This is a genomic window from Xanthomonas sp. DAR33341 (genome assembly GCF_003992815.1).
In the GTDB taxonomy this organism is placed as follows: Bacteria; Pseudomonadota; Gammaproteobacteria; order Xanthomonadales; family Xanthomonadaceae; genus Xanthomonas; species Xanthomonas cissicola.
Genome location: NZ_QEYV01000009.1, coordinates 57,672 through 103,387, shown reverse-complemented (window position 1 = coordinate 103,387; position 45,716 = coordinate 57,672). Strand labels below are relative to the sequence as shown.

Annotated in this window: 32 protein-coding genes, 1 other RNA gene and 3 pseudogenes (1 of these 36 only partly in view); 19 read left to right on the top strand and 17 right to left on the bottom strand. The window is 65.6% G+C overall.

All coding sequences use genetic code 11. The features are described 5' to 3' along the window. Both EO156_RS00475 and EO156_RS00470 read left to right on the top strand, forming a co-directional pair. Positions 1-164: peptidoglycan-binding domain-containing protein (locus tag EO156_RS00475; RefSeq protein ID WP_164735848.1), on the top strand; the 164-nt coding region annotated here is incomplete at its 5' end. Positions 165-245: 81 nt separating this feature from the next. Beyond that, positions 246-392, top strand: a pseudogene (locus tag EO156_RS00470) (DUF3011 domain-containing protein); the annotation flags it as partial. Between the two features lie 83 nt (positions 393-475). On the opposite strand, the gene EO156_RS00465 reads toward EO156_RS00470, so the two are convergent. Next, positions 476-769: a zinc ribbon domain-containing protein gene (locus tag EO156_RS00465; protein WP_005913639.1), complete on the bottom strand. Its 294-nt coding sequence runs from the start codon at positions 767-769 to the stop codon at positions 476-478. A gap of 456 nt (positions 770-1,225) precedes the next feature. Here EO156_RS00465 and EO156_RS00460 point away from each other — a divergent pair, with 456 nt between their 5' ends. From EO156_RS00460 to EO156_RS00445, 4 genes and pseudogenes are all read left to right on the top strand, one after another. Beyond that, a complete protein-coding gene (locus EO156_RS00460) occupies positions 1,226-2,470 on the top strand; it encodes an MFS transporter (protein ID WP_003489572.1) in 1,245 nt (414 codons plus the stop codon). Between the two features lie 304 nt (positions 2,471-2,774). Then, a pseudogene (locus EO156_RS00455) lies at positions 2,775-5,246 on the top strand (TonB-dependent receptor). Between the two features lie 227 nt (positions 5,247-5,473). Further along, positions 5,474-7,624: a phospholipase C, phosphocholine-specific gene (locus EO156_RS00450; protein WP_029996360.1), complete on the top strand. Its 2,151-nt coding sequence runs from the start codon at positions 5,474-5,476 to the stop codon at positions 7,622-7,624. Positions 7,625-7,685: 61 nt separating this feature from the next. Further along, positions 7,686-7,762, top strand: a non-coding RNA gene (locus EO156_RS00445) — sX9 sRNA. Between the two features lie 183 nt (positions 7,763-7,945). Here the strand turns inward: EO156_RS00445 and EO156_RS00440 are convergent. Beyond that, positions 7,946-8,230, bottom strand: a pseudogene (locus EO156_RS00440) (alpha/beta hydrolase); the annotation flags it as partial. 127 nt (positions 8,231-8,357) lie between these two features. Further along, on the bottom strand, positions 8,358-9,251 hold the full coding sequence (bla, locus tag EO156_RS00435; protein ID WP_016850665.1) for a class A beta-lactamase: 894 nt from the start codon (positions 9,249-9,251) through the stop codon (positions 8,358-8,360). A 100-nt stretch (positions 9,252-9,351) separates the two neighbouring features. On the opposite strand from bla, the gene ampR reads away from it, so the two are divergent. Continuing rightward, positions 9,352-10,227, top strand: a complete 876-nt coding sequence (gene ampR / locus EO156_RS00430) for a LysR family transcriptional regulator AmpR (protein ID WP_003489568.1) — start codon at positions 9,352-9,354, stop codon at positions 10,225-10,227. A 15-nt stretch (positions 10,228-10,242) separates the two neighbouring features. On the opposite strand, the gene EO156_RS00425 is transcribed toward ampR, so the two are convergent. Together EO156_RS00425 and EO156_RS00420 are read right to left on the bottom strand one after the other, a co-directional pair. Next, positions 10,243-10,743 carry a YcxB family protein gene (locus EO156_RS00425; RefSeq protein ID WP_016850666.1) on the bottom strand — a complete coding sequence of 167 codons (501 nt, stop codon included), beginning with the start codon at positions 10,741-10,743 and terminating at the stop codon, positions 10,243-10,245. Between the two features lie 187 nt (positions 10,744-10,930). Beyond that, positions 10,931-12,850, bottom strand: a complete 1,920-nt coding sequence (locus EO156_RS00420) for an ATP-binding cassette domain-containing protein (protein ID WP_016850667.1) — start codon at positions 12,848-12,850, stop codon at positions 10,931-10,933. Between the two features lie 181 nt (positions 12,851-13,031). On the opposite strand from EO156_RS00420, the gene EO156_RS00415 reads away from it, so the two are divergent. The 4 genes from EO156_RS00415 to EO156_RS00395 all read left to right on the top strand — a co-directional run bounded on the left by EO156_RS00415 (position 13,032) and on the right by EO156_RS00395 (position 21,682). Beyond that, positions 13,032-15,419: a TonB-dependent receptor gene (locus EO156_RS00415; protein ID WP_016850668.1), complete on the top strand. Its 2,388-nt coding sequence runs from the start codon at positions 13,032-13,034 to the stop codon at positions 15,417-15,419. Positions 15,420-15,853: 434 nt separating this feature from the next. Continuing rightward, positions 15,854-16,279: a VOC family protein gene (locus EO156_RS00405; RefSeq protein WP_005921436.1), complete on the top strand. Its 426-nt coding sequence runs from the start codon at positions 15,854-15,856 to the stop codon at positions 16,277-16,279. A 273-nt stretch (positions 16,280-16,552) separates the two neighbouring features. Continuing rightward, positions 16,553-18,940, top strand: a complete 2,388-nt coding sequence (locus tag EO156_RS00400) for a TonB-dependent receptor (protein WP_016850670.1) — start codon at positions 16,553-16,555, stop codon at positions 18,938-18,940. A gap of 342 nt (positions 18,941-19,282) precedes the next feature. Further along, on the top strand, positions 19,283-21,682 hold the full coding sequence (locus tag EO156_RS00395; RefSeq protein WP_003489560.1) for a TonB-dependent receptor: 2,400 nt from the start codon (positions 19,283-19,285) through the stop codon (positions 21,680-21,682). 199 nt (positions 21,683-21,881) lie between these two features. Here EO156_RS00395 and EO156_RS00390 read toward each other — a convergent pair whose 3' ends face one another. Then, entirely contained in the window at positions 21,882-23,075 is a 1,194-nt protein-coding gene (locus tag EO156_RS00390) for a cytochrome P450 (protein ID WP_026007142.1), read from the bottom strand. Between the two features lie 444 nt (positions 23,076-23,519). Between EO156_RS00390 and ybaL the strand changes: the two genes are divergently transcribed. Continuing rightward, positions 23,520-25,217, top strand: a complete 1,698-nt coding sequence (gene ybaL, locus EO156_RS00380) for a YbaL family putative K(+) efflux transporter (protein ID WP_005913620.1) — start codon at positions 23,520-23,522, stop codon at positions 25,215-25,217. Between the two features lie 138 nt (positions 25,218-25,355). Here ybaL and EO156_RS00375 read toward each other — a convergent pair whose 3' ends face one another. From EO156_RS00375 to EO156_RS00365, 3 genes are read right to left on the bottom strand one after another with little or no spacing between them, the layout of a single operon-like run. Further along, complete coding sequence (locus tag EO156_RS00375; protein WP_026007143.1) at positions 25,356-25,925, bottom strand: hypothetical protein; 570 nt, start codon at positions 25,923-25,925, stop codon at positions 25,356-25,358. Between the two features lie 28 nt (positions 25,926-25,953). Next, complete coding sequence (locus EO156_RS00370; RefSeq protein WP_029828401.1) at positions 25,954-27,270, bottom strand: DUF6792 domain-containing protein; 1,317 nt, start codon at positions 27,268-27,270, stop codon at positions 25,954-25,956. Continuing rightward, a complete protein-coding gene (locus EO156_RS00365; RefSeq protein WP_011052079.1) occupies positions 27,267-27,845 on the bottom strand; it encodes a hypothetical protein in 579 nt (192 codons plus the stop codon). Before EO156_RS00365 ends, EO156_RS00370 begins: the two co-directional genes overlap by 4 nt. A 343-nt stretch (positions 27,846-28,188) precedes the next feature. On the opposite strand from EO156_RS00365, the gene EO156_RS00360 reads away from it, so the two are divergent. The 7 genes from EO156_RS00360 to EO156_RS00330 all read left to right on the top strand — a co-directional run bounded on the left by EO156_RS00360 (position 28,189) and on the right by EO156_RS00330 (position 38,578). Next, the gene (locus EO156_RS00360; RefSeq protein WP_005921428.1) at positions 28,189-28,950 is read left to right on the top strand and encodes an aldolase/citrate lyase family protein; all 762 of its coding nucleotides are present in this window, start codon (positions 28,189-28,191) and stop codon (positions 28,948-28,950) included. Further along, entirely contained in the window at positions 28,951-31,092 is a 2,142-nt protein-coding gene (locus EO156_RS00355; RefSeq protein WP_016850675.1) for a TonB-dependent siderophore receptor, read from the top strand. A gap of 234 nt (positions 31,093-31,326) precedes the next feature. Next, positions 31,327-32,553: an ATP-grasp domain-containing protein gene (locus tag EO156_RS00350; RefSeq protein WP_016850676.1), complete on the top strand. Its 1,227-nt coding sequence runs from the start codon at positions 31,327-31,329 to the stop codon at positions 32,551-32,553. Beyond that, positions 32,550-34,352 carry an IucA/IucC family siderophore biosynthesis protein gene (locus EO156_RS00345; protein ID WP_016850677.1) on the top strand — a complete coding sequence of 601 codons (1,803 nt, stop codon included), beginning with the start codon at positions 32,550-32,552 and terminating at the stop codon, positions 34,350-34,352. The genes EO156_RS00350 and EO156_RS00345 overlap by 4 nt, the downstream gene beginning before the upstream one ends. Further along, the gene (locus EO156_RS00340; RefSeq protein WP_016850678.1) at positions 34,349-35,545 is read left to right on the top strand and encodes an MFS transporter; all 1,197 of its coding nucleotides are present in this window, start codon (positions 34,349-34,351) and stop codon (positions 35,543-35,545) included. Before EO156_RS00345 ends, EO156_RS00340 begins: the two co-directional genes overlap by 4 nt. Next, entirely contained in the window at positions 35,523-37,292 is a 1,770-nt protein-coding gene (locus EO156_RS00335; protein WP_016850679.1) for an IucA/IucC family protein, read from the top strand. Before EO156_RS00340 ends, EO156_RS00335 begins: the two co-directional genes overlap by 23 nt. Then, entirely contained in the window at positions 37,289-38,578 is a 1,290-nt protein-coding gene (locus tag EO156_RS00330; protein ID WP_016850680.1) for a type III PLP-dependent enzyme, read from the top strand. The genes EO156_RS00335 and EO156_RS00330 overlap by 4 nt, the downstream gene beginning before the upstream one ends. On the opposite strand, the gene EO156_RS00325 is transcribed toward EO156_RS00330, so the two are convergent. The 8 genes from EO156_RS00325 to cbiB all read right to left on the bottom strand — a co-directional run. Then, positions 38,482-39,393, bottom strand: a complete 912-nt coding sequence (locus EO156_RS00325) for a GyrI-like domain-containing protein (protein WP_124632089.1) — start codon at positions 39,391-39,393, stop codon at positions 38,482-38,484. The genes EO156_RS00330 and EO156_RS00325 overlap by 97 nt on opposite strands. Before the next feature lie 232 nt (positions 39,394-39,625). Further along, positions 39,626-40,360 carry an adenosylcobinamide-GDP ribazoletransferase gene (locus EO156_RS00320; protein ID WP_016850682.1) on the bottom strand — a complete coding sequence of 245 codons (735 nt, stop codon included), beginning with the start codon at positions 40,358-40,360 and terminating at the stop codon, positions 39,626-39,628. Further along, complete coding sequence (locus EO156_RS00315; protein WP_016850683.1) at positions 40,357-40,947, bottom strand: histidine phosphatase family protein; 591 nt, start codon at positions 40,945-40,947, stop codon at positions 40,357-40,359. The genes EO156_RS00320 and EO156_RS00315 overlap by 4 nt, the downstream gene beginning before the upstream one ends. Further along, positions 40,944-41,990, bottom strand: a complete 1,047-nt coding sequence (gene cobT, locus EO156_RS00310; protein ID WP_005913598.1) for a nicotinate-nucleotide--dimethylbenzimidazole phosphoribosyltransferase — start codon at positions 41,988-41,990, stop codon at positions 40,944-40,946. The genes EO156_RS00315 and cobT overlap by 4 nt, the downstream gene beginning before the upstream one ends. After that, positions 41,987-42,508, bottom strand: a complete 522-nt coding sequence (gene cobU, locus EO156_RS00305) for a bifunctional adenosylcobinamide kinase/adenosylcobinamide-phosphate guanylyltransferase (protein WP_026007145.1) — start codon at positions 42,506-42,508, stop codon at positions 41,987-41,989. The genes cobT and cobU overlap by 4 nt, the downstream gene beginning before the upstream one ends. Further along, entirely contained in the window at positions 42,496-43,971 is a 1,476-nt protein-coding gene (locus EO156_RS00300) for a cobyric acid synthase (protein WP_026007146.1), read from the bottom strand. Before EO156_RS00300 ends, cobU begins: the two co-directional genes overlap by 13 nt. Then, positions 43,968-44,951, bottom strand: coding sequence for a threonine-phosphate decarboxylase CobD (gene cobD / locus EO156_RS00295; protein WP_029828376.1), 984 nt, complete (start codon positions 44,949-44,951; stop codon positions 43,968-43,970). The genes EO156_RS00300 and cobD overlap by 4 nt, the downstream gene beginning before the upstream one ends. Positions 44,952-45,044: 93 nt before the next feature. After that, positions 45,045-45,716, bottom strand: partial view of an adenosylcobinamide-phosphate synthase CbiB gene (gene cbiB, locus EO156_RS00290; RefSeq protein ID WP_029828374.1) — the 3' portion only. The gene runs 243 nt beyond the window's last position; only the last 672 of its 915 coding nucleotides appear in the window; its start codon lies beyond the right edge, outside the window; its stop codon occupies positions 45,045-45,047.

The following is a 45,716-nucleotide window of genomic DNA, read 5'->3' as shown; positions in this document are numbered from 1 at the left end:
AGCTGCAGCAGAGGCTGACCGACAAGGGATTCGACGTGGGCGGCATCGACGGTGTGCTGGGGGCGCAAACTCGCCAGGGAATCCGTGCATTCCAGCGTATCCAGCAATTGCCGCAGGACGGTTACGCCAGTACGTCGCTGCTGGCCCGTCTGCGGGCCGCCTGATCGGGGATATCCCTCACCTTGGCCATGCTTCAAAATATTTAAATGTTAACCAACAACGAGGCATTAAGCATGCTAAGAAAAGCCTGGGATGGCCGTTACGGCCGCCCGGTGCTGACCCGCCAGTTATCGGACACACGCTGTGAGGAAGGCCGCACCTGGGGGTACGACGATCGTCGCGCCACGGTGTGGGTCAACGATGGCTGCCGGGCGCGTTTCGAGGCGCGTTGAGGCAGCGAATGGGCGCGCCGCGCGCGGCTGGGCCAGGGGTCGGGACTTCCGCCCTGCTAGCGGCTGCGGCGCGCTGGTCCGGCTCAGGCGGGGTCGGACGCTGGCTTGGCAGCAGGCTTGCTCTCGGCGGCGGCGGCCGGCTTGGCATCGCCACCGGCGCTGCTGCTTTCGGTGAGGTTTTTCTTCTTCTCGCCCGCCGACTTGAAGTCGGTCTCGTACCAGCCGCTGCCGGACAGACGGAACGACGGCGCGGTGATTTGGCGCTTGATCGTGGCCGCCGCGCAGGCCGGACAGGTCTGCGGATCGGGGTCGGCCATCTTCTGCAGGCGGTCGAAGGCGTGACCGCAGGTGGTGCACTGGAAACCGTAGATGGGCATGGCAGGATCAGCTGAAGACGATGCGGGGCGCAGATTCTAGACGGATGCGTGCGGGCAGGTGCAGTGGGCCGTCTGCGATGTTGAATACGCGCGAATGTGTTGCGGGCAAGAGACATCGATCGATGTGGTTGCGTCGCACTTGCACGCCAGGTGCGCTCGCTAACCACCGCAGCCCTCATCGTCAGCTAGCAAGACGGTTAAGCGTGTTCGCATGTATGCCGAAGAACGCGAATCTACGCAATGAATGATCATCAGATCGGCGCGACTGCCTGAACTGCGCAGGTAGATGAGGTAATCATCCCGCACGCCAGAAACCCACGCTTCGCATCGGGCTGACGCCACAACAGCGGGTATCGAGCGCTATAGAGGCAGGTCGTTTCGATCAAGCCATACGATCCGGGCTGTTACACTCGAACTCGTGATCGACGCGCCTTTCCCCCCACGAGGGCCGCATCCATGTTGCGGTTGACTGCCTTATTGCTTGGCGTTGCCCTGCTGCTCACCGGTAGCGGGTTGCTCGGCACCCTGCTCGCCGTGCGCGGCGATCAGGCCGGCTTCGATGCGCGGGCGTTGGGGTTGATCATGTCCGGCTACTTCGCCGGCTTCTTTCTCGGCACCTTCTTTGCACCACCGCTGATTCGCCGCATCGGCCATATCCGCGCATTTGCGTTTTATGCGGCGCTGGCAGCCATTGCGGTGTTGCTGCATCCGATCTGGTTGAACGCCTGGGGCTGGGGCCTGCTGCGCCTGGTGACCGGCGCGGCGCTGGTCGGCCTGTATACGGTGATCGAAAGCTGGCTCAACGCCGAGCCGGACGCGCGCCGGCGCAGCCGGGTGTTTTCGGTCTACATGGCGATCAATCTGTCGGCGCTCGCACTGGGCCAGGTCCTGCTCACCATCGGCGATGCGGGCGCACCGGCGATGTTCACGCTGACGGCGATCCTGATCTGTGCGGCAGTGATGCCGGTGATGACCACGCGCCTGATTCCGCCCGAAGTGCCGCATGTCTCGCGCCTGCGACTGAAAACGCTGTACGCATTGGCGCCGGTGGCAACCATCGGCGCGGGACTGTCGGGCCTGGCGATGGGTGCGTTCTGGGGCTTGTTGCCGGTCTACGCCAACCGCATCGGACTGGATGCCGACGGCGTGGCGATGTTCATGCTCACCGCCATCGTGGGCGGTGCGGTGCTGCAGTGGCCGATCGGGCGCATCAGCGATGGGCATGACCGCCGCATCGGCCTGGTGACCGTAAGCACGCTGGCCGCCGCCATCGCGATCGCTGCCGCATTGCCGATGGTGCAGACGCAGACCACCGTGCTGTTCGTGCTGTTCTTCGTCTATGGCGGGTTGGCGTTTTCGCTGTACCCGTTCGCGGTGGCGCACATGCTCGATTACCTGCCGCGCGAAGACCTGCTTTCCGGCAGCAGCAGCTTGTTGCTGGTGCATGGCGTAGGTGCGGCGATTGGCCCTGCACTGGCCGGCGGCGCAATGCAGAAATTCGGCCCGGCCGCGTTGCCGGTGTACTTCGCGGTGATGTTGTTGGCACTGGCGGGCTTCACGTTGTCGCGGCTGCTGCGCTTCACCCGCCGCCGCACCCATCCGATCGCCTTCCGCCCGATGCTGCGCACCACCCCGTCAGCACTGGAGTTGATGCCGGAAACACAGCAGGCCGAAGCACCGCCGCACGCCAAGGGCGGCTGATACAGCTATGTCGCTGTCGTTAGTCGCTGCGCTGCTGGTCATGTGATCTGCGGCGCTGCTGCAATGGGGCCCCTTGCCCGCCCACCATCTCGGGGGGGGCACCGCAAGGCGGAGCAACTGGTGGACGACTTTTTTGGATGGATCAGCCATGGAGCGGTCGATCTGGTACTTGGCTGCAAGGCCCTTGCCCGCCCACCGTCGCGGAACACGCCGCAAGTACGTCCTTGTAGGCTCTTACGCGGCTTCCCGACGTTAGGATTTCCTAAGTCCATCTGGTGATCCCGGCCACACCTGTAGCGCGGTCATCATCACGCAACGCAAGCGCGGCAGTCTTCCCAGACCCCCTCCGCCGCTGTGGATTTCAATGGATTCGATGTCCTCCTTGCGCGTGCGCCATCCTGCCACGCTCGCGTTATTGCTGGTTCCGCTCACCCTGCCCGCATACGCACAGCAGGTTCCCGACGGCGCAACCCCCGACCCGGCCGCAACCGTACCGGCCAGCGCTGACGAGCAAGTATCGACGCTGGATCAGGTGCAGGTGGTCGGCCAAGCGATGACCTATTCCAAGACCAACGTCAGCAAGGAAATGCTGGACCGCCAGTTCGTGCTCGGCAGCGTCAACGATGCGCTCAACGAACTGCCCGGCGTGGTGGTCACCGAAGCCGATGCCTTCGGCTCGTAGGATTGGGGCACGCAGATCAGCATGCGCGGCTTCGTCAGCAATCGCGATACGCAGCAGATCGGCACCACCATCGACGGCGTGCCCAATGGTGGCTCGGCGTACGGCGGCGGCTCCAAGGCCAACCGCTTCATCGACATGCCGGATCTGGAAACGGTGGAAGTGAGCCAGGGCACCGCCGACATCGCCTCGCGCTCCAACGAAGCCCTGGGCGGCACCTTGAATTACCTCACCAGCGAACCGCTGGAAACGCAGCGTGTGCGCATGATCGGCGGCATTGGCGATAACCAGGCGCGCAAATACTACGCGCGCTACGACACCGGCCTGATCGGCGGCAGCACACGCGCCTGGGTCAGCGGCTCGTCGGCACGCAACGACGACTGGATCGACGGCAGCGGCCACACCAGCCGCGATCACCTGGCCGGCAAGTTCGTCAGCGTGTTGAATCAGTGGACGCTCAGCGGCTACGCCTCTTACGACGATGCCGACGAATCCGAATACGCCAGCGTGACCCCGGAGCAATTCGCGCGCGACCCCGAGCACGATCTGTTGACCGGCACGCTCACCGGCATTCCGTACCTGGACCAGAACTACCGCTCCGGCTCGCGTGCGCTGCGCAAGAACACCTTTGGCTACCTGCGCGGCGCCTTCGATGGCGGCAACGGCTTCAAGACCACGCTGACCGGCTATGCCCACCGCATGCAGGGGCGCGGCGACTGGATTCCGCCGTATCTGGTGGATGTCAGCAACGATGGCGCCGGCATGGCGGAATCCGAGGCGCGTGGCGGCAATACCGTGTATGGCGGCAGCGATCTGGGCAAGCTGTATTACCTCACCCCCGGCGGCGCAGCTGCCACCATGCTGGCCGGTTGTGCCGGCAGCGATGCGGTACCGGCCGAATCCAATCCGGCCTGCTATCCGGCCGGTTCGGTGCCGGTGCAGTCGTATCGACATAGCCACTACGACAATCACCGCGCCGGCGCGATGGCCGATGTGGAATGGCGGACCGATCTCGGCGCCATCGACAACACCGCGCGTGCCGGTGCCTGGCTGGAGCGCGTTGAGCGCAGCGTCACCCGCGACTGGCACCGCCTACTCAACGTCGGCACCAACATCAGCTTCGATCATCAGCCGTATTGGGTGCAGTTCAAGGACAACTACCAGACCGACGAGCAGATGTATTACCTGGAAGACGTGATGCGCTATGGCGCATTCGCCTGGCGCGTGGGCGTCAAGCAATTCTTCGTCGACCAGACCCGCGACCGCCGCATCGGCGATGCGCAGCACGTGCAATCGGATTCGCATTCGGACCCGTTGCTGTCGGCCGGCCTGACCTGGACGACACCGGTGCAGGGCCTGGAAGCCTTTGCCGGCTACTCGCAAAACTTCGCCGCGATTCCGTCCGGCGTGCTGGGCGAAACCGACCCGGTCGCGCTGAGCCGGGTGAAACCGGAAACCGCCGACAACATCGAACTCGGCCTGCGTGTCAGCCGCTGGCCGTTGACCGGCAGCGTCACGCTGTACGACATCCGCTTCGACAACCGCATCGTGTATGTGCCGGCCAACTTCGTCACCGGTATCGATTACCTGGGCGAAACCGATGGCGTGTACGAAAACTTCGGCGGCGTGCATGCGCGCGGCGTGGAAGCAGCGCTGGGCTACGGCTGGGACAACGGCTGGCGCATCAATGGCGCCTACACCTACAACAAGGCCGATTACCTGGGCAGCGGCGATGCCGCACGCGATACCGCGCTGGAAATCACCCCCGGCGCGCAGGTGATCGGCCAACCGCGCAACACCCTGGTGATGTCGGCGGACTGGCGCGGCCAGGCGTGGCGCTTCGGTATGTCCGGACGCTATCTGGGCAAGCGCTACCTGGATGCCTCCAACCGCGCTGCACTCGATGGCGTGACAACCTTCGATGCGAACCTCGGGGTGGAACTATCGCAGCTGTCGTCGCAGCTCAAGGGCCTGCAGCTGGCGCTCAACGTCAGCAACCTCACCGACAAACGCTATCTGGAGGGCGTGGACGGCAGCGACAGCGCCTTTATCGCCGCGCCGCGCACGGTCGGGCTGACGTTGACGCTGGATCTCTAGCGTCGGCGGCGCATTGCCGACCTGCGGGATGGCCATTGCGACGTGCGTGCGAGCGGATCGGGCTGAAGACACGCCACCCGATCCGCTCCCTGCATCGCCTGCCACGCAGGTGCAAACGGACAGGGTCGGCGGTGTTGCAAGCACGCAAGAGAACACACGCGCTGACGCGTCGGGTACGCTCGACGCGCTCAGCGCTGACCGGATGGGAGCGCCAACCAGGTGACACGATGATCGACCTTCCCCGCCGCCGCGTTCTGCAGACCGGGCTCGCCGGTGCCGCCGCCGCGTTGCTGCCCTCCAGCATCGCGCGGGCCGCCGCCATCGCGCCGGACCGCCGCAGCGGCACGCTGGAGGATCTTCAGCATGTGGTGATTCTGATGCAGGAAAACCGCGCGTTCGATCATTACTTCGGCGCGCTGCCCGGGGTGCGCGGGTTCGGCGACCGTTTCCCGATTCCTGCGCCGCCGTTACCGGGCGCACCGGCGCGCACGGTGTGGCTGCAACCCAGCGAGGACGGCCGCCAGTGGCTGACGCCGTTTGCGCTGGATACGGCAGCGCAATTCGGCTTCATGCGCGTGCAAGGCACGCCGCATAGTTGGGTGGATGCGCAACGCGCCTGGGATCACGGCCGGCTCGGCCACTGGGCCGCCGCCAAGCACAACCATGCGCTGGGCTATTACCGGCGCGCGGATATCCCGTTCCAGTACGCGCTCGCCGACGCCTTCACCATCTGCGATGCGTACCACGCCGCGATCCAGACCGGCACCAATTCCAATCGCGTGTTCCTGTGGACCGGCGGCAACGATCCGCAGGCGCGCGCACGCGGCCCGGTGATCGGCAATTCGCACGACAACTTTGCGGAACTGGGCGGTTTTGCCGAGCCGTATCACTGGGGCACCTACGTCCAAGCGCTGCAGCACGCCGGTGTGTCCTGGCAGATCTATCAGGACATGGCAGACAACTTCACCGACAACCCATTGGCCGGCTTTGCGGCATTTCGACAGGCGTACAGCGCCGCGCCCGGACATGATCCGCAACTTCGCGCGCGTGGCGTGAGCACGCGCGGTCTTGCGCTGCTGCGCGAGGACGTGCTGGGCGGGCGCCTGCCTGCGGTGAGCTACATCATTGCCGATGCGGCCGGCAGCGAGCATCCGGATCCGTCCAGCCCCGCCCAGGGCGCGGCCTACACCGCACGCGTGCTGGATGCGCTCACAGCCGATCCGGCGGTGTGGAGTCGCACCGCCTTGCTGGTGATGTTCGACGAGAACGACGGCTTCTTCGACCATATGCCGCCGCCCGCACCGCCGTCGCCGGATGCACGCGCAACTGGCGGATTTGCCGGCGCATCGACGGTTGCCACCGACGACGACTATCACCGCCACCCGGCCCCGGGCGAACAGAAAGTGGATCTTCCCGAACTGCGCGGGCGGCCCTATGGGCTTGGCCCGCGCGTGCCGATGTATGTGGTCTCGCCATGGAGCCGCGGCGGCTGGGTGGATTCGCAGGTGTACGACCACACCTCGGTACTGCGCCTGCTCGAACGCCGCTTCGGCGTGCCTGCGCCGGAGATCACGCCCTGGCGGCGTGCAGTGTGCGGCGACTTGACCAACGCCTTCGATTTCCGCCAGACCGATGCGCGCCCCTTCGCCGCGGCGCTGCCCGATGTCGGCGCAACCGCAGCGCGCGCAGCAGCCTTGCGCGAGCATGCACTGCCGCCGTTGCCGGCCACGTTGCAGCCGCCCGAGCAACCGTTCGGCGTGCGCCGCTCGCGCGGGCTGCCGTATCGTCCCAGCGTGGAGCTGACCTACCTGCCCGAGCGCGGCGAAGTGAACCTCCGCATGGCCAACGCGGGTGCGGCGGCGGTGCTGCATGTCTACGACCGCTTCGATCTGGCCGCAATTCCGCGCCGCTATACGGTGGGAAATGACGCCACCGTGGACGGCACGTGGACCACCTACGACGGCCGCTACGATCTGTGGCTGCTCGGTCCCAACGGCTTCCATCGTCACTATCGGGGCGATGTGGGTGCACCGCTGCTGGTGGCCGAGATCGCGCGGGATCCGAACGATTGCACCTGCATGCTGCTATCGCTACGTCACGGCGGCAGCACTGCCGTGCAGCTTGAGCTGCAGCCAGGTGCATATGCAGCCGCACAGCCGCGCGAGCGCCTGCGCCTTGCACCCGGCATCACCGAGCAGCGGCGCTGGAAGGCGGCAGCAACCGGCGGCTGGTACGACCTATGGGTGCACCACGACGGCGCGGCCCAGCGTCTGGCCGGGCGCATCGAAACCGGCGCAGACAGCGTCAGCGACCCGGCCATGGGTGGGCCGGCGCGATTGCAGCAAGAGTTGCCTATCTTGATAGGCGCACTCGATTAAGAGCGGCTTACACAACGACTGCGCTCTCCGCCACGCGTGCGCGGTCGACGCCAGGTGCCGCATGTCCCACGCGTACACGGCGGTTCCGAGCGCAACGTTCACATCCGCCGGACGACTACTCGCTACGTTTTGGCAGCCGCTCCAAGCCTTTGCGGCTCTGCATGCGCTGAGCGTGCAGATGGCTGCGCGATCGGCGGGCTTGCGCACGGTTGCACTCAGCGCGCGCCAGACGCGTCCGGCAGGGCAACCATCGCTGACCAGGTTTCCACCAGCGGCGGCCCATGTGCGATCGGCAGTGTGGCCGCGCGCAGGCCGAACGCAGCAGATCTCCGTCCCTTCCAGAACCATGGTCAGGACTTGATCGCCACCGCCGGGGAACACCTGCACCGCCGCACCGGTGTTGCGACCCTTGGGCGCATAGACCGTCATCGTCGGGCGACTGACATCGCTTACCTTGTTCCATGGGAAGCGCCCCTCGCCGATGCCCACCGATTCGGGCTTCGGATGGCGCACCCCATCAGGCACCGCTTGCGACCAGAGCGGCATTTCTCACTGACCAGAGGCTGGTGGCCAGGCACGCGATGGTGCGAGTCCATGCACAAGCAGCGCAACCGCCGCAAACCGATGACACAGCCTGATTTGTACTGTGAACTTCGAAAAAGCTGAGAGGAAACAGCAAGCACGTCGTGGATTCACACGCGAATGGAACGTGGAAAACAGTTGGCGATTGCACTCAACCCAGGATGCTCTTGCGGACCGCCACTGCCACCGCCTTCAACGCCGCATCGCGTGCAGCGTCGTCGACCTTGGCGCCGTTCAGGTACGTGGCCAGCAGCATCGGCGCCCTGCCCTTCGGCGGCCAGAGGATAGCGATGTCGTTACGGGTGTCGGTGCCGTTGCTGCCGGTCTTGTCGCCGATCTTCCAGCCGGCCGTGAGCCCCGCACGCAGGCAATCGTCGCCGGTGCGGTTGTCGATCATCCAGTCGGTCAGCTGCTTGCGCGAGGCTGGCTGCAGCGCGTCGCCAAGCAGCAGCGTGCGCAGCGTGGCGGCCATTGCCGCAGGCGTGGTGGTGTCGCGGGGGTCGCCGGCGACAAACCGGTTCATCTGCGGCTCGTAGCGGTCGGTGCGGGTCTGGGCATCGCCGATGCCGCGCAGGAATGCAGTCACGCCGGCCGGGTCACCGACCAACGGGAACAACAGATTGGCGGCCGGGTTGTCGCTGTAAATCATCGTGGCCCGGCACAGTTCGCCGACACTCAGCGAACCGCCGACATGGCGTTCGGTCACCGGGGCATGCTCGAGCATGTCGGAAGCGTGGATCTTGACCTGCTGTGCCAGCGTCAGCTTGCCCTGGTCCACCTGCTGCAGCACCGCGGCAGCCAATACAAATTTGAAGGTGCTGCACATCGGAAAGCGCTCGTGCTCGCGCTGCCCGAGGCGCTTGCCGGTGGCGCTGTCGAGCAGGCAGATGCCCAGGCGGCCGCCGGTGCCACGTTCGATCTGCGCCCACTGCGCCCGCAGCATGTCGTCCACGTTCACCGCAGGGGTGAGCGCCCATGCGGGTCTGGACGCTGCAAGCAGCACGCCCGCGCCGGTTGCGTGCAGGAACTGTCGCCGATTCAACATGCGGTTGCCTCCTTGAGAGAGCCCGCAGTATCGATGCGCACGAGGCAGCCGACCATCGCGATGTTTCGATCTCAGGCATGAATTGAACTAATCTCTGCCCATGCCCCGCCCCCGCCTGCCGCTCAATGCCCTGCGCGCGTTCGAAGCCGCCGCGCGCCATCAGAATCTGACCCGTGCGGCCAACGAGCTGTGCGTCAGCCAGGCCGCGCTGAGTCACCAGATCAAGGCGCTGGAGCAGCAGTTGGGCGCCAGCCTGTTCCACCGCCTGCCGCGCGGGGTGGCACTGACCGACGAAGGCGCCGCACTGGCTCCGGTGCTCGGCGAGGCCTTCGACCGCATCGCCGCCACCCTGGAACGCTTTGCCGAGGGCCGTTACCGCGAGGTGCTCAGCGTGGGCGTGGTGGGCACCTTCGCCACTGGCTGGCTATTGCCGCGGCTGGCGGCGTTCCATGCGGCGCATGCGGATATCGAGCTGCGCCTGTCCACCCACAACAACCGCGTCGACCTGGCCGGAGAAGGCCTGGATCTGGCCATCCGCTTCGGCGATGGCGATTGGCAGGGCCAGGTTGCCGAAGCCGTGATGGAAGCGCCCTTTGCGCCGGCGTGTGCGCCGGCAATGGCGCGCGGCTTGCGCGTGCCGGAGGATCTGGCGCGCGTGCCGTTACTGCGCTCGTATCGTCTGGATGAGTGGCCGCAGTGGTTCCGCGCGGCGCGTGTGACGGAGGTGCCCGCGCGCGGCACCATGTTCGATTCGTCGCTCACCCTGGCCAGCGCAGCGGCAGCCGGCGGCGGCGTGGCGTTGTTGCCGCTGCCGATGTTTCGCCAGGACCTGGATGCCGGACGCCTGGTCTGCCCGTTCCCGATCGCCATCGATGCCGGGCGCTACTGGCTGACGCGGCTACGGTCGCGGCCGCAAAGCGACGCCGGGCGCCGGTTGCGCGATTGGCTACTGGCCGAACAGCACATCAGCAGCTGAGCAGCACTGCCGCGCTTAGGGCGCTTTGGACGTCTTTCCCACCTGCACGGCCAACTGACGAAACGCCTCGTACTGCGCCCTGTCGGCGAACCAATGCGGGCAGAACAGTTCGAACAGCCGGTCGTTGTGGTACAGCAGCAGCACCCGCTCGTTTTCGCGGATGCGCATGTAATCGGACCAGGGGCGACGCAGATGGCCGTCCGCCCAGGTGATTTCCAGTCCGTTCTCGTCCCATGCATAGGTGTAGGTATGCCGCAGCGAGGCCTGCTGCGCGTGCAGGCGTTTGATCCGCCGTGGCAGGCCCCACACGTGCAACAGCGCCAGGCCGATCAACCCGCCGCCGCCGCTGCCGATCAGCACCGGGCCGATGATCTCGCTCGCGTCACTCAGTTGCAGCACCACCACCCCGACCAGCAGCAGAACAGCCAGAAACACGATCACACGTTTGGACCAATGACGCGCATGCAAGCGCTGTGCGGCCAGATGGTCTTCCAGGCTGATGGTGGCGGTGATCATGGGCAACCTCCTTGCTGGGCTCCAGGCGCAGCGTAACCCAGCGGTTTTTGTCGTGACTAACGACAGGTAGCGCAATCGGCAGGCGGGTACGAACCGTGCGCAGAACCGCAACGTAAGCGTGTTACCTGCCGCACCGAGCACCGGCCGCAGCCACCCAATGGCTGCGCAGTCGTGTTGTCAGCCGCTCTTACGCACCGTCGATCAATTCCATCCACGCCGTCTCGGCTTCAGCCAGCTGCTGCGCGGTTGCTTCGCGGTCGCGTCCGAGCACGGCCATCTTCTCGCTGTCGGCGTAGTTGCCGGGATTGGCCAGCTCGCGATCCAGCGCAGCAAGCGCCGCTTCCAGCTCGCCGACGCGCTTTTCGGCGCTGGCCAGCTTGTGCGGGTTGACGGCCTTTTTCGGCGGCAGCGGCTTGGTCGGCGGTGGCGGGGTCGGCGCCACTTCGGCCATCTTCTGCTTGGTGCCCTGCGCAGCCGGGCGACTACGCAACCAGGCCGCATATTCGTCCAGGTCGCCGGCGAACGGCTCGACCACGCCATCGGCCACGCGCCAGAAACTGTCGCAGACCAGGCCGATCAGATGGCGATCGTGGGAGACCATCACGATGGCCCCCTCGAAATCGCTCAGCGCCTCGGCCAGCGCTTCACGCATTTCCAGGTCCAAGTGGTTGGTCGGTTCGTCGAGCAGCAGCACGTTCGGCTGCTGCCAGGCGATCAACGCCAGCGCCAGACGCGCGCGCTCGCCGCCGGAGAAGCCATCCACCACTTCGAAGGCGCGGTCGCCGGCGAAATTCCATTTACCCAAAAAGTCGCGGAACGCCTGATTGGCGCCATCCGGCGACAGCTCGCGGAAGTGGTCCATCGGCGATTGGCCTTCGTGCAGCGATTCCACCGTGTGCTGGGCGAAGTAACCGATGCGCAAATCCGGATGTGCGCTGCGCTCGCCCGCCAGCGGTGCCAGCTCGCCCACCAAGGTCTTGACCAGGGTGGACTTACCCGCGCCATTGGGCCCCAACAACCCGATCCGATCACCCGCTTCCAGGCCGAAACCGACATCGTGCAGGATGACCGTGGCGGCGTCACCCCCATCCGCCCTTCGGGCACCTTCCCCCGCACGCGGGGGAAGGATTGCGGGCGCGGGATAGCCGGCTTCCACGTGATTGAGCCGGATCAGCGAAAACGGCAGCCGATTGGGCTGCGCGAACTGGATGCGGAACTCGCGCTCGGCGCGCACCGCCTCGGTGCCGGCCATCTTGGCCAGGCGCTTCATGCGGCTCTGCGCCTGGGTCGCCTTGCTGGCCTGCGCCTTGAAGCGGTCGATGAAGCTCTGCAGATGCGCGCGCTCGGCCTGTTCCTTGTCATGCGCGATCTGCTGCTGCCGCAAATGTTCGATGCGCTGGCGTTCGAAATCGGTGTAGCCACCGACATACAGCTTGGCGGTGCCACCATGCAGGTGCAGGGTGTGGGTGGCCACGTTGTCGAGAAATTCGCGGTCATGCGAAATCAGCAGCAGCGTGCCCGGGTACTTGAGCAGCCACTGCTCCAGCCACAGCACCGCATCCATGTCCAAGTGGTTGGTTGGTTCGTCGAGCAGCAGCAGGTCGCTGGGCATCATCAGCGCGCGCGCCAGATTCAGCCGCACGCGCCAGCCGCCGGAGAACGACGACACCGCGCGATGGTGCGTGTCTGCCGGAAATCCCAGACCGTGCAGCAACTTGCCGGCGCGCGCTTCGGCGTCGTAGGCGCCGATCTCGGCCATCTTCTGGTGTGCGTTGGCCACCGCCTCCCAGTCTTCGCGCGCGGTGGCTGCGGCTTCTTCCTGCAGCACCGCGGAGACTTCGATGTCCCCACCCAGTACGAACGACAGCGCCGGGTCGGGCAAGGACGGGGTTTCCTGCGAAACGCTGGCCGTGCGCACCTTGCCGGGCAGATCGACATCGCCCTTGTCGGCCTCCAGCTCGCCCTTCACCGCAGCGAACAGGCTCGACTTGCCGGTGCCGTTACGGCCGACCACACCGACGCGGTAGCCGGCGTGCATGGTCAGGTCGACGTTGGAGAGCAGCAGACGCTCGCCGCGTCGCATGGAGAAGTTACGCAGGGAAATCATTGATGGACAGTCCGATAGAACGAAAAGGAATGAGCAGATGAGCAGCATTCCTGCGACGCCATTCTAGCGTTAACGAATAATTAGCGCCTTCAGCGTGGCCGCCATCTTCTTCGCCCTCCCGCGACCGCCGCCTGCCTAACCTTGCCTGGTCCTGCCTGGACCCACGTTTTTTGGAGTTGTCATGAACACCCCCGTTTCCGCGCTTGCGACCGCCGTGGTCGCTGCACTGCTTGCCTCCCCCGCCCTGGCCCAGACCGCCGCGCCGGCGACTGCCCCGGCCAACACCCTGGATACGGTCATCGTCACCGGCACCCGCGTGTCGGACCGCACCGTGGCCGAGTCGCAGTCGCCGATCGACATCATCAGCGCCGAGTCGCTGCAGGCCACCGGCACCCCGGAACTGGCCACCGCGCTGGCGCGCGCTCTGCCCTCGTTGAACTTCCCGCGCCCGGCGCTGAGCGATGGCACCAGCGCGATCCGCCCCGCGCAGCTGCGCGGCCTGTCGCCCGATCAGGTGCTGGTGCTGGTCAATGGCAAGCGCCGCCACACCTCCTCGCTGCTCAACCTCAACGGCACCATCGGTCGCGGCGCGGCGGCGGTGGATCTGAACACCATCCCGGTCGCGGCCATCGCACGGGTGGAAGTGCTGCGCGACGGCGCCTCGGCGCAATACGGCTCCGACGCCATTGCCGGTGTGGTCAACATCGTGCTCAAGGGCGCAGAAAAGGGCGGCAGCCTGCAAGCCGGCTTCGGCCAGTATTCGGCGGGCGACGGCAACAACTACGAGCTCTCCGGCGACACCGGCGTGGCCTACGGCGGCGACCGCGGCTGGCTGCACGTCGCCGCCCAGCTCAACCAGCAGGATCCCACCGACCGCGCGCGCGCCTATGCCGGCGCGCCCAGCGTCTCGCAGCCGGCAGTCGGCCAGAAGGCGTTCAAGATTGGCGACCCGGAGGTCAATGCGCAGGCGGTCTCGGCCAATACCGAATTCGCTTTCACCGACAGCATCACCGGCTATGCGTTTGCCACCGCCAGTAACCGCGACATCACCTCGTTCGCGTTTTTTCGCGCGCCGGGCAGCACCACGCAGAATATCTTGTCGATCTATCCGCAGGGCTTCCTGCCGGAGATCCAGACCTACGCCAAGGATCGCTCGCTGGTGGCCGGCGTGCGCGGCTCCACTGCCAGCGGTTGGGACTGGGACGCCAGCTACAACTACGGCTACAACCGCATCGATTTCCATACCCGCAATACGCTCAACGTCAGCCTGGGCCCGACCTCGCCCACCTCGTTCTACGACGGCGCGCTGGAAACCACGCAGAACATCGTCAACCTGGACGTCAAGCGCGGTTTCGACTGGGGCCTGGCCTATCCGGTGACGGTGGCCTTCGGCGCCGAGTACCGCAACGAAAAGTGGAACCAGTCGCCGGGCGAAGCGGGCTCGTATTTCCAGGCCGGCACGCTGGCCGGTGGCGCGCAAGGGTTCGGCGGCTTCGCTCCGAGCGTGTCGGGCCAGTACGCGCGCGACAGCTACGCGCTGTATGCGGATCTGGAAGCCGACTTCACCGACACGTTCTCTGCCGGCCTGGCCGGGCGTTACGAGGACTACAGCGATTTCGGCAGCCAGGCCTCGGGCAAATTTTCCGCGCGCTATGCGTTCACCGACAAGATCGCGTTGCGCGGCACGGTGTCGTCGGGCTTCCGCGCGCCATCGCTGGCGCAGCAATATTTCCAGTCCACCAGCACCACGTTCCTGGCCGGCAATCCGAACCCATTCGAGATCCGCACCTTCCCCGCCGACAGCAACGTAGCGCGCGCGCTCGGCGCCGAACCGCTGGATGCGGAAACCTCGCTGTCCTACAGCCTGGGCCTGGTGCTGCAGCCGACCGATGCGCTCTACCTCACCGTGGATGCGTACCAGATCGATGTGGACGACCGCATCGTGCTGTCGTCCAACCTTACCGGCACCGGCGTGCGCAGCCTGCTGGAATCGCAGGGCATCTTCGGCATCAACGGCGGGCGTTACTTCACTAATGCAGTGGACACGCGCACGCGCGGCGTGGACGTGGTGGGCAGCTACCGCTGGCAGCTGGCCGCCAGCAGCGTGGACCTGACCGCCGGCTATAACTACTCGGAAACCGAGGTGCGCAGCGTGGCCGCCAACCCGGCAGCGTTGTCGGCCAACGGGCTGAGCCTGGAGCGCATCGACCGCACCGAGCGGGGCCGCATCGAAGAAGGCTTCCCGCGCGACAAGTTCCTGATCAACGGCAGCTGGAACCTGGAGCACTGGACGCTGGCCCTGGGGGCCACGCGCTACGGCAAGTACAGCACCCGCCCGGCAGACGCGAGCAACGACCAGACCTTCGGCGCCAAGTGGGTGGTGGATGCATCGGCCAGCTACAAGGTCGACCGTTGGACGCTGACGCTGGGCGCAGACAATGTGCTGGATCAATACCCGGACGAAAACAACTTCGCCAATTCCACCAGCGGGCAATTCCCCTACAGCAACCTGTCGCCGTTCGGCTTCAATGGTGCGTATGTGTACGGGCGCATCAACTACCGCTGGTAAGCGCTGCGCTTGAGCAGCCGATGTCGTCCTCGTGATCGTGAGGCGGGCGATGCGATCGGCCAGCTCGCGATCAGCACGGGACATCCGCAGCCTGCGCCGTGATCGAGAACGCGGCGTCGATGCACGCATGGCATGTCGCATTGCATCTTCGACATCGAGAGTCGACCACACGCCCCGGCCAGCCCGGGGCGTGTGCGTATCGGCCAAGCGTTACCTACGGCCTCTTTGGAGCGGCAAACAAACTCACTGCCAGCGCCAGGCGGACGCGGCCGGTGCTCGGTGCAGCCTCGACCATGCGTGCACCGCGGTTGGTGTGCGCCGTCTGCGCGCTGCGCTTTGGCAGCCGCTCTGCGCACCGCATCGCTGCGAGGTGAAGAACAGCCGGCAGCTGCGGTGGTATCAACTGTGCTTCCGTCATTGCCGGAGCACGCTCCATGCAAACATCGCAGCTGTCGCGAGGACGCTTGATCGACCATCTGCACCTGGTGGTGCAGGACCTGCCGGCCAGCCGGCGCTTCTACCAGGCTGTGCTGGACGTTCTCGGCATTCCGGTCGGTGGCGAAGGCGACGGCTTCTTCTGGGCCGACGAACTGTTCGTCTCCGACCGCGCCACGGTGGCACAAGGTGTGCTGACCGGCCGCCACCACCTGGCGTTTCAGGCACGCGATGTGGCGATGGTGCAGGCCTTCCATCAGGCTGCGCTCGTCCATGGGGGTCGCGACAATGGTGCGCCCGGCCTGCGCCCCTATCACCGGCACTACTACGCCGCGTTCGTGCTCGATCCGGACGGCAACAACATCGAAGCGGTCTTCCATGGTGTTGCGCAACGCAGTGCAGATGCGGTGCACATCACATTCTGATGCACAAGTTTCATAACTGGTATTGCCGTCCACTATGGTGCAAGCGAGCGCCCGCCGCAGCAGGTCTGGTGCAGGCGTCGCATCACTTTGGTGCACGATGACAACGTTGCCAGTATCACGGCAGAGATGACAGTTGCTTGCGCAACGTAACCAAAATTTGACATGCGGTTACACGTGGTTAATGGTTGAGAACGCACCGCAGCTGCCGCGATGGACGCGGCCCGGGAGGGGGCCCCTGCGATGCATCCGTTCCCCACTCGGAGTTGTTACCGCATGAATTGCAAGACCAGTCCACTCGCAGTCGCCGTTGTTCTTGCACTGTCGTTTTCCGCTTCAACCGCGTCTGCACAGTCGCAGGCGCCGGCCCAGAAAACACTGGACACCCTGATCGTGACCGGCACGCGCGTGGCCGATCGCACGGTCGCCGAATCGGCATCGCCGATCGACATCATCTCGCCGCAGGCACTGGAATCGACCGGCACCACCGAGTTGGCGACCGCGCTCTCACGCGCGATTCCCTCGCTCAATTTTCCGCGCCCGGCCATCTCCGACGGCTCTGACGCGGTACGCCCGGCACAGCTGCGTGGCCTGTCGCCCGACCAGGTGCTGGTGCTGGTCAACGGCAAGCGCTATCACAGCACGGCGTTGATCAATCTCAACGATACGCAAGGGCGTGGCTCTTCGCCTGCAGACCTCAACACCATTCCGATCGCCGCGGTGGAGCGCATCGAAGTGCTGCGCGATGGCGCGTCTGCGCAATACGGCTCGGACGCCATCGCCGGCGTGATCAATGTCGTGCTCAAAGGCAGCGGCGAAGGCGGCAGCATCAATGGTCGCTACGGCAAGTACAGTGCTGGCGACGGCGAGCAGTATCAATTGTCCGGCGATGCCGGTTTTAGCTTCGCCGGCACCGGCAAGGTGCACCTGGCCGCACAGGCCGGGCACTCGGATCAGACCAACCGCGCATTGCCCTTCCAGGGCCGTGTGGAGCAACGTTACGGCGACCCCGACATCGACCAGGGCGCGCTTTCGTTCAACGGCGAATACAGCCCCACCGATTACCTCACCTTCTATTCGTTCGGCATGGTCAGCCGGCGCGAAGTATTGTCCAACGGCTATTTCCGTTTTTCCGGCGACAATCGCAACCGCCCGGAAATCTATCCGGACGGCTTCCTCCCGCAGATCTACAACGTCAGCAAAGACGTCTCGTGGGTAGGCGGTTTGAAGACCTCCACCGAAGGTGGCCTGAACATCGATCTGAGCTACAACTATGGCCAGAACAATCTCACCTTCGATGTGCGCAACAGCTTGAACAACAGCCTCGGCGTGACGAGCCCGACCGACTTCCACGCCGGTACGCTGGAAGTGACGCAGAACGTGCTCAATGCCGATTTCACCAAGACGCTGGATTGGGGCCTGGCCTATCCGGTGACGCTGGCCTTCGGTGCCGAATGGCGCGGCGAGAAGTTCAACCAGTCGCCCGGCGATGCGGCCTCCTCGGCCAACGGCGGTATTCCCTCGGCCAACGGATCGTTGATTCCCGGCGCGCAGGTGTTCCCGGGCTTCAAGCTCTCCGACGCCGGTTACTACAACCGCAACAGTCATTCGATCTACGCCGATCTGGAAGCGGATCTGACCGAAAAATTGTCGGCCGGGCTGGCCGGGCGCTACGAGAAGTACAGCGACTTCGGCGACACCGCCACCGGCAAGCTGTCGCTGCGCTATGCCTTTACCGACAAGGTGGCGGTGCGTGCGACTGCGTCCACCGGCTTCCGCGCGCCGTCGCTGCAGCAGCAGAACTTCCAGTCGATCGCCACCCAGTTCCTCAACGTGGCCCAGCCCAACGGCACGGTGACCGCGATTCCGTTCGAGATCGGCACCTTCCGTACCGATAACCCTGCCGCGATCGCGCTCGGTGCCGAACCGCTCAAGGCCGAAGAGTCCAAGAATTACGGCCTGGGCGTGGTGTTGCAGCCGGTGGAGAATCTGTACATCACGGTGGATGCATATCGCATCGATATCGACGACCGCATCGTGCTGTCTGAAAACCTCACCTCCAATGCGGTCCGCAACTACCTGCAGGCCAATGGCTTCCCGGGCATCGGTGGCGGGCGCTACTTCACCAATGCGGTAGACACCAAGACGCAAGGCGTCGATGCGGTGGGCACCTATCGCTGGAACCTGGATGGCGGCAGCGTGGAGCTGACCTCCGGCTACAACTACAACAAGACCGAAATCAAACGCATCGCCGACAACCCGGCAGCGCTGATGGCGATCGACCCGAGTGCGGTGCGCATCGGCCGCGCCGAAATCGGCCGTATCACCGAAGGCACGCCGCGCGACAAGTTCTTCCTCGGCGGTACCTGGTCGCCGGGCAACTGGTCGTTCACCGGCACCGCCACGCGCTGGGGCGAGTTCAGCACGTTCGGCACCAACGCCGGCAGCGACCAGACCTACGCGGCCAAGTGGACGCTGGATCTGGCCGCGTCCTACAAGTTGGGCGCGTGGAACTTCACCGTTGGTGGCGACAACGTGCTCAACGAGTATCCAGACCGCCAGCAAGCCGGTTTGGGCACACGCACCTACCTGCCCTACAGCAGCGCCTCGCCGTTCGGTTTCAACGGCGCGCTGGTCTATGCAAACGTGAATTACAAGTGGTAACTCCCTAGTGCCGGTCGGCCACGACCGGCACTTGAGTCGCGCGGCACTGCACGTCCGACGTGTCGCCGACGTCACCGTCCCTGGCCAGCCTCGCACACGTGAGGTGGCCAGGTTAGACGCTCTCCGCTGCACGCTGCACCGCTTCAGCAAGGACGCGCGCAGCAAAGTGCGCAAGGCGCCACACCGCGCGTTGCCGATTGCTGCCCTCTTCGCGCGCACTGCTCCGTACTGCGGAAGCAAGCGGCGCGCAGGCATGGCCGATTACCCGTACGCAGTTGCATTCCCCCGGTATTGACGGTGCTTCGTCGCTACGTCCATCACTCCTTTTGAGCCTTGACTCCCATGCACAACTCCAACGCACTCTCGCTGGCGATTTCAGTCGCACTCACCGTCTGCTCCTTCGCTGCCAGTGCGCAGTCGCAATCGACCCAGCCGCAGAAAACCCTCGACACCCTGATCGTCACCGGTACGCGCGTCAGCGACCGGACGGTGGCCGAATCCGAATCGCCGATCGACATCATCTCCGAGGAGTCGTTGCAGGCCACCGGCGCCACCGATGTCGCCACCGCGCTCGGCAAGCTGTTGCCGTCGCTGAACTTTCCGCGCCCGGCCATCGCCGACGGCAACGACGCAGCCCGTCCGGCCACGCTGCGTGGGCTGTCGCCGGACAACGTGCTGGTCCTGGTCGACGGCAAGCGGTATCACACCTCCTCGCTGGTGAACTACAACCCCTATGTCGGCCGCGGCTCGGCACCGGCCGATCTCAACTCGTTGCCGATGTCGGCGATCGCCCGCATCGAGGTGCTGCGCGACGGCGCGTCGGCGCAATACGGGTCCGATGCGATCGCCGGCGTGGTCAACATCGTGCTCAAGCACGGCGCCGCTGCCGGCAGCAACAGCATTTCGGTCAATGGCGGCATCATGGACAAGGGCGACGGCGCACAGAACGGTATCGACGGCTCGGTCGGCCTGCCGTTCGGCGCCACCAGCGGCGATAGCGCGCCTGGCTGGGTGCGGCTGTCGTGGAATTACCAGAATTCGATGGACACCAATCGCAGCGAGAACACCAATCGCGCTACCACGCTTGCCGGCGCCGCCAATCCCAGCGGCGTGCCCTACCAGCGTCATGGCGATCCGGATGCCAGGTTCTACCAGGGCCTGGTCGCGTTCGGCTATAACTTCACGCCCAGCGTCGAACTGTATGGTCATCTGAGCGTCAGCCGCCGCGAAGTGACCTCCAACGGCTACTACCGTGCCTACGACAACAGCGACCGCAATGTGCAGGCGGTGTATCCCAATGGCTTCCTGCCGCAGATCTACAACCCGATCAACGACCGCTCGGCGGTGCTCGGCGTCAAGGGCACCACGGAAAGCGATTGGCATTGGGACGTGTCGGCCACCTACGGCAAGAACGACATGACCTTCAACATCCTCAACAGCATCAACACCAATCTGTACTGGAGCACGGGCAGTTCGCCGACGAACTTCAATTCCGGCGGTTTCGAAACCGAACAAGGCACGCTCAACGCCGACTTCAACAAATCCTTCGACTGGGGTCTGGCCTATCCGGTCAATCTGGCCTTCGGTGTCGAACACCGCCAGGACCGCTACGAGATCGTCGCCGGCTCGCCGGCGTCGTATTTCTTCGACCCCGACACCATCAACCCGGAGACCGGAAGCCCCTACCCCGGCGGTGCGCAGGTGTTCTCCGGCCTGGAACCCTCGGTGGCCGGCAAGTTCGGCCGCCACAGCAACGCGGCATACGCAGCGCTGGAAGCGGACCTGACCGACAAGCTGTCCGGCGGTATCGCCGGACGTTACGAGAACTACAGCGACGCAGGTTCCACCCGCTCGGGCAAGCTGTCGGCCCGCTATGCGTTCACCGATACGTTCTCCATGCGCGCAACGGTTTCCAACGGCTTTCGTGCGCCTTCGCTGGCGCAACAGAACTACGCCTCGGTGGTGACCTTGCCGCAGGACGGTCAGCTGATCCAGGTCGGCACGTATCGCACCTCCGACCCGATCGCCGTGCAACTGGGCGCGCGTCCGCTGAGCCCGGAAAAGTCCACCAACTACGGGATCGGCAGCGTCTGGCAGCCGACCACCAACTTCACCTCGACGCTGGACGTGTACCAGATCCGCATCTGGGACCAGATCCTGTATTCGGACCAGATCCAGCTCGCCCAGCCGATCGGCCAGGTCGGTGCAGTGCAGTTCTTCGTCAACGGCGCTACCAGCCGCACGCGCGGCGTCGACTGGGTCAACAGCTATCGGGCCGATCTCGGTGCCGGCGGTAGCCTCGACCTGAGCGCCAGCGCCAACTACAACAAGACCAAGATCCTGGAGCTGTCCAATCCGAACTTCGGACGCGCCAGCCAGGGCTTGTTGACCGAATCCACGCCACGCACCAAGTACATGCTGGCAGCGGACTGGACCTTGGACGGCTTCTCGCTCAATGGCAATGCCACCCGCTACGGCGCGATCAAGCGCATCAGCGATCCGGCCGACGGCAGCCAGGACCAGACCTACTCGGCGCGCTGGATCCTCAATCTGGCGGCCAACTACACCTGGCAGGCGCTGACCTTCACCGTGGGTGCCGACAATGTCACCAACCAGTATCCGACCAAGGCACAGCTGACCACCGGCTACGATGATCGCGCCAGCGGTCTGCAGTACTCCTCGTTGTCGCCGTTCGGCTTCAACGGTCGCTACTGGTACGGCCGGGTGACCTACCGCTTCTGATCGGCCGGCTCGCGCGAACCTGCCGATCCGCGCATGCGTACACGCAAACACCGCCGAGTGATCGGCGGTGTTTGTCGTTGTGGGCATCTCGATTCGGGTGCCACGGCCGCGCGTCATCTGCCACGTCGATTGCCGGCGCGGTGATTGCCGTTGCGATTCCATCCCGGCACGTCACGTCGCTGCACCGCCTGGCCGCAGCTCACCAGGAGGCCAGCAGCGCGTCGACACCGCGCAGGTTGGCGCGATCGTTCCAGCTCAGCGTGTCCAGCCCCTCCAGCCGAAGCGCCGGCAGACGCGCAAGCAGGCAGGCCAGCGCGGCTTCCACTTCGATCAGGGCCAGCCGGTTGCCCAGGCAGTGGTGGATGCCGCCACCGAGCGACAGCGCGCGGCCCTGCTGGCGGCGGATATCCAGCACCTGCGGGTCGGTGAACTGCAGCGTGTCGTGATTGGCCGCGCCCAGCATCAGATACAGCATGGTGCCCCGGGGAACCGCCACGCCCTCGATCTCGAAATCCTGCAAGGCGGTGCGCGTGGCCATCTGCACCGAGCTGTCGTAGCGCATGCATTCGAGCACTGCATTGGGCAGCAGGCCCGGGGTTTCCTGCAGCAGGCGCAATTGCTGCGGATGCCGATGCAGCGCGACCAGCGCATTGCAGATCATGTTGGAGGTGGTTTCGTGACCGGCAAAGAACAGCAGGATCACGTTGGAGACGATCTCCTCCTCGCTCAGGCGGCGGCCGTTATCCTCGGCCTGGATGAAGCGCGCGATCAGATCATCGCCACCAGCGCTGCGACGTTGCGCGATCACGCCGTGGAAATATGTTGCCAGCTGGTCGTACGCAACGCTGGTGGCCTGCAGTTCTTCCGCCGTCATCATCGGATCGAAGACTTTCGCCAGCGCGCTGGTTGCGTGACTCAGCGCGGTGACATCGGCTGCAGCGATATCCAGCATCCGGCAGATGATGGCGATCGGCAGCGGGAACGCGAACTCGGTCAGCAGATCGCAGTGGCCGTTGGCCTGGAAAGCGTCGATCAACCCGGCGGCGATATCGCTGGCTACCTCACGCATGGACTCCATCTGCCGCGCACCGAAGGCCTGCGTCATCAGTCCGCGCAACTGCATGTGCAGCGGCGGATTGAGCAGCAGGAACATGCGGCTCATGCCCTGGAACAGCGGCAGGTGCACCGCCGCCTCGCCGTAGCGCAGACGAACGCTCTGCAGATAGTCGCGGCCGACCCGTCGGTCGCTGAGCAGGCGATCGACCACGGCGTAGCGGCCGGACATCAGCCGCCCGTCCGCCACCTGCACCAGTGGGCCTTCTTCGCGCAGGCGTGCGTAGGTCGGATAGGGATCGTGGCGGAACTGGGGTGTTGCCAAATCGCTGAGAAGCATGGCCTGGCTCATGTGGCATCACCGCCGAAATGGGGGCGATGCATGCGTGCACCTGCCGAAGGACGCAGGTGCTCTACGGGATGCCCGGATTATCTGCACGCGTCGCTCCCCGGCCTTGCGCAAGCGCGAAGCGGTGTCGTCAATGTTGAGTCGGCGTGCCGGACTTGCGCCGTGCGTCTCGGCTCGCAGACGTAGGCATGGGCCACGGCGGTTTACGCGCGGCGCCTGATGCATGTCTCTGTTTGCGCGCATGCGCCACGTGTCGCATCGCGTTAATCATGCGCTGTGTACTATGGGCATCCGGCCAACCGGACCTGTCTTGCGGTCCAGTTCCCCCTGCCGGACTCCAGCCATGACCACGCAATGCCCGCAGGCGACGCCCGGCGCAGTGCCGTTGGCTGGTCGACTTCGACGATCTCCCGGACACTCTCACAACGGATTGGAATGCATCACGACACCAGCCTCATCGACATCATCGCCGTCGGCCTCGCGGTCGCCTTCATCCTTGGCACGCTCGCGCAGAAGGTGAAGCTCTCGCCGCTGGTCGGCTATCTGCTGGCCGGCGTGTGCGTGGGGCCGTTTACGCCGGGATTCGTGGCCGACCAGACCATCGCCAACCAGCTGTCCGAACTGGGTGTGATGTTGCTGATGTTCGGCGTGGGGCTGCATTTTTCGCTCGACGATTTGATGGAAGTGAAGTGGATCGCGGTACCCGGCGCATTGGCGCAAATCGTGGTGGCCACTTTGCTCGGCTGGGCGCTGGCGTGGAGCATGGGCTGGTCGCTGATTCACGGCTTGGTGTTCGGCCTGGCGTTGTCGGTGGCCAGTACGGTGGTGCTGTTGCGCGCCCTGGAAGAACGCCGTTTGCTGGACACCCAGCGCGGCCGCATCGCGGTGGGCTGGCTGATCGTCGAAGACCTGGTGATGGTGCTGGCATTGGTGTTGCTTCCGGCGCTGGCGGATGTGCTCGGTACCGGCGCACCAGCGGCGGCGCACGATGCGCAATCGCCCTCGCTGCTGGCCGCGCTGGGCGTGACCTTGCTCAAGATGGTGGCGTTCGTCGCGGCGATGCTGGTCATCGGCCGGCGCGTGATTCCCTGGTCGTTGGAAAAAGTGGCGGCAACCGGCTCGCGCGAACTGTTCACCCTGGCCGTGCTCGGCATCGCGCTGGGCGTGGCATTCGTGTCGGCCACGTTGTTTGGCGTGTCGTTCGCGCTCGGCGCGTTCTTCGCCGGCATGCTGCTCAAGGAATCGGAACTCAGCCATAAGGCCGCCAACGATTCGCTGCCACTGCGCGATGCATTTGCGGTGTTGTTCTTCGTCTCGGTGGGCATGTTGTTCGACCCGATGATCCTGATCGCGCACCCGTGGCAGGTCCTGGCGACCTTCCTGACCATCACCGTGGGCAAGTCGCTGGCGGCATTTCTGATCGTGCGCGCGTTCGGCCACCCCACCGGCACCGCGCTCACCATTTCCACCAGCCTGGCGCAGATTGGCGAGTTTTCCTTCATCCTGGCCGGCCTGGGCGTGCAGCTGGCGATCCTGCCGGAAACCGGCCGCGACCTGATCCTGGCCGGCGCGCTGCTGTCGATCGTGGCCAACCCGTTCCTGTTCTCGTGGCTGGACCGCTGGCAGGCCAAGCAGGCGCAGGACGCGCCCGCCGCCGTGGAACCGGAACTGCCGCCCGGCCCAGCGTTGCCGGCCGATGGGCATGCCATCGTGATCGGCTACGGCCGCGTCGGAAGTTCGCTGGCGCAATTGCTGCGCAGCCGTGGCGTGCCGGTGCTGGTGATCGACGACAACGGCGACCACGTCGCCAAGGCGCATGCGGCCGGTATTCCCGGCATCCGGGGCAGCGCGGCAGCGGACCGCGTGCTGGCCGAGGCGCGCCCGGAGCACGCCAAGATCGCGATCCTGGCCATTCCGCAGCCGCTGGAAGCCGGCGAAGCACTGGCCAAGCTGCGCGTCATCAACCCCTCGCTGACACTGCTGGCGCGCGCCCACAGCGACGCCGAGGTCAAGCATCTGCTCGAACATGGCGCCGACGGCGCGGTACTGGCCGAGCGCGAACTGGCTTATTCGCTGGCCGAAATGGTCATGTCCACCCCGCCGTACCGCGCGTTGAACGTGCCGGCGTCGTGATGCCGGTGACCGTCCACGCCACCACCGCCCGGTGGCAAGACGCATACGCATGCCGCTCTACGCATTTCAGGGTGATTTTCCCCGGGTCGTAGCCGCATCGTGGTTGTCACGGGCGATGCAACCGAGTTGCCGCCGACCTCAGCGTGGCTTGACGAGCCGATACTGGCGACGATCACCATAGGCCGCGCCCTTGGTGTCCACATTGGCGCATAACTGCCCGCCACACAACGTCACGTCCGCAGCGTTGTAGGCGCGCAGCAACTCCGCACGCAACTGAGTGTCGCGGATCTGCTGGCGGTACTGGCCCAACAACCATCCACCACCGCCCAGCAACAGCAGCAAGCTTCCCAGGACAACCGCAGCGCCTTTCCATAGCAGCAGGCGCTGCCCACGTTCGATACGCTTGAGTTGATCAGCCAGCGACTGCGCGCCCTCGCCGATCAAACCGCCGGCTTGCTGTAGCCGCTTCTCGAAGCCGGCGACGGGTTGGTCCATTCCCTGCTGGATGCTTCGAATCAAGGTGTCGGGCACGCGCTGCAGTGTCTGCTCGGCCGAACGGGTGACCACGGTTGGCAGCGACTGGGCCACTTGCTCCAACTGCTGCGCAAGCCGGCGTTGCAGTTGTTCCAATTCGGCGCAGCGACGCTCGAACTGCTCCATCAAGGCAGCGGCCTTGCTGACCAGCTCCATCGGGTCTTGTGTGTGCATCGTGCGTCCTGCCCTGCTGGTGATAACACTACAGACTGCGCGCGCCGATGCGCATGGTTTCTTGCTGTTGCAGCTCGGCCTGTTGCCGCTGCGCTTGCATCGCCTGCTGGGCCGCCTGCTGTTCCTGCTGATTCACCGCCTCGACAGCCTCGGCGCGCAAGGCGCGGCCAGGCGGCTCGTTGGCCAGGGCCTGTGTCATCTGACGGAACTGATCACGATCACCGTTCTGCGCGGCGGCCAACATGCGGTCCAGAAATGCGCTGTGGTCCTCCTGCAATGAGGACGGCTTGCCGCCGTGTGTCGGCGACGCCGCACGCACTTCCTGCGCATCCTGCTTGAGCGGCACCTGCCAGGTCTGTGGCGCATGGCTGCGCTCGCGGTCTTGCTGAAGTTGCTGCATCTGCTGCTGCCAGGTCGGCGCATCCATCTCCCGACGCCCTGCTCCCGGTTCCAACGGACCGCGCAGGTGATCGAACCCATCGCGGGCCAGCCCAGGGATTCCACGCGAGTACACCGTCAAGCCGGACCGTAGCGTCTCGATGTCGCCGCGATACTTCTCGATCATCGGCGCGTACTGCCGAGCGAGCTGCTGCGTTGAAGGGTCTTCCAAGACGGAGGTATCCGCTTTGCCTGCCCCATCGACTGGCAGGAAGTTATGCATGCGATGCGATTCACCCAACCTGACAGCCGCCAAAAGCGGATCACGCGTGTCCAGCGCACTGCGGTCGTTGGCGTAGTCTGCGGCCTTTAGGACAGCAATTTCCTGCGGTGTGGCATAGACCTTGACTTGACCATAATGCCGGCTTGCGGCGCTGACTGCATCGCCGGCCATGACGTGATTGATTACGTCGCCTCCGCCCTCCGGGATCCGCCGATCCAGACTGACCGCGCCGTAGGCGTCGAAGGTCTGCCCCTTAAGGCCGAAGTGATGCGCAGTAACTTGTGCCAAATTGCCACCGAGCGAGTGGCCTGCAACCGTCACATCGGGGATTGGTAGACCGGTACTGAGATGCTTCTGCTCTGCATATTTCAAGGCGCGCTGCGTAAACGTGATGGCGTCTGCTACCTGCGCATTGTGGCGAGTCGCGACCATCCCACCATCGGCCAGTACACCGTCCAGTAAGGGCTGGCGATCAAACTCGCTTCCTCGGTGGACAACTACCATTTCACCTGTGTCGGCCCTCTCATAGATTACACCCTGATAACCTGAAGGCCTGTCTATATAGTCCAGGTGCCTGCAAGGAACACCACCAATATCTACGATGGGGCTTCTCGGTCCCACCCGATCTGGCTTCTGGTATGCGTCATACGCAAGCGCTGCGTATTGCTGACTGGTTAGGCTCATGGAGAAACCTTCTCTGCTTTGAGAGTCACAACAAACAGATTTCTTCGGTTTGGCTCAGCGTAATTCTCGGCAGATGGTTTCCCTGTATCCGGGAAGTCCTCGATGCCACTTTTTGGATACCCGCCTCTCCAAAAGTAAGTTTTCTTTGAGGCCGACTGCAGAACCTGCTCTTTCTCCAAACTAGGCGCAAAGTCAGTCTCCTCATGTTTTCCAGTCGCTTTTAGCGACATGCCGACACCAGTCAACTCCCAATGGCAAACTCCCTTTCCGTAATAATCCGCATCAATCATGCCATCTGCAAAAATTGTCGCTACGTAGGTCGTCTCGTCGATTTTTTTGAAGACTGCGGGAACACTGTCTTCTTTCTGCTTGGACCAAACCCCGGCAATCGGCTCGATCGGAGTGCATTGCTGATGATCAGACATCTGATAAAAAGTAGCACCGTCCACGAAACCAAACGGCCCTGGCGCATTCTCAATCGTCATCGTGATCCGATAGGCTTGCTTCGGATGCGGGTTCTTCCGATAGATCGGATCGCCGTCTTCGTCGCGCGCCTGCGCGTCCCTGGATTGCATCGTGGTCTCCTTTGCTCCGCATGCGCACAGCGAAATCGTCAGAGAGATGTATAGCAGCGCGGCTGAAGTGCGGTACATAGTGGTTGGCCGATAAACGCCTTGTTTCTCAAGGCTACGGCGTTTCCTTGGCAGCAACAACATTGGGTTCGGCGTAAGACACGTGCTGTTGAACGGTTCCAAAGTGCGCAGCAACGCTCCGGGTGTGTGGGATGACTGTCTACAGGCTCCAAGCTAACCCATCGGAATCAAGCCGCAGTGGTTACCCAAAAAGACCGCCAGACACGCTTGATAATCATTCCCATTAAGCGCAGGATGAGCGCCCGTTTCCTTGGCGGCCTCTTCCATGGCGGTTGCAGTCGGCATCCTCAATGCAGTGCCAAGCGTGCAGCTCTGCGAATTGCTGGGTCGCATCGGCTATGGCTTTGTGGTGCTCGATCTGGAGCATGTGTTGCGTGCGCCCGACACGCTGGAACATGCGATCCGCGCCTGCGAGTTGTCGGGTTGCGAGGCCTGGGTGCGCGTGCCGGAAGTGGACGAAAAACTGATTGGCCGGGTGCTGGATGCCGGCGCGCGCGGGATCGTGATTCCGCGTACCGAGTCTGCGGCGCAGATCGGCGACGCCATCGCCGCGGCGCGCTTCCCGCCGCTGGGCCGGCGCGGCATCACCGGCGGCCGTGTCACCGGCTTCGGCACTGTCGATCTGCCCACCTACATCGCGCAGGCCAATGCGAACATCCGTCTCGTGCCGATGATCGAAAGCGCCGCCGGCGTGGCTGCCCTGCCGGAGATTCTTGCCATCCCCGGCGTGGCCCTGGTGATGGAAGGTGCGCTGGATCTGGCGCTGGATCTTGGTCTGGGCCCGCAGCCCACCCACCCGCAGGTGTGGGAATTGCTGCTGCAATTGCACGCGCAGTGCCTTGCTGCAAACGTCCCGTTCTGCCCCAACCCGCGCACCGACGCGCAACGTGCGCACTGGCTGCAACAGCCGGAGCTGCGCTGGCTGCTGGCCGGTGAAGACCGCGCGCTGATCCAACGCGCCTTGCGCGGCCATTTGGCCAGCCTTGCCGTTCCCCACTCACCTCCCGCCTGCAGGAGCACGCCGTAGATGTCGACGTTCCGTTTCCACGCCCTGGCCATCGCGATCGCGGCGAGCACGCTGACGCTGCCGCAGCTGACGCGCGCAAGCGATACGCCGAAGACCGATGTGCTCGATGCGAGCGGTGGCGGCACGCCGATTCGCGCGCTGGATGCGATCCAGGTGCAGGGCAGCCTGCTCGGGCGCTCCAAACCCGACGATGTGCAGCGTTACGCCGGCAGCCGCCAGGTGATCGACCGCGAGCAGTTGCGCAATGGCGGCAACCGTTCGCTGGACGATGCTCTGCAACGCGTGCCGGGCATCAAGATCTTCGACGAAACCGGCACCGGCGCGCTGCCGCAGCTGATGCTGCGCGGCCTGTACGAAAGCCGCAGCGGTCGCGTGCAGGTGCTCGAAGACGGCATTCCATTGGCGTTGGCCCCGTATGGGCAAACCAGCCTGTCATTGTTCCCGGTGGGGTTGAACCAGATCGACCGCATCGACATCGTGCGTGGCGGTGCGGCCGTGCAATACGGACCGAACAACGTGGGCGGGGTGATCAACCTGGTCAGCAAGGAGATCCCGAGCGCGTGGAGCACCACGCTGGCGCACAAGGTCACCGCCGGCGGCCAGGGCCAGTTCCTGCAGGACAGTGCGCTCAGCAGCGGTGGATATCTCACCGATCATTTCGGGATGCAGATCGATGCCAATCGCACCTATGGCGAGTACTGGCGCGCCCATAGCGACACCGACATCAGCAATCTGCGCGTACGTGCCGAATGGTGGCTGGACGACACCAAGCTGCTCAATGCCAGCGTGCAGCGGTATCTGGTCGACATGGATCTGGCCGGCGCGCTGAGCCCGGATGATTATCGGCGCGACCCGCGCCAGTCCACCCGCCCGCTAGACAGCTTCAACGGCCGCACCACACGTGCGTCGCTGAGCTACGAACAGCTGCTGGGCGATTGGGGACCGATGCAGGACGTGCGTCTGGATTGGAGCAACTTCAGTGCACGCAGCAGTCGCAATTTCATTGTCGGCATGCGCCAGGCCTCCACCGAGACGTGGCGCTCGGACTTGCCGCCGCAACTGCGCCAGACCGCACCGCGCGACTTCCGCGTGGTCGGCAGCGAGCCACGGCTGAGCTGGAGCATGGGCGATGCCGGTGGCGTGCGTCAGCAATGGACTGCCGGGGTGCGTGCAGTGCGCGAGGACATCGATTTTCTGGTGGGCAATCTGCGTCTGCGCGACGGGCTATTCACCACCGTGCGCGATTGGCAGTTCGAAGACCGTGCGTTGGCCGCATACATCAGCAACGCCATCACCCTACCGGACGAGCGCGTGACGATCACGCCAGGCCTGCGCTACGAGCGGCTGGATTCGCGTTATTTCAATCGCGCCACTGGCGTCAGCACGCTCAACCAAACGCGCGATGTCTTGCCCGGGCTGACGTTGGGCTTCCAGGCAACTGAGCAGTGGTTCTTCTACGCCGACGGGCAGCGCTCGATGCGCGCGCCGCAGGTCACACAGATCATCTTCGGCAACAACCTGGATGCCGAGCTGGCATGGAATTACGAGGCCGGCGCGCGCTATCAACCCAACGAGCGCACACGCATCCAGTTGGGTGGGTATCTCATCGATTTCGACCAACAGATTCAACTCGACAACACCACGCGCGTGTTTCGCAACCTGGGCAGGACCCGCCATCAAGGTGGCGAGCTGGAACTGCAGTGGAGCCCTGAGCAACTGCGTGCGCTCACCCTCAACGCCAGTTATGCCTATCTGGATGCCAGCCAGGAATCGGGCGCATTCCGTGGCTTGCGCGTGCCTTACACCTCGCGCAACCAGATCACGCTGGGCGGCACGTACGCGCTCGGTCACACCACTGTCGCGCTTTCCGGTTATTACTTCAGCAAGGCGTTCAGCGACGCGGCCAACACCGTGCAAGAGAACGCCATCGCGTCGGTGGGTCAGTTGCCGGCCTACATGGTCTGGAACACGCAAGTGAGCCATACCTTGTTCGAACGCGATGGACAGAAGTTCAGTGCATCGTTGGCGATCAACAACCTGTTCGACCGGCACTACTGGTTCCGTGGCGTGGACACCAGCCCCTGGGGGCGTCAGGCCGCGCCTGCGCGCACCGTCACTGCCGGACTGGAGTACACGTTTTAAACCTGCATCACGTGGCAAGCGCTGCACACGACCAATGCACAGGCGTAGTTGCGCGTGAAGCGACGGCGGTCGTACTGACGAGCGCCAAGACAACACGGCGTGCATGAGGCACGCATCATTGCCGCAGCACGCGGCATGCGATCGACGTATCGCAGGCCACCCACCGCCGCCATGGCGCCAGGCAGCCCGTTTCAGTACCGGTTTTCCCCACCGTCCTGTCGAACGAGAGCTGCCATGATTGCGACATCCGCTGCACCGTTGGTGATCCTCACCCATGTCTGCCATCCGGCCATCACCGAAGGTTTCCTGCCGGCCGCGCACGCGCTGGACCTGCCGGTGTGGTTGCTGACCGACCACCGGCTCGACCACCTGGCTTATTTCCGCGAGCATCCGAGCCATGCACCGCAGCGGGTGATCGAATGCGACGTGTTCAATCCGCTTGGCGTCCTCGACGTATTGCACGATGCAGACATCGCCCCGCGCGCGGTGTTCAGCAATAGCGACCACCTGCAGACCAGCACCGCGCTGGTGGCCGCAGCGCTTGGCCTGCCGGGCAAGGACTGGCAGGTGTGCTACGCCGCCAAGAACAAGGCCGCGATGCGCCAACGCTTGCGTGCGCATGGGCTGCCCTGCCCATGGTTTTGCACGCTGGCGCCGGGTGCGGCGTTGCCGGCACAGATTCCATGGCCTGTGGTGGCCAAACCTCGCGAAGGCGTGGCGAGCCTGGATGTGCGCTACTGCGCCGATGCGGCGCAATTGCAGGCCTACCTGGACGATGTATGGCAGCGCCATCCGCAGCGCACCGTGCTGCTGGAAAGCATGCTGGAAGGTGCGCTGTTTACGCTGGAAACGCTGGGCGACGGCAAGCGCCTGCAAGCCGTCGGCGGCTTCAAGGTGCGGTTGTCGCCGCCACCGCATTTCGTCGAATGCGAAGCGCAGTGGGATGCCGACGTGGACACACCGGTGATCGCGCAGGCGCTGCAACAACTGCGCGCGTTCGGTGTCGGCTTCGGGCTGTGCCATAGCGAATTCATTCTCACCGGCGACGGGCCGGTGCTGGTGGAGATCAATTACCGCAGCATCGGCGACCGCCGCGAATTCCTGCTTGACGAGATGTTTGCCAAACAATGGTTCAACGCGGCGCTGGCACCGCATCTGGGCCTGCCGTTGCCACCGCTACGCAGTGCCCATGCACATGCCTTGCTGCGCTACTACGTGGCCGAACACGACGGCGAACTGGTCGCCGCCAGCGAAGACCACCGCCGGCACGATGCGCACAGCGACGTGCAGTACCGGCGGATGCGCACACCGGGCGAGCGCATCCGCCTGAGCCATTCCAACAAGGATTATCTGGGCGTGCTGAGCGCGTTGGCACGCGATGCGCAGACACTGCAACACGCAGTGGTGCAGGCCGAAGCGGGGCTGCAGTGGCGCATCGATGGCGCGGAATTGCGCGCATGAGCAGCATGGCCGACCAACGCTACATCGCCACCCGCATCATCGATGCCTGCCTGCGCGAAGACCTGCGCGGGATTGCGACCCGCGGCAGTGCGGCGGTACCGGACGCCGAGGTGCTGGCGCAGTGGACCGACCCCATCCCGGTGCAGGGCTGGTGGCGCATCGCCCACCTGCCCGGCGGCACGATCTGGCTGCCGATCCATCGTCAAGGCGCGCTGCAGGACATCGGGGCCTGCGGCGACAGCTGGATTGTGCGCAACAGCGACGGCGTGCACGTCGAACGTGGTGCACACGCCTGGTTGCAACGCCTGAGTGCAGAGCTCGATAGCGAAACGCAACAGCTGCATCGTGCCTACGCCGACGAAGCCGACTGCGCCGCTGCGCACCGCGGGCTGGCGCGGCAGGCCTACCACGCGCAGGCACCGGCGTTGCGTAATGCGCTGCATCACCCCGATGCCGCCGAGCGTGCCTACCGCTGCGATCAGCTGGCCAGCTACCGCGACCATCCGTTCTATCCCACCGCGCGTGCCAAGTCCGGGCTGGATGCGGCCGAACTGCGCCATTACGCGCCGGAATTCGCGCCGACCTTTGCGCTGCGTTGGCTGGCGATTCCACAGGCGTTGGCGCAATGCACCAGCGCCCCGCCGGCCGCGCTATGGCCGCAGTTCGAAAACCTGGGTCTACCGCCGGAACTGACCGCCACGCATCTCGCCTGGCCGGTGCATCCAATGGTCTGGGAGCGCTTGGAGCAGGAAGGCTTCGCGCTGCCCGAGGGCGTGCATCGAGCGCCGAGCGCCTGGCTGGACGTGCGCCCAACGCTGTCGGTGCGCACGCTGGTGCCGCTGCAGCATCCGCACCTGCATCTCAAATTGCCCATTCCGATGCGCACGCTGGGCGCGCTCAACCTGCGTCTGATCAAGCCGTCCACGTTGTATGACGGGCACTGGATGGAGCGCGCATTGCGGCACATCGATGCGGTCGACCCTGCACTGCAAGACCGTTGCGTGTTCGTCGACGAGTCGCACGGGGGGCATGTCGGGCAGACGCGGCATCTTGCCTATCTGGTGCGGCGTTACCCAGCGCTGGACGATGCCACATTGGTCCCGGTGGCTGCGTTATGCGCGCCCATGCCCGATGGCCGCCCGATGGCGATCCATCTTGCCGAACGTTTTGCGCATGGCGACGTGCTGCGCTGGTGGCGCGACTACACCGAGCTGCTGCTTGCCGTGCATCTGCGCCTGTGGCTGCGTTATGGCGTTGCACTGGAAGCCAATCAGCAGAACAGCGTGCTGGTGTATGCCGATGGCCAAGCCACGCGCCTGTTGATGAAGGACAACGACGCTGCGCGGATTGCGCTGCCGCAATTGCGGGAAGCACTGCCGGAGGTGGATGCACTGGGCCCGCTGCAGGATGCGCGTATTGCGGTAGACGATCCACAGGCATTGGCGCAGATGTTCTGCACGATCGTGCTGCAGCTGGATCTGCAGGCGGTGCTGGAAGGCCTGGCCGAATGGCAGCCCGCGCTCCGCGCGCCGCTGTACGCGCAGTTGCAGGCCCAGGTCGCTGCAACGCTGGCGCAACTGGAAGGCGACGGCATCGATATCGGCCCCGCACGCCACCTGTTGGCCACGCCACGGCTGCCGGTGAAGTACCTGCTCAGCGCCGGCAGCCTGCTCAGCAAGCAGCTCACCGGCGCCACCGACATCAACAAGTTCTACGGCGACAGCGCGCCCAATCCGTTCGGCGATGCGTTCGCCGATGCGCGACATCCGCCGCGCAGGCAAGCGGGCGCGCCGCGATGAGGCGCATCCTGGTTCCGGTACTGGCTGCGCATTATCTGGCGGCATTCACGGCGCTGGGCATGCCGCTGTTTCTGCCGCAGGTCTTGGCCGAACTCGCACCGTCGGCCGCCGTGGGCTGGAGCGGCGTGCTGTATGTATTGCCCACGCTTTGCACCGCGCTGACGGCAAGCACCTGGGGGCGTTGGGCGGACCGCAATGGACGCAAGCGTTCGCTGCTGCGCGCACAACTGGGCCTGGCGCTGGGCTTTGCCATTGCCGGCTTCGCGCCGTCGCTGACCTGGCTGGTCATCGGCCTGATCGTACAGGGCACCTGTGGCGGTTCGCTGGCGGCGGCAAATGCGTATCTGGCCAGCCAGCCGCAGGCCGGCCCGTTGGCGCCTGCGTTGGACTGGACACAGTATTCGGCCCGGCTTGCCATGGTGAGTGCACCTGCACTGCTGGGCCTGGCACTGGCGCTGGGCCCTGCGCAATCGCTGTATCGCGCACTGGCGTTGCTGCCATTGATTGCGTTTGCGTTGACGTGGCGCCTGCCGGCCGATCAGCCTGCTGCGCGAGAACCCGCTGCCGGCACACCTGCTACGTCCTTAACGCACGCCGCTTCATCGCCTGCATCGCCGCGCACCGTTGCCGCGACCTCGTGGCCAGCCCTGCTGCTCGCCCAGTTCTTGTTCTGCTTCGCGATGGTGGTGACGTTCCCGTATTTCATCCCGTACGCGCTCGCGCGCGGCGCCGGCCACGATGCGCTTGCCGGCCTGCTCTACAGCCTGCCGCATCTGGTGTATCTGGTGGTGCTGCCGTGGTGGCGACGCGGCGATGGCGAGGCGTGGCTGGTACCGGGCCTGGCGTTGTTCGCGGCGGCCTGCGTGTGGCAGGCGCTGTTGCACGATGCGCTCGCACTGGCTGGGGCGCGACTGTTGTTCGGCTTCGGCATGCTGTTCGGGCTGCGTGGACTCAACCGCAGCTTGGCGCACATCGCCAGCGGGCATAGCGCCGGGCGCCTGTTCGGCCGCTTCGATGCCTGCGGCAAATGGGCCGGTGTGTTCGCCGGTGCCGCTGCCGGCGCATTGGCACAGGCGTCCGGCCCCGCCACCCCTTTCCTGGCTGCCGCGCTGGCCGCGGCCGCTGCTGCACTCACCGTCCTGGTGCGCTTCCCTTCGAGGAGAACTGCCGATGTCGCCGCACACGATGCATGACCCCTGGTACGACAGCATGGCCGACGCGCAGGCCTGCAGCTGCTGGTTGAACTGCTATCTGCGCGAATTCGCGATTCCGCAGCATGCGGTGCAGTTCGACTATCGCGGACTGGATCGGCCCGGCCCACGCGTGGCAGAACAACGCTGGCTGCGCATCGACCTGGGCGAGAGCGGTGCGCTGTGCGTGCGTATCGCCTATGCCGATCGCATGGGCCGCTGCCGTTTCGCCTCCGCGCCGTTTCTCAAGAGCGCCGGCAAACCGTGGCATAGCCTGGATGCGCAAGCGCTGGCGCGCTGCCTGCTGCAGGCCTTGGGCAGCGCGCAGACCATCAACCCGGAGCTGCTGGCGCAAAGCGCCAACAGCGTGGCCGTCACCGCTGCGTTATTGCGCCAGGCGCAGGTCACCGCCGCCACCGGCGAGGCGATGATCGACGCCGAACAATCGATGCTCTGGGGGCATGCGTTGCACCCCACGCCCAAGAGCCGCGAGGGCGTGGATCTGGATCAGGTGCTGGCCTGCGCACCGGAAGCGCGCGCGGCGTTCCAGCTGTTCTGGTTCCGCATCGACCCGCGCCTGCTACGCACACAGGGACGCGACGTGCGCGCGACACTGAGGCAGCTCAGCGGCAGCGACGATCTTTACCCCTGCCACCCCTGGGAAGCGCAGCGGCTGCTCGACGCCCCCTTGCTGCGCAGCTTGCAGGCGCGCGGCCTGATCGCGCCGGTCGGCCCGTTGGGCGATGCACTGCGGCCGACCTCGTCGGTCCGCACGCTGTATCACCCGGAACTCGCGTATTTCCTCAAGTGTTCGGTGCATGTGCGGCTCACCAACTGCGTGCGCAAGAACGCATGGTACGAACTGGAGAGTGCGGTTGCGCTCACCGAACTGCTGGCACCGAGCTGGCGTGCCTTGGCCACACAGGTGCCGGGTTTCGATGTGATGCTGGAGCCGGCGGCGACTTCATTGGATGTGGCCTCGGTCGATCACGCATTGCATGCCGCCGACCCGCTGGCTGCGCGTGCCTTGTCGGAGAGCTTCGGCATTCTGTACCGGCAAGGCATTCCCGCCGCGCAACGTGCACGCTGGCAACCACAGGTGGCTGCGGCCTTGTTCACCTGTGATGCGCAGGGCGATAGCGTGTGCGCCGCGCGCCTGCGGGCGCTTGGCAGTGCGCAGATGGGCCACCGAACCGCAACGCTGCTGTGGTTCCGCGCCTATGCCGGGCTACTGCTGGATGGAGTGTGGAGCGCGCTGTTCCAGCATGGCATCGCGCTGGAGCCGCATCTGCAAAACACCGTGATCGGTTTTGCCGACGGCTGGCCGACGCGGGTGTGGATCCGCGACCTGGAAGGCACCAAGCTGCTCGCCCATCACTGGCCGGCCGCGCGCCTGCGCGGCGTCGGCGAACGCGCACGCCAATCGCTGTACTACACGCCAGAACAGGGCTGGAACCGGGTGGCGTATTGCGCGCTGGTCAACAATCTGGCCGAGGCGATCTTTCATCTCGGCGAAGGCGATGCCGCACTCCAAGCGCGGCTATGGCAATGCGTGGGCGAGATCGCACTGCGCTGGCAACAACGCCATGGCGCGCAAGCGGCGCTGCAAGGCCTGCTCGACGGCGCACCACTGCCGGGCAAGAACAATCTGGGTACCCGTCTATGGCAGCGTGCCGATCGCCAATCCGACTACACCGCGCTGCCCAATCCCATCCCTCGCACCGCGGCGCAGCGGCAGGTGGCGGCGTGAGCCTGCAGATCGATACCGCGGCAATGCTTGCTGCCTTGCCGCGGGTGCGCGAACGCTGCGATGGTCCGATCTGCGCGTATGTCTACGATCTGGCCGCATTGGACACGCACGCGGCCTGGATGCGTGCGCAGTTGCCGGCGCAGTGCGAACTGTTCTATGCGGCCAAGGCCAATGCAGAGCCACCGATCCTGCGCACGCTGGCACCCCATGTGGACGGCTTCGAGGCCGCCTCCGGTGGCGAGCTGGCCTGGCTGCATGCGCAGCAACCACAGGCGCCCTTGCTGTTTGGCGGACCGGGAAAACTCGACACCGAGCTCGCCCAGGCAGCCGCCCTGCCCGACTGCACCGTGCATGTGGAAAGCCTGAGCGAACTCGAACGGCTGGCGGAGGTCGCTTCGCACGCCGGCCGCTGCGTGCCGGTGTTTCTGCGCATGAATATCGCCGTGCCCGGCGCGCAAAGCACGCGCTTGATGATGGGCGGGCAACCCTCGCCGTTCGGTCTGGATCCGTGCGATCTGCATGCAGCGATGCAGCGACTGCAGGCGAGCCCATCGCTGCGCCTGGCAGGCTTTCATTTCCATCTGATGTCGCATCAACGCGACGCCACCGCGCAGCTGCATCTGGTCGCCGCCTACCTGCGCACCGTGCAGCAATGGCGGCAGACCTATGCGCTTGGCCCACTGCGGGTAAACGCCGGTGGCGGCTTCGGTGTGGATTATCTGGCACCGGAAGCGTCGTTCGACTGGGCCGGCTTCTGCGCCGGGCTGCCTGCCTTGCTGCGCGAACACGCTACGGACCTGCGCCTGCGGCTGGAGCCGGGCCGTTACGTCAGCGCCAGCTGCGGCTGGTACCTGATGGAGGTGCTCGATCTCAAACGCAGCCACGGCGCCTGGTTTGCGATCGCCCGCGGTGGCACGCATCACTTTCGTACGCCGGCCGCGCAAGGCCACGATCATCCGTTCCGTGTATTGCGCGGTGAGCGTGCGCCAGTGTTGCGCGATACCCCGGTGACCCTGGTCGGCCAGTTATGCACGCCCAAGGATGTGCTGGCACGCGACCAGCATGTCGCCGCGCTGGCGCCTGGCGATTGCCTGGCCTTCCCGCTAGCGGGCGCCTATGCGTGGAATATTTCGCACCAGCGCTTTCTGATGCATCCGCCGCCGCAGATGGTGTTTTTGTCGGCGACGCATTACCTGGGTGATGCGGCCTCGCCCGACCGCTGCACGGGCACCCGAATGTCTGCACGCAACTCGGCTTCGGCGACGCTTTCCGGGTCGTCGAGATAGCGGTAATGCAGCGGTGCTTCGCGCAGTGTGTAACCGCTGTCCGGCAGCCAGCACGCGAGCAGTTGGTCGAGTGCGTCTTCCAGTCCCGCGTAATTTCCTAGGTGACGCATCACCGCGTGCAGGCCACCGCCGAGTTGGCGCAGGTGCAGGGGCGCTGGCGGCACCACGGCGGTGTCGAATGCCATCGCGCAGTCGAACAGGTGCTGCTGCGGCGCTACATCGCGGTGGTCGCTCAGCGGCAGCCCGATCAGCGCCTGCAAGCGGTCGATCACTGCGCTGCGCTCGGCCCACGCGGCGATGCGGCCGAAGCCACGGTCCAGATCCTCGAACGCGCCGCGCTGGCGCAGCACCACCACTTCCAGGGGGTCGAGCACCTGCACCAGCACCTGCAATGGCGGGTTGTACGCCTGCGCCGGCAGCAACGGGCCGGCCAGTTGCTGCAACTTGTGCGCGCGCAGCTGCGGTACGTTACGCAGGCTGGACGGACTGGCCTGCAGCACCGTCCGAAACGCGCGCGCCAGCGCCTGTGGGCTGTGATAGCCGACTGCCAATGCCACCTCGGTGACCGAGCGGCCCTGCTCGCCCAGCAGATGCAGTGCATAACTCAGGCGTAACCGCGCGGTGGTCGTGCCCAATGTCTCGCCCGCCAAGGCCCGGTACACGCGATGGAAATGCGGCGGCGATTGATGCGCCAGCGCAGCCAGCGTGGCCAGGTCCGGCAGCGGTTCCCCAGCGCGGATGCTGGCCTGCAAATGGGCCACGACGCTCTCGACCGCACGCTGCCGATGGAAGACGACCGAGGTTGCTGCTGGCATGGGCGACTCCTCTGGAAGGCGGTGAGCATCGCGCACACTGGCATCAGGCGCGGTCCCGATCTTGCGCAGTTGCCGCACCTGGCCGCGTTGTTGGCTGTAGCGACGTACGGTGGCCTGCACCCGTTCGCCACTTGCCGGGCAACTGCGGCTTTGAAACAGAGCAGCGATCCATACCACCGCACGCAGCAGACGTGCTTGCCCGATTCCATCGCAACCGGGTTGCACGCAGGCTTCAGCTCGCTTGCAGCGCCAACGCCACCAGCACCGCTGTTTCGCTGACCTCCACCAATGCACCGCAGGTATCGCCGGTCATGCCGCCCAGGCGCTGCAGGCAGGCACGACGCCACAGCACGAACACCACGCCCGCCACCGCACAGGCAAGCATGCCGCGCAAGCGTCCGCCGGCGAACGCGCAAGCCAGCCCGAGCAGCAACGACAACCGCAAGCCAGTACGCGAACTGCCCACCAGGCCACTGCCAAGCCCGCCGGCACGCACGTAGGGCGTCGTCGAAAAAGCGGCCACCAGCGCCGTGCGCGCCAGCAGCGGAGCAAGCCATACCACGCCCGTCGCCGTGGGCAACAAGGCGGCCAGCGCCGCGCATTTGAGCAACAGGATCAGCACGACCGCAGTCACCGCCATCGGGCCGCTGGTGGGATCTTTCATGATCGCCAGCGTGCGCGTGCGATCGCCCATGCCGCCGACCCAGGCATCGGCCGTGTCTGCCAGGCCGTCGATGTGCAAGGCGCCGGTGAGCCAGACCCAGCTGCTCAACAACATCGCGGCCCCGAGCAACGGCGCCGCATCCCGCAAACACCACGCCAACGCGCTCAGCACTGCGCCGATCAGCAGACCGACGGCCGGGTACCACGGCAGCGAACGCGCCTGCGCGCCGGGCCGGGCGAACACCCAGCCGGGCACCGGCATGCGGGTCAGGAACCCGACCGCGGCAAGCAAGCCGTCGATCATCCGGAGCTGGACGCCATGGAAACGGCTGTCGGCGTCGCGACGGCTGGTGGCCAGGCCAGCGGATGCAGGCAGGCGTGCGGCACGGCGATGTCGGTCATGCTGCCGAAGGCGCGTGCTTCGACGATGCAGCGCAGCGCACGGATGGCGCCGCCGTGGGTGACCACCAGCGCGCGTTGCGCCGGATAGCGCGCCACGATGTCGTCCAGTGCCGCAGACAAGCGTGCACAGAAGTCTGCGAACGGTTCGGCTTGCGGTGGCGGGTGGCCTACCGGGTCGGCCCAGAACCGGCCGAGCGCATCGCCGTCGTCGCGGTCGATATCCGCCACCGGCACGCCCTGCCAGCGGCCAAAGTGATATTCGCGCAGGCGCGGGTCCAGCTGCAGCGGCATGGCACGCGCTTGGGCAAGCTCGGTGGCGAACAAAGCGCAGCGCTGCAACGTGGATGCCACGACTGCGTCCCACACGCCATCGGCAGTGGCCGCACGTAATTGCTGCCAGCCCAGCTCGGTGAGCGGGTCGTCGAGCTGGCCGCGATAACTGCGTTGCCCCGTGTCGCCATGCCGCAACAAGGTGATCTGCGCGCTCATGCGTCCGATACCCCGGCTTCGGCGAAGGTCGCCATGCCGTTGTGCAAGGCGCAGGCGCTGCGCAGTAGCGGAATCGCCACCGCCGCGCCGCTGGCTTCGCCCAGACGCAGATCCAGTTGCAGCAAGGGCTCGGCATCCAGCGCACGCAGCAGTGCCGCATGCCCACGCTCCTGCGAGCGATGCCCGAACAACAACCACTCGCGCACGCCGGGATTCAGGCGCGTGGCCACCAGTGCCGCCGCCGTGGTGATGAAGCCATCCACCAGCACCGGGATGCCGGCCTGCGCGGCGGCGATATAGGCGCCGACGAGGGCAGCGATTTCGAATCCGCCCAGTCGACGCAGACGCTCCAGCGGGCTCGATGCATCGGCATGCAAGGCCAGCGCACGCGTGATCACGGTGGCCTTGTGCGCGATGCCTTCGGCATCCAGGCCGGTGCCTGCACCGGCCATCGCCTGCGGGAACTGCGACAGCAAGGCGCAAGCCAGCGCCGCGGCAGAGGTGGTGTTGCCGATGCCCATCTCGCCGCCGACAAATAGCTGGGTATCGCAGCTCCTGGCCTGCGCGATGCTGTCGGCACCGGCGGCGAGCGCATCGCGCAATTGGGTGGCCGTCATCGCCGGCTGTTCGCAGATATTGGCGCTGCTAGGCGCAATCCAGGCACGCCGCACCCGCGGCAGGTCGCCGGGGTCGTTGACCACGCCCAGATTCACCACTTCCAACCGCGCGCCCAGTTCGCGCGCCAGTACCGCAATGGCGGCGCCACCGCGTGCGAAATTGCGCACCATCTCGCCGGTGACCGCCTGCGGAAATGCCGAGACCCCTTCGGCCGCTACGCCATGGTCGGCGGCATACACCGCGATCCAGACCCGCTGCGCTCCTGGCCGTTCGGTGCGTTGCCAGGCTGCCAGCTGCACCGCCAGGTGTTCCAGCCGGCCCAGCGCGCCGGGCGGCTTGGTCAGCTGTTCCTGCCGGGCAAGCGCGGCAGAGCGCATGCGCGCGTCCGGCACTGCGCAGGCACCAAAGATCCAATCGCTCCTCACACGCGCTCTCCTTTCAACACCATCGGCAACCCTGCCACCACCAACACCACACGCTCGCACTGTAGCGCCAATGCCTGATGCAGCCAGCCAGCCTCGTCCACAAACCGACGCGTGAGTTCACCCAACGGCACGATGCCCTGCCCCACTTCGTTGCTGACCAGCAGGATCTGCCCCGGCATCTGCGGCAGCGTTGCCAGCAGTGCGTCGCGCTCGCGCGCGAATACGTCCGCATCCGGGTGACCAAGCAGGTTGCTCAGCCACAGGGTCAGGCAATCCACCAGCACGCAGCGATCCGGCGCGGCATGCGCCTGCAGGCTTGCCGCCAGCGCGATGGGCTCTTCCACGCACTGCCAATGCGCTGGGCGTTGGCTGCGGTGATGGGCAATGCGCCGATGCATTTCCTCATCGAAGGCTTGCGCTGTAGCCAGGTAGGTCACTGCGCGCCCGGACGCTGCCGCGATGCGCTCGGCCAGTGCGCTCTTGCCCGAACGGGCGCCGCCAAGAATCAGGTGCTGCATGCCGCCTCCCTGCTGATGAGGCGTGTCAGTGCGGCGGTATCCAGATGCGTGTGCACCGCATCGGCCAGACGTTCCAGGCTGGCTTCGCGTAGCGCGGCAAGATCCAGTGGCGCGGCCTGCGCCAGACCGGCCCATGCCAGCAATGCAGCCAGTGCCTGCGGGTGGTCGAACACACCATGCACATAGGTGCCGAGCACCTGGCCATCGTCGGAGATGGCGCCATCGGTACGCCCATCGTCCAGCTGCAGCAATGGCCGTGCCAGCGCAGCGCCGCTGCTGATGCCGCAGTGAATTTCATAGCCGCTGACACCGGCATCGCCCAGCAGCAGGCGCCCGTGCACGCGATGCAATTGCTTGTGCGGCTGCAGCGTGGTTTGCAGCGGTAGCCACCCAAGACCGGGGCTGCTGCCCGCTGCGCCTTCGATCCCATCCGGGTCGTGGAGATGGGTGCCCAGCATCTGCAGTCCGCCGCAGATGCCAAGCAGTTTTCCGCCATAGCGCAGGTGACGGGCGATGGCGGCGTCCCACCCATGCGTGCGCAGCCACTGCAGATCGTGCCGGGTGGATTTGCTGCCCGGCAGCAGGATCAGATCGCACGGCGGTGGCGTCTGCCCAGGACCGATCAAGCGCACATCCACTTGCGGATGCGCCAGCAACGCGTCGATGTCGGTGTGATTGCTGATGCGCGGCAGCACCGGCACCACCACGCGCAATTGCGACTGCGGTTTCTGCGGCGCGTTGCGCGGCACCGCATCTTCGGCATCCAGCTGCAGGCCGTGCAGATACGGCAAGACGCCGAGCACCGGCTTGCCCGTTTCGCGCTCCAGCCATTCCAGGCCGGGCTGAAGCAGCGCAAGATCGCCGCGAAACCGATTGATCACAACACCTGCAACGCGTGCGCGCTCGCTGGCCGAGAGCAACGCCAGCGTGCCGACCAGATGGGCGAACACGCCGCCGCGGTCGATGTCGGCCACCAGAATGACGGCGCAATCCACCGCTTCGGCATACCCCATGTTGGCGATGTCGTTGGCGCGCAGATTGATCTCGGCCGGGCTGCCGGCACCTTCCACCAGCACCACATCGAAGCGCTCGACCAGGCGCTCATGCGAGGCCAATACCGCCTTGAACGCGGTTGCCTTGTAGGCGTGATAGCCCACCGCATCCAGCGTGGCGACCGGCTGCCCGTGCACGATCACCTGCGCACCGGTATCGCTGTTGGGCTTGAGCAATACCGGATTGAAATCGGTCTGCGGCTCCAGCCCGCATGCCTGTGCCTGCAATGCCTGCGCGCGGCCGATTTCGCCACCGTCCACCGTCACTGCCGAATTCAACGCCATGTTCTGCGGCTTGAATGGCGCCACCGCAATGCCCTGGCGATGCAGCCACCGGCACAGCGCGGCCACCAGCGTGCTCTTGCCCGCATCGGAGGTGCAGCCCTGCACCATCAGCACGCGTGCGCTCATGCCAGCACCTGCCGCAGGGCCGCATCCAGACGCGCTTCGCCCGCGGCATCGGGGGGAAGGCCGAAGCGCAGACTGGACGGTGTGTCGAATAGCCGCGTCAAAATGCCGCGTTGCGCCAACGCGACGTGCAGGGTGGCGGCGTCCTCGCGCCGACACCACTGAAAGAACGCAGTGCTTGCGGTAGGTGCGATCGAATGCGCATGCAACAGCTGCGCAAGCCGCTGCGATGCCGCGTGCAGGCGCGCACATGCCTGCAACTGCCACGGCGTATCGGCCAATGCCTGTTGCACGGCCCAGCGTGCCGGGCCGCCGAGCGTCCACGGCCCCAAGCGTTCGCGCACTGCATCCAGCAATGCGCGATCTGCGCAGACAAATCCCGCACGTGCGCCTGCCATGCCGAAGAACTTGCCCACCGAGCGCAGCACGACCAGACCGGGCCGTTGGGTGAAGGCGCATACGCTATGTTGCGGGGTCGCATCCATGAAGGCCTCGTCGATCACCAGCCACCCACCGCGTGCTGCAAGCCGCGCATGCAGCTGCAGCAGCGTGTCGGGATCGAAGCGGTCGGCGCATGGGTTATTGGGGTGGATCAGCACGATCACATCCAACGTCTCACCGGCTTGCAGCAACTGCGCAGCGCTCATCGGCACGACCTGATGTCCGGCACGCTGCCATGCCTGCGCATGCTCGGCGTAGCCAGGCGTGAGCACGCCGACGCGGCTGGGTGCGCGCAGCAGCGGCAAGGCCTGAATCGCCGCCTGCGAGCCGGCCACCGGCAGTACCCGCGGCGCGCCGTAATATGCAGCCGCGCGTTCGGCCAGGCCATCGTCGTCTTCGGGCAAGCGCTGCCACACATGCTCCGGGATGGCGGGCACTGGCCATGCAAACGGGCTCACGCCAGTGGACAGGTCCAGCCACTGCGCGAGCGGAATGTTGTAGGCCTGCGCAGCGCGGCGCAGACGTCCGCCGTGTTCAAGCATTGCGCACTCCCGGTGGCGGCGCGGCGCCACCTGCGCCGTCGTGAACGGTGCGCCGGTGCATGTTGGTGAAGCACCAGACCATCCGCGTGCCGATCATCGCATCGCCAGCGCAGTTGCCAGCACGCCCAGCAGCAGCCAGAACGCGACACCGGCGCGCACCAGCCGCAACGCACGTTGCACGCTATTTGCGCTTGCCGCCGCGCCCTCGCCCAGCGCGGGGCGTGCCTGCCAATGGCCGTGGTACGGCGCAGGCCCGCCTAGTTGGACATGCAGCGCGCCTGCACCCGCTGCCATCACGGGACCGGCATTGGGGCTTTTCCAGCCACGTCCCTGCCGCCAGGCGCAGCGCATGCCCGCGCAGGTGCGACCCAGCACCGCATAGGTCGCTGCGGTCAGCCGCGCCGGCAGCCAGTTCAACGCATCGTCGATGCGCGCCGCAGCCCAGCCGAAGTTGACATAGCGCGGCGTGCGATAGCCCCACATCGCATCCAGCGTATTGGATAGCCGATACAACACCGCTCCCGGCGCGCCCAGCACGACGCCCCAGACCAGCGCGGCGAAGACGGCATCGCTGCCGTTCTCCAGTACCGACTCGGTCGCTGCGGCAGCGACCTGGGTCGCGTCCAGTGCGGCCGTATCGCGACTGACGATACGGCCCACTGCAGCGCGGGCGGCAGGCAGATCAGCGACCTGCAGCGCATCGATCACCGCTTGCGCGTGTTCACCCAGGCTACGCAGGCCCAGCGCCGAATACAGCGTGATCGC

Coding starts and splice junctions, on each gene's coding strand:
- EO156_RS00465 (WP_005913639.1), bottom strand. CDS start 769: ATGCCCATCTACGGTTTCCAGTGCACCACCTGCGGTCACGCCTTCGAC.
- EO156_RS00460 (WP_003489572.1), top strand. CDS start 1,226: ATGTTGCGGTTGACTGCCTTATTGCTTGGCGTTGCCCTGCTGCTCACC.
- EO156_RS00450 (WP_029996360.1), top strand. CDS start 5,474: ATGATCGACCTTCCCCGCCGCCGCGTTCTGCAGACCGGGCTCGCCGGT.
- bla (WP_016850665.1), bottom strand. CDS start 9,251: ATGTTGAATCGGCGACAGTTCCTGCACGCAACCGGCGCGGGCGTGCTG.
- ampR (WP_003489568.1), top strand. CDS start 9,352: ATGCCCCGCCCCCGCCTGCCGCTCAATGCCCTGCGCGCGTTCGAAGCC.
- EO156_RS00425 (WP_016850666.1), bottom strand. CDS start 10,743: ATGATCACCGCCACCATCAGCCTGGAAGACCATCTGGCCGCACAGCGC.
- EO156_RS00420 (WP_016850667.1), bottom strand. CDS start 12,850: ATGATTTCCCTGCGTAACTTCTCCATGCGACGCGGCGAGCGTCTGCTG.
- EO156_RS00415 (WP_016850668.1), top strand. CDS start 13,032: ATGAACACCCCCGTTTCCGCGCTTGCGACCGCCGTGGTCGCTGCACTG.
- EO156_RS00405 (WP_005921436.1), top strand. CDS start 15,854: ATGCAAACATCGCAGCTGTCGCGAGGACGCTTGATCGACCATCTGCAC.
- EO156_RS00400 (WP_016850670.1), top strand. CDS start 16,553: ATGAATTGCAAGACCAGTCCACTCGCAGTCGCCGTTGTTCTTGCACTG.
- EO156_RS00395 (WP_003489560.1), top strand. CDS start 19,283: ATGCACAACTCCAACGCACTCTCGCTGGCGATTTCAGTCGCACTCACC.
- EO156_RS00390 (WP_026007142.1), bottom strand. CDS start 23,075: ATGCTTCTCAGCGATTTGGCAACACCCCAGTTCCGCCACGATCCCTAT.
- ybaL (WP_005913620.1), top strand. CDS start 23,520: ATGCATCACGACACCAGCCTCATCGACATCATCGCCGTCGGCCTCGCG.
- EO156_RS00375 (WP_026007143.1), bottom strand. CDS start 25,925: ATGCACACACAAGACCCGATGGAGCTGGTCAGCAAGGCCGCTGCCTTG.
- EO156_RS00370 (WP_029828401.1), bottom strand. CDS start 27,270: ATGAGCCTAACCAGTCAGCAATACGCAGCGCTTGCGTATGACGCATAC.
- EO156_RS00365 (WP_011052079.1), bottom strand. CDS start 27,845: ATGCAATCCAGGGACGCGCAGGCGCGCGACGAAGACGGCGATCCGATC.
- EO156_RS00360 (WP_005921428.1), top strand. CDS start 28,189: ATGGCGGTTGCAGTCGGCATCCTCAATGCAGTGCCAAGCGTGCAGCTC.
- EO156_RS00355 (WP_016850675.1), top strand. CDS start 28,951: ATGTCGACGTTCCGTTTCCACGCCCTGGCCATCGCGATCGCGGCGAGC.
- EO156_RS00350 (WP_016850676.1), top strand. CDS start 31,327: ATGATTGCGACATCCGCTGCACCGTTGGTGATCCTCACCCATGTCTGC.
- EO156_RS00345 (WP_016850677.1), top strand. CDS start 32,550: ATGAGCAGCATGGCCGACCAACGCTACATCGCCACCCGCATCATCGAT.
- EO156_RS00340 (WP_016850678.1), top strand. CDS start 34,349: ATGAGGCGCATCCTGGTTCCGGTACTGGCTGCGCATTATCTGGCGGCA.
- EO156_RS00335 (WP_016850679.1), top strand. CDS start 35,523: ATGTCGCCGCACACGATGCATGACCCCTGGTACGACAGCATGGCCGAC.
- EO156_RS00325 (WP_124632089.1), bottom strand. CDS start 39,393: ATGCCAGCAGCAACCTCGGTCGTCTTCCATCGGCAGCGTGCGGTCGAG.
- EO156_RS00320 (WP_016850682.1), bottom strand. CDS start 40,360: ATGATCGACGGCTTGCTTGCCGCGGTCGGGTTCCTGACCCGCATGCCG.
- EO156_RS00315 (WP_016850683.1), bottom strand. CDS start 40,947: ATGAGCGCGCAGATCACCTTGTTGCGGCATGGCGACACGGGGCAACGC.
- cobU (WP_026007145.1), bottom strand. CDS start 42,508: ATGCAGCACCTGATTCTTGGCGGCGCCCGTTCGGGCAAGAGCGCACTG.
- EO156_RS00300 (WP_026007146.1), bottom strand. CDS start 43,971: ATGAGCGCACGCGTGCTGATGGTGCAGGGCTGCACCTCCGATGCGGGC.
- cobD (WP_029828376.1), bottom strand. CDS start 44,951: ATGCTTGAACACGGCGGACGTCTGCGCCGCGCTGCGCAGGCCTACAAC.